Genomic DNA, 57671 nt, shown 5'->3' with positions numbered 1-57671 from the left:
GCTCGCTGCACACGAGGGCGATGTCGCAGGAGGCGAGACCCTCGTCCAGGTCGAGCAGCGGGATGCCCGTCGCGCGTGCGAGGGCGGCGCTGTCCTCGGCGAAGGGACTGTCGGCGGTGTCGGCGCAGCCGACGACCTCGAACCCGGGCATGGCCTTCAGCATCGGTACGTAGTCGCGGGCGTGCCGGACCCCGGATGCGATGAGGACTCTCATCTCAGCAGACCTCCTTGACGTCGACGGGCCGGCCTTCGTCGGCACTGAGCTGCGCCGCGTGGGCGGCGGCGAGGGCGGCGCGCACCTGGCGGGGCGCGGTCAACGGGGCCGCGGCACCGTCGAGTACGTCGCGCAGGTGCCGGGTCTGCTCGGTCATCGCGCCCTCGATCGATGCAGGGGCGACGGGGGACGCGGCGTGCACGCGCGGCTCGTCCTCGCTGCTGTGGTGCAGGGTGCCGGACGTGCCGGAGAGCATGAGGCGGCGGACGAAGGTGCCGCGCTGGACGAGGGCGTAGCAGAGCTCGATGGTGGCGAGGGCGCCGCCGGCGAAGCGTACGAGGATCTGGAAGCTGTCGGGGGTCGGCATCCCTGCGGCCCAGGTGTTGCAGGGGCGGGCGAACACGCGGACCGGTTCGTCGTCCATGAGCCAGGTCAGCAGGTCGAGGGCGTGCACCCCGTTGTGGGCGACGTGGCCCCCGGAACGGGCCGAGTCCAGCTGCCAGCCGCGCCAGCCCCCGGACCAGACGTGCCCGGTGTACCAGGTGAGGTGGGCCAGCCGGGGCGTGCCGATCGCACCTTCGGCGACCGCGCGGGCGATCTCCAGGTGGACGGGCTGGAAACGGGCGGTCTGGGCGACGAGCAGGGGCCGGTCCGCTGCCTTCGCGGCGGCGAGGATCCTGTCCGCGTCGGCCACGTTCAGCGCGGCGGGCTTCTCCAGCAGGACCGCCCGGCCGGCCCGGAGCGCGGCCACGGAGAGGTCGGCGTGCGACTCGGGCGAGGTGCACACGGCGGTGACGTCGACGTCGTCGGACCAGGCGGTGGCCGGGTCGGTGGACCAGGTGGCTCCCTCGGCGAGAGCGGCCAGCGCGGCGGCCCGTTCGGGGTGCCGGTCGACCACGTGGGCCAGCCGCACCCCCGGGACGCCCGCGAACGCGGCGACGTGGTCCCTGGCGATCGCGCCCGCCCCGATGACGGCCACGCGGTGGTCGCCGCCCTGCCGTCCGGCTCCGCGCGGGCTCTGGTCTCCGGTCACTGGATCGGGGGTCATCCGGCTCCTCACTGCACTTCCTGACCTGTCTAGGACATCAGACATCTTATGTCCGATGTCCAGGACTGAACACCCTGGTACGGAGTCGTGGAACATCGGGAGGAAGCCGACGCCGAGGATTCATCTCGCTTGGCGCGTTGCTCCTGGCGCCATCCGGCAACCCGCGGAACGGCAACCGACAGCCTCGACCCGATCAAGGCTTCGGCGGTGCGCCGCGTATGTCACGTGGGGTTCCGTACCGGTTCCGTATCGCGCTGCAACGTCCGGTCGCGCCGGGGGAGCAGGAGCGGGGTGGCCAGCATGAGCAGTCCCGCGACCGTGAGGGCGGCGCGTGGGCCCGTGGCGTCGGCGAGCAGTCCGGCGAGCGCGGTGAGGACGGCGATGGACGCCTGCTGGCCGATCGACCAGGCCGACAAGGTGCGGGCGACGAGATGCTCGGGTGTGTGTTCGAGCCGGTAGGTGGCAAGTACCGGGCTGTACAGGCTCATGTTGATGATGATCGCCAGCTCGATGGCCATCACGGTGACCAGGCCGACAACGCCGGGGCGGACGAAGGCCAGGCCGATCAGCCAGACGGCGCGCAGGGTGCCGACGGTCCGGAAGACCCGGTGCCGGCCGTGGCGGGCCACGACACGGCGGGCCAGCCGCGAGCCGATGAGCCCGCCGACGCAGGGAGCGGCGAAGGCGAGGCCGTACTGCCAGGGCGGGAACCCGAGTTGGCGAAGCAGAAGCACCGCCAGCAGCGGTTCGGTGGCCATGATCAGACCGGCGACGGCCATTTGGTTGAAGTAGAGCGCCCGCAGGACGGGGTGCCCCAGGATGTGCCGCCAGCCGTCGAACAGTGCGCCCGCCCGGGCCGGGCCTCCGCCGGGCTTCTGCGGCGCTTCCTCCCGGCCGCCGATCGCCGTGATGCACAGCGCGGACACCAGGTAGCTGAGCGCGTCCGCCACCACGGTGACGACCGGCCCGAACACGCCGATCGCCGCCCCGCCCAGCGGTGGCCCGACCGCGATGGAGCTCCAGTTCGTGGACTCGAACCGCGCGTTGGCCACCAGCAGGTCGTCCGGCCGGACAAGGGCCTTGAGGTAGGCGCCACCGGCCGCGTTGAAAGCGATCTTGGCCGCGGCGACCACGGCCGAGATCACCAGCATCTGGACGAAACCGAGCAGCCCGAAGGCATACGCGACCGGGATCGTCGCCATGGCCGCGAACCGGGTCAGGTCCATCATGATCATGACCGGGCGCTTACGCCGGAACTCCACCCACGGTGCGAGGGGAAGCGCGATCAGCGCGCCCACCGCCGGCCCCACCGCCGACAGCGCGGACACCTCGCCGGGACTCGCGTCCAGGGCCAGCACGGCGATCAGCGGCAATGCGCCGAACCCCAGCCCCGACCCGTAGGCGCTCACCGCATACGCCGTCCACAGCCGGCCGAACCGCCGGCCCAACGGTCTCCTGCCCCTCATGCGCAGCACTCCCACCCGAACAAGCCGACGTTGACCCGTGAGAGCTAAGCGAGTGGCACAGCAGCAGGTCAAACAACCGCACAGCCCGCCACCTACAACCATCGGTTGTTCACTAGGGTGGATCGACGTGGACCTCGAAGCAGTACGCACCTTCGTCACCGTCGCGGAAGCGGGCCAGTTCCAGAAGGCCGCCGCGGACCTGTCGATCACCCAGCAGGCCGTCTCCAAGCGCATCGCCGCACTGGAGCGCAGTCTCGGCGTGCGGCTGTTCACCCGCGCCCCCCGCGGCGCCGAGCTCACCATCGACGGACAGGCGTTCCTGCCCCACGCGCGCGACCTGCTTCGCGTCGCCGAGCGCTCGGTCGCGTCCGTGCGCCCCGGCCGTCGTCCGCTGCGCGTCGACGTGATCGCCTCACGCAGCGCACAGTCGGGCCTGATGCGGGGCTTCCACCGCGCGTACCCCGAGATCGAACTCGACGTGGTGATGCTGTTCGAGATCGAGACGGCCGTCACCGCGATCCGGTCCGGTGCGATCGACGCGTCCTTCCGCGCCGTCGGCGCGCCCGGCCGGCCCCTTCCCGAGGACATCGAGTCCGTCCGGGTGCTCGACGAGCCACTCCAGCTCCTCACCGGCCCCGCGCACGCACTGGCGGGCGCCCGGTCGGTGACCGTCGCCCAGCTCACCGGGCACCGGATCTGGATGCCCGGCATCGTGCCCGGTACCGAGTGGGGCGCCTACTACGACGACCTGGTCGACGAGTTCGGCCTCACCATCGAGGCGACCGGGCCCAACTTCGGCTCCGACGCGCTCCTCGACACCATCGCCGACACCCCGGCCCTGGCCACCTTCATGGGCGAGCACACCCGTCTCATCTGGCCCACCGGCCACGGCCTGCGCCGCATCCCGGTAACCGGCCCGGCGCCGGTCTACCCGCACTCACTCCTCTGGCACCGCGACAACCCCCACCCGGCACTGGCCACCCTCCGCGCCCACCTCGCCGCCGCAACGGCCCGCCCCGGCGCCGCCGGGACCTGGACACCGGACTGGGTGAACCCGCGCTGAACGCACGGACGCCCCCGCGCCCACGGGTCCTTGGTCAGCCGTTCGCGGCGTGCCCCGGGAACGCGGTCCGGGCGGCGGGGGCGACGGCGAAGGTGGGACCGTCGGTGACCTCGGGGTCGCGGACGTGGACGGCGTGGGGGCAGATCACGGGGGCGCGGTGGACGTACTTCCTGCTCGAACCCGGCGCGAGCCAGGACTTCGGCCGGCCGCCCGGCGGCCCGCCGATCCCATGCCGCGCATCCGGTGAAGGCGGCGCCGCGCAGTCCCGCGGCGCCGCCCTCAGGTGCGCTTGAAGTACTCGATCTCCCCGAGGGCGATCGACCGCCCGACGCCCTGACCTGCCGCTTCCCGTACGACGAAGCGGATGGAGACGACATCGCTGATGCCCGTCCGTATCGTCTGCTCGCCGGGCTTGTCGGTGAGTGTCCAGGCCTTCTCGTGGACCTTTCTGTCCTTCGTCGTGATGAAGAGCTCCACCTGGGTGGGCCTGGCACCCTGCTGGAACACCTCGGGCTTGGTCGACACACCGGCGTGGACTGTGACGCCGACCAGCCGGAACGGCTTCTCGAACTCGGCGGTCAACGAGGCGTCGAGCTTCGGGGCACCCCAGTAGCTGTTCGTCACCCCGTCCACGGCCGACTTCGCCGGGTGGCCGGGGACGGCGGCGCTCGCGGAGACCTCGGCCGGGCTGATCTCCCCCGTACCTCCGAGCTTGTCCCGTACGTCCTCGACGACATAGCGCCCCGCAGGCACGAGCAGGAAGCCCGCGACCAGGAGCCCGACGATCAGCAGGGCCAGCACGCTCCCCCGCAGCAGACGCCCCGAGCCTGCCCGCACCTTGCGGTCGAACGGCCACCTGGTACGCCACCAGGGCAGCGGTTCAGCCTGCTCGCCCGGATTCAGCGGCGCCGCGCAGCGGCCGCAGAACTTGCGTCCCGGCCGGTTGAGGGTCCCGCACGACGGGCAGGGGAAGCCGTCCTTCTCCTCCTGCGCCGCCACCGGTCTGACGACGGGGCGCTGGGCGATCGGCACGCCGGGCCGCACGGCCCCCACGGGCTCGTCCCGCACGGGCGGTTCCGGTCGCACCGGCCCCGGCGGCGCCGGTCGTACGGGAGCGGGCGAAGCCGGTCGTACGGGGGCAGGCGGGGCCGGCCTTGCGGGCGCGGCCGGAGCCGGGGCCGGTGGGGGTACGGGGGTGGGCTCGGGCGCCACCTCGGGCTTCGGGGCGCGCGGGGGCTCCTGCGCGGCCGGAGCAGGCGCGGGTGCGGCGACCGGGGCGGGGGTCTCGGCCCGATCCGGAGCGGGTGCGGGGCGTGGGGCAGGGACCGGGGTCGAGGGTGCGGCCGGGGCCGGAGGCGCGGCCGGGGTCGGCGGCGGTGTCGCGGCCGGCGGCGGTGTCGAGGCCGCAGGCGCAGGCGCAGGCGCAGGCGCAGGCGGGGCGATCGGCTCCGGGGTCGACGGGTCGTCAACTTCTGCCACAGGGGAAGTAGTTCGGGCGCGTCGCGACGACCACCCCAAATACGTACCGCAGCTTCCGCAGAAGTCCTCGTCCTCCTCGTTGGCGGCTCCGCACGCCGGGCACGAGCGCGTCACGTCAGTCTCCTGTTGTCTCGTCCGGTGCGCCGGGCAGGATCTCCACCCGGCAGGTGAGGTGAGCGGGGCACGAGGCCTGGACGACGCCCAGGATGCGGGCCGCGTCCACCGGCCTCCCGGCCGGCGCACGGACCCGTACCAGCAGTTCCCCGGTCGGGGCGGGAGGCAGCTGTCCCCCCGGCTCCGACGACCAGGTCGCGCCCCCGCCGTCGTGGATGACGGCCTCCACGCCGAAGCAGAGCCGGAGGTGTTCGGTGAGGCCGCGGCGGGTTCCGCGCCACCGGTGGAGCTCGACGGCGCGGGCGACGACGGCCCGGCGCAGCTCCACCGGCCATGCGGCGTCGATGTCCGCCCCCACCCAGGACGAGAGCCAGGACAGGAAGTCGTCCGGGGTGAGCGCGGGGTCGAAGTAGGCCGGGAGGTTGTCGAGGGTGGACAGGACGGGTGCCAGGACCGTGTCCAGGCCCGCCGTGAACCGCTGGGCGAGGTCGTCGTCCGCGTACAGGGCGGGCAGCAGCCCGCCGATCGGGTAGCGGCTGGGGAGCCCGGGGACCGCGGCCCTGGTCACGGGCGCTCACCGGCCCCGGCCGCGGTGACGACGACCTGGTGCTGGTGGGAGAAGACGAGGGCGTTTGCGGCGACGTCGATCCGTTCGGCCGCCGCTCCCCGTCGTCCCGTGAGCGGGTCCGCGGGGAACAGCCGCACCTCGTCCACCAGGCGGACTCCGCGCACGTTCTGCAGTACGGCGAAGATCTCCCCGTACTGCACGGGCCTGCCGAAGGGCCAGCCGGTCCGGTCGGCGCCGCCCCGCAGCGGGTCGATGTGGCGGAACAGCGCGTCGAGAGCCTCGGCACGGACGCGGTCCACGTCACCGTCGGCCGCCACCAGTTCGGCGACGACGGTGACGCCCTGGTAGGCGGGCGGTTCCACGATCAGCCGGGTGCCGACCAGCCGCCGTTCGTCGAGCCGCGCGGTGACCTCCGACAGCACCGAGTCCGGGGGGATCAGCTGCTCGAACCGCAGCCTGCCTCCTTCGTCGGGTACCGCGTCGGGGACCACCAGGACGCGCACCGCACCGCCCTCGCCCGCGACGGCGGGCAGGCAGCGGACCCTGCGCAGCGAGGGTGCGGCCTCGCGGGCGATGACCTCGTGGTCCTCGGCCGTGACCGCCCGTTCCTGGACCCGGAGGATGTGGGGCGCGCGCACCTTGGCGTTCTCGACGCTCTCGCCGTCGACCCCGCCCCGGGCCGCCTCGCGGTTGTCGACGCCGGCGACGTACGGCACCGAGCTGCGCAGGACGCGGATGGCGCCGCGGGCCACGTTCCCGGCCGCGCCGCCGCCCGTCCGGTAGCGGGGGATGCGGAGTTGCGCGCCCTTGGGGGGCACCGCCCCGTAGACACGCATCGTGCCGTCCGCTTCGCGGACCTCCGGCGGGAAGGCGAACTCGCCGTTGACGGCGTCGATCCGCACGTGCCGGTCGCCCGGGGACGAGGCACCGAAGTGCTCCACCGGCGTCCAGACCTGCCAGCCCTCGGCGGAGGACACCTGGACGACGGGCGGCTCCCCGTCCAGCAGGAGCGGCACCCTGCGTACGGAGAACCGCTGGCCGGCGACGCCTTCGGAGGTGCCGAGCGGTACGTCGAGGACGGTCTCCGCGTGCTCGACGCCCGTGGTGCCGCCGACGGTGAACACCTCGGCCTCCCGGATCGTCGGCGACTCCGAGTAGAAGGGCTGGCCCGGTTCGGGTGCGGTGACCCGGCAGCGCAGCCAACCGGCCCGGACTCCGGCCGTCACCGATGCCGTGTGCCCGGCGGGGACGAACACGGTCACTTCACCGGGCTTGTTCAGCCCTCCGGTGCTGTCGGTCCCCGTCAGGCAGGGCACCCAGCGGGCGCCGTCCCACGCCTCCCACACCAGCGGCGGCTGCCGGGGGTCGACGCCGACGCCCTCCACCCGGCTGTCGAGGCGTACGGCGACGATGCACCGGGGTACGGCGGTGGGCAGCCCGAACAGCAGGGCGTCGCCCGGTTCCGGCCGGGGCTGGAAGCAGGGGATGTCCTTGCCCGCGCCGAGCGGCGCGGTGCGGTCGGTCTGGTCTCCGGACGCGGGGGCGGTGACCAGCCTGATCAGCGAACTCGGCACGATCGCCAGCTCGTCGGCGGTCGAGAAGACGACCGCCTCCTCCGTCTCGCCGCGGGCGGTGGCGACCTCCGTGCCGGCCGGGAGCCGCACGGTGTCCGGCTGGGGGGCGGACAGCCAGAAGTCGACGTCGGCGCGGGCGACCGTCGGCGGGAACAGCTGCACGCCCAGCAGGTCGAGGAAGGCGGAGTAGTTCCGGTCGGGCACCCGGTTCAGCCGGTACAGCAGCTGGTCGACCATGTAGGCGAACGTCTCGATGAGCGTGACCCCGGGGTCCGACACGTTGTGGTCGGTCCATTCGGGAGTGCGCTGCTGGACGTACCGCTTGGCCTCGTCGACGAGCTGCTGGAAGCGCCGGTCGTCCAGGTTGGGGGATGGAAGAGACATCAGGCGGCCCCGGCTTCTTCTGAACTCCCCGAGGACGGGATGGTGTAGAAGGGGAAGACGAGGTTGCGCAGGTCGTTGGTGGACCGCACGGTGTAGTGCACGTCGATGTAGAGAGTTCCTTCGTCGACGGTGTCGTAGGCGACGACCACGTCCGTGACCTCGATGCGTGGTTCCCAGCGCTCCAGGGACGTACGCACCTCGTGCGCTATGCGCCCCGCAGTGGCGCCGTCACCGGGCGCGAAGACGTAGTCGTGGATGCCGCAGCCGAACTCGGGCCGCATCGGCCGCTCCCCCGGTGCGGTGCCCAGCACCAGACCGATGGCCTCCTCGATCTCCTGGTCCCGCTCGACCATGCCGATGCCGCCCGTGGCGCCGACCCGCAGCGGGAAGCCCCAGCCGCGGCCGATGAATCCGCTTCCGCTCATACCGGGCCTCCGATCAGGACGTTCGGCGCGCCCATGATGATCTTGGCGCCGCAGCTCGTGGTGTCGCCCATGCGGGCGGCCGGCAGCCCGCCGATCAGGACCGCGCCGCCGACCACGGCGGCCGGATTCGGCATGACGACGTTGCCCGGCCCGAGCAGGGCGTGCGGCGGGATGACGCACACGTGCAGGCTGCCGGTGACGGCGGCCGGCCTGCCGCCGATCAGCACGGTGGCGACGGCCACCGCACCCGGTGGCGGGGTGCCGATGACGCCTCCGTGGACGGTGGGATCGCCTGAGCGGGCTGCGGGGGGCATGGCTGCTGTTCTCCTTGCTGGGCCGGGGAGTTGTGTCGGTGAGGGGTTCGGGTGTCAGTTGATCCGGATGAGCCTGGCCTTGAGGACGGCGAGCAGTCCGCCGTCCACGGTGACCCCGGTCTTGCCGTTGATGGTCACCGAGGCCCCCTTCACGTTCACGGCCCCCGTGCCGGCGTCGAGCGTGATCCCCGACCGGCCGAGGGAGAGGGAGCTCAGCACCCGGGAGGTGCCGCGGGCGAACACCTTCAGCGCGATCTCCCCCTTCCGCTCGTCCAGGGTGACCTCCAACTGCTTGTCACCAGTGGCCAGCCGCACACCGGACGGGCCGCGCGGGGCGTCGAGCAGTTCGATCCGGTTGCCCGAACGGGACACCAGGGAGCGGCGGTTGACCTTTCCACTGGTCGGGTCGACCAGTGGCACGTCGTGGGGCGAGGGCTTGTCGACGCCGTTGTAGAGGCCGCCCAGCACGTAGGGGCTGTCCAGCAGGCCCTGTTCGAAGCCGACCAGCACCTCGTCGTTGACCTCGGGGCTGAACACCCCGCCGCCGCCCTGGCCGCCCCACTGCACCGTACGGACCCAGTCGGACACATAGGTGTCGTCGAGCCAGGGGAACTTCAGCCGGACCGAGCCGCGTTCGCCCTGTCCCTTGCCCTTTCCCTCACGGATGTCGGTGACCACCCCGATCGCGAGGCCCGGTATGCGGGGGCCGCGCGGAGGCGCGTCGCCGCCGCCGGTGAGCCCGGTCAGGGAGCGGTCGGGGGCGGCACTGACCAGTACGGTCGTGCGGTAGCCGCCGTGCGGGTCGAGGACGTGGTGGGCCGCCGTCGCCGTGTAGCGGCCGGCGAACGCGGGTCCGACGTTGCCGAGGGCGACGGGTTCACCGGCCCGCAGCCGGGGGTTGCCTTCGGCGACCGCCTCGATCTCCCCGAAGCCGGAGCTGACCCGTGCGGCCACCGCACCGGCGACCGCGCCCGCCTCGGCCTGGGTCCGGTACGGGGTGTCGGCTACCGTCACCCGGGCCTTCGGACCGAACGCCCCGGCCGCGACGGACGGGCTCATCCCGGGTACCACCGTGGTGCTGCGGACGGACGGCTCGCGTGCCACCAGCCGCGTCTTGGTCTCGACGTCCCAGCCGCGCACCTCGACACTGTCCGCCCCGTCCGCGCCGGTCAGCACGGCTCGCAGGGCCAGCAGATTGCGCCCGTACTCCAGCACCATCGGATGCCGGGTGGCGGAGGTGGAGGGGGAGGGTGCCGAGGCCGCGGGCTTCGGCTTCACGAACTGCAACAGGCCCTTCTCGTCCACCCGTACCTGCGCGCCGCTCTCGCCCGCGAGGTACTGGAGGAAGTCCCAGTCCGAGACGTTGGGCTGGGTGAGCTGCTTGTACATGACGGGGGCCGCCTCGACCTTCCCGCAGGTGAGTCCCGCACCGGCGGCGACCTTGCGGACGATGTCGGCTGCCTTCATGTTGCGGAAGGCCACCACCTTCCGCCCGCGCTGGAGCCGGTGGGCCTTGGAGAAGGCGCGGACGACGGTGAAGGAACCGGTGGTGTCGCTGTCGAGTTCGAGCGCGGTGACCTCACCGGTGAACAGCCGCTCGCGCGCCTGCTCCTGGACCGTGACCACCGAGATCTTCAGCGGGGTGCCGATCGTGATTCCGGTGGCGGTGAGCAGCGTGTGGTACGGGTCCCGGTACGTCAGTACGGCGGTGTCCGGAAGGCCGACGTTCTCGTCGACCGCGCAGCTCACCAGCTGGGAGGCCCAGGCCTGAGGGAGCTCGGCGGGCGCCTCGACGATCGGGTCGGCGGCGAAGGAACGGGCGGGTGCGGTCACCGGGTGCCCTCCGGGGCGTGGTCTTCCAGTCCGGGCACGAGGAGTTCCGTGCCCGGGGCCAGTTGCATGGGGTCGTCGATGTCGTTGGCCTCGGCGATCGTGCGCCACGCGGTGGCGTCACCGTATTCGCGCCAGGCGAGCAGCGGCAGGCTGTCGCCGGCGACGACGCGATGGGTGCGGCGTGCCTCCCGCGATCCGGACGTCGGGTTCTGACCGGCCGGGTCGACGCTCGCCTCCTCGATCGAGAGGGAGCAGGTGGCGCGCAGCGGCTTCCCGTCGACGTCGAAGAGCGTGTACGAGACGGAGAGGCTCGACAGGACCCCGTCGAACGACGTCGTCTTCGACGTTCCCCAGTCGAAGCGCACCCAGGGGCTCGACGGCTTCTTGCGGCCGAGGCTGCTCGGGGTGGGCACACAGGCCGTCATCAGCTGCTCCACCGCCTTCTCCACCGAGTTGTCGTGGGTGGCGGTGGCGTCCAGGAAGACGTCCAGGGACAGCGACCGTGGCCCGCTGCCGACGAATTCCGGCAGCGCGGACTCGCCGGCCGTCCGGGAGGGGGTGCGCCGCCACTCGGTGTTCTTGGTCAGGGAGAGCGTCGCCGGATTGAACTGCAGCGTGAGCCGGGCGAGGGTGCCGGCCGGTTTGGCGCCCACGTCCGCCGGCGGTTCCATGATGGTCAGCTGGGCACGGGCACGGCTTGTGCGGGCAGTCGCTGCCACGGAGTCCCTCCTTCCTGCTCGTCTGCGTCATCGGCTCGGGCACAGCGGAACGAACGGTCCATCAGGACGGCACCAGGCCTTCGTGCGCGATCTCCAGGGTCTCGATCGCCGCCTCGGAACTGGACGGGTCGAAGGAGGGCCCCTGCCAGCGCACCGGCACGATGCCCTGGACCTGCCAGCTGATGATCCGGCTGAGGTCCGGACGGAGCGCGACGATCTCGCCGTCCTTGCGCTCCACCCGCTGGGTCGTCTCGTTCAGCCACCGCGCGATCTTCAGCGTGTCGGCGGTGACGGGGCGGGTCAGCGTGATGTTGGTCCAGGTGATCCGCCCCGGCAGCTGCCAGGTGAAGCCGTTGTTGCCACCCTCGGCGTACTGCTCCAGCTCCACCTCGGCACCCAGCCCCGAACAGGTGTGGAAGGCCCCGAGGTCGCTTCCCCCGATGGCGAGCTTGAAGAACACGCTCGTCGCGAAGATGTTGTCCGTCATGTGCTTCTCTTCTTCTCTGCTGTCCGTTGGGGGGAGCGACTTCGCTGCTGTCCGCCGTGGGGTGGAGCGGCTTCTCTGCTGTCCGCGGGGTGGCTGGGCTTCTCTGCTGTGCGTGGGGCTGCGGGACTTCTCCGCTGTCCGTGGAGTGGCGGGCGGGGTTCCGCCGGTGCCGGCTTCAGCGGCGTCCGTCGTGCAGCCGTCCGGAGCGTTCCCGTCCTCTGCGCAGGTCCGCCCGGATCAGCCTGCTGACCGGGTCGAGCAGCCGGCGGGCCAGTTCCTCGATGTCCACGCCGCCGGTGGCCTCGTTCGTCCGCGGCGTCGCGGCGGTTTCCGGTGTGCCTGCGGCGGGGGTACGGGCGGGCTTGGGCTGGACCACCCGCACGGGGACTCCGGCGAGCCCCGCCTCGTCCACCGCGCGCTGGAGCGCCTGGGCCCGGGAGTCCGGGGCGCGGTTGCCGGGGGCGGGGCTCCGGGGCGCGGGGCTTCCCGGGACTCCGCCGGGCCGGGCCGTTGCGGGGCGTGAGGCGCGTACGGCGAGCTGCTGCGGTGCGCCCGCCGGACCGTCGCCCGGCGGCGCGGGTCCGGTCGCGGATACGCCGAATTCGGGTGCCACCGGCATCTGGAGCCGCTGCACGGGCACGGCGGGGCCCCCGGGCCCGGCGGAGCCGGGCGGATGCGGGCGCACCACGAGGACGGGCGGTGCCGCGGACGGTGCGGGCGGGGCCGGTTGCGGTGCGGGGTGCGGCGGTTCGGGCCGGCGGGTGGTCGTGGGCTGCCCCGATCGTTCCCGTCCGGGCGAACGGTCGCCGGACGGGGACGGCACGGACGGGGCGGCGCCACGCGCCGAGCGCTGGACCAGGCGTACGAGGGAGCTGACGGAGGGCCGGACGGACCTGGCGGTGGCGGGGCTGCCGGTGCTCCCGGCCTTCCCGGCCCTCCCGCCTTCGTCCGGCGCGTCTCCTCGCGGCGCGGTACGGCGTGATCCCGAGGAGGGCGGGGCGGCCTGCACCCGGACGCCCGGACCCGGGGCACCGGCCGACGGGCTGCCGGCGTACGGGCCTCCTGCCGACGGCATTCCTGCCGACGGGCTCCCTGTCACGGACCGCTGGACCGTGGCGCCGGGGGTCCGGCGCCGGGCCCGGCTCTCCGGTCCTGCGGGCGTGACGGGGGCCGGGGCCCGGAGTGTCGGGGTGGGTGCGGCGGGGTGGGCGTCCCGTTGGACGGCGGCGCGGGAGCCCGGGGCGGTCCGGGTGTCCTGCCGCTCCTCCGTCCGCGCGTCGCCACCGGCCCGGGGCGGCCCGTCGGAACCCGGCCGCCGGACGTCGCGCCGCCAGGTCGCCGCAACGACCGGCCGCGTGGTGGCGGCCGAAACCGGCGCCGAGAAGCCCTCGGCCGCGCCGGTACTCACGGACAGCGTCCGTGCGGTGAGCAGGGCGCGCGACCGCTGCACGGACACCGGCGCGGGACCCCCTCCCGAGGCAGGCCCAGGCGTCTGCCCCTGGGTCCCTCGCGGGGTGATCCGCCGGATGCGTACCGGCGGGGGCGGCGTGGCCGGGGCCGTGACCGTGCTCCGGGCCGCAGCCGGGGCTGTGGGAGCGGACGGTCCGACGGTGGTGGTGGTCGTGGTCGTGTGGGTGGTGTCCGTGGCGCGTTGGACGGCCGCGGGCTGCCCGGAGGGGGCTCCGGATCCGGGTCCGGCGCCGGGGTGGGCCGGAGGGCGCAGGGGCATTGCGGTGTGCGCCTGCGCGGAGGGTGCGGAGGGCACGGACGCCGGCGGCTCCCCCGCCTGCGGGCCCGCGGTTCCGGGGCGCGCGCGACGGGGGTCCCCGAGCAGCGGGGCGTCGTGCGCGGTGCCGGCGGTCGGCGGAAGGGAGGGCAGCGGTGCGCCGAGACCGCCCCTGGTGCGGGCCTGCGAACCCGGGCCGCGGGGCGCGGGGGCGGAGAGGGGGCCGTCGTCCGGCGCGGACGCACCGGTGCGGCGTGTGGAGGTTGCGGGTGCGGGCTGCACCACCGGCGAAGGGCCAGGTGTGCCGGGTCGCGTGGCGGCGGGCCCGGATGCCGGGGCACCGGGAACCGAAGGCCGCCGCTCCGCCACCGGGCGCTCCGGCTGCGGATGCTGCGGCTGCGGGCGCTCCGCCTGCGGTCGGCTCTGATGACGCCCCGCAGCGCCCTGTTCCTGCTGCCGCTGCACCTGCGGCTTCCCCCGCCCGGGGAAGGGGGTCGCCTGAGCGGGGGTCGCCGGAGCGGGAGGCGTGGTCGTCTCCGGCGTCTGCCGCTGGACCACGGGCAGCGCCGGGTCCTGCGGCCCGGCTGCACCGGCGGATGCGCCACTGCTCCCGCCGGAAGCGCCGAAGGGAGCCGCACCGGGCGGGAGTTGACGCAGGGGCTTGCCCAGGGCTGGACGTACGGGAGGTGTGGCGGGCCCGACCGGGGACCGCTCGGACCGGGCGCCGGGCAGGCTCGCCCCGGGCTGCGCACGCCCGGTGTCCGTCCGGCCCGGCCCGGCCGTGGGCTCGGTCCCGGTGGCCGGTGCGGAGGTTCCGGCCGGCACGACGGCGGAGAGGTTCCGCAGGGACGTCACCGGCCGGCGGGCGACGATCAGGGACGGCGCGGTGCGCCGGGGGCGGACCCGGGCGGGACGGGTCTGCGGCGGCGCGGTGGCCGGTGCGGGTGCGGTGGCCGTGGATGCGCGAGCCACGGGGGCGGCCCCCGTCTCGGCCGTCGCCTCGTCGAAGCCGGGCTGCCGGACCGCCGGTTCACGGCCGGCGCGCGCGGCAGCGCTCCGGGGCTGCGTACCGCCCGATCTCTGGACGGCGGTGGAGGTCCGCGGCCCGACGGGCGTACGCCCCGGGGCGGTGGACGGCGGGGCCTGGAGCGGCTCCTCCTGTCCGCCGGATGCGGCGCGCAGGAGAAGGGGAGGCGTTCCGGGCGCGGTGGGGCGGGCGACACCCGGCCGTGCCACACCGTGGATGAGGCCCACCGGTGCGGAGGGCAGGACGGCGTGGCCGAGCTCGCCTCCGTACGCGACGTTCTGCCACGAGGCGAGCCGGGACCTGAAGCGCAGTCCGTCGCTCACCCCGATCGAGGACCGGGCGACGGTCACGACGGGTGGTGCGACCCGCCGCCAGCCGCCGTCCCAGTCCGCGTCCCGGCGCGCGGGACGGACGGCCTCCGGCGCGGCCGCGGGTTCCGTACCGTCTCCGGTGCCGTCCCCCGCGGGCTGCGGGCCGGGCGGGCCGGCGGCCTGCCGCCGGCTTCCTCTGCCGAACCAGTCCCTGAACTCCACGCCCTCACCCGCTCTCGTTGACGCGGGTGTTGATCCGCGCTATCTCCTTCACCCACTCCTGCCGCTCACCATGGGTGAGGTCGAGAATCTCCTCACGCTGCCAGTGGAAGTGGTAGGCGATGTACGCGAGCTCCTCCCGCAGCCGGGCAGGCGCGTACGTCACGATTCCCCCAGGCGTTCACCCGAGAGGTCCACCTCGAACGACCCGTGGCACAGCGGGCACGTCACCGCGGCGTGGGTGTGGCCCTCGCTGTTGATGCGGCGGTAGAAGTCCTGGAGGAACGCCACGTCCGTGGCGTACATCCGCTCGACCACCCCGGCGTGCACATCCGTGATGGCGCCGAGCCGGGTGATCACCTGGCTGAGCAGCACCACGCTCAGGTACGCGGGGTTCTCCTTGACCCGCAGATCGATCTGCGGCCGCAGCTCGTCGCGTGCCGTGGCGAGCCGCATCGACCCGCTCCGGTGTACCTGGCCCTCGTCGTCGACGTAGCCGCGCGGGAGCTCGAACTCGAACTCCGTGCGCAGGTCCTGACGGTCCCGCTCCCGGGCGGGAGGAGGCGTCGGGGCCTCCTCCCGCGGGGCGGGCGCGGCGGCGGCGAGGGTGTCGAGGACCTCGTCGAGGCCGCCGCCGGAAACGGTCCGGCGCCTCATTCGACCACGATCTCCTCAAAGGTGATGGTGACCGTCTCCGTCGCCGCGCTGGACTCGCCGGCCTTCAGCGAGGGGCCTTCCCACTTGCTGGCCCATCCCTGCATCAGCTGGATGCGGCGGACGGTCTCACCCTTCGAGTCCTTGATCTCGATGGTGAGGTTCTGGCGTGCGGTGTCGACGGCGCCGTTGTTCAGCGTCTCCTTGATCCACTTGGTGAACTCGCTGCTCTTGTCGAGCCCGCGGGTGATCGTCACCTCGCCGGCCTGTCGCGCACCGGGCTGCTTGCGGATGATCTGCTTGCCCTCGGCGGTCACCTGGCGGACCTCGACGACTTCTTCCTCGACGGTCAGACCGCTGATCTCCTGGATCGACTCCACGAGATAGCCGCCGAGCTGCACGCCGAAGACGTGGGTGGAAAGAGCATCGCCCTCTGCCATGACTGTGTGTCACCTGTTCTGTTCGTTGCCTGCGGGGGTCGGTCCTCGACGAGGACGGGTCACTCGTCGAGGACGGGTCACTCGTCGACGAGGCTGGTGCTGTCGGAGAACTGCGAGAGGCGGAAGATCACGAACTCCGCGGGCTTCACCGGCGCGACGCCGATCTCGCACACCACCTGACCGAGGTCGATGGACTCCTGCGGGTTGTTGTCACGGTCGCACTTGACGTAGAAGGCCTCTTCCGCCGTCCGCCCGAAGAGCGCGCCCCTGCGCCATTCCTCGGTGAGGAAGGCGGTGACGTTGCGCCGGATGCTCGACCAGAGGCGGTCGTCGTTCGGCTCGAAGACCACCCACTGGGTGCCCAGGAGGATGGACTCCTCCAGGTAGTTGAAGAGGCGGCGCACGTTGAGGTAGCGCCAGGCGGGGTCGGACGCGAGGGTCCGTGCGCCCCAGATGCGGATGCCGCGGCCGGGGAAGGCGCGGACGCAGTTGACGCCGATCGGGTTGAGCAGGTCCTGCTCGCCCTTGCTCAGGCGGAGTTCCAAGTCCAGCGCACCGCGGATCACCTCGTTGGCGGGCGCCTTGTGCACCCCGCGCTCGGCGTCGCTGCGCGCCCAGACACCGGCGACGTGGCCGCTCGGCGGGATCAGGGTCTGCTGACCTGTCGCCGGGTCGAGGACCTTGAGCCACGGGTAGTACACGGTGGCGTAGCGCGAGTCGTAGCCGGCGTCGTCGTTGCGCCAGGTGCGGACGCGCTGGGCGTTCATCCCCGGCGGGGTGTCCAGGACGGCGACCCGGTCGCCCATCTGCTCGCAGTGCGCGATGACGGCCAGCTGCACGGCCCTGACGCCCTCGTCGTCGATGTCGCCGCGACGGTGGGCGCTCATCAGGTCCGGGACGGCCACCATGGTGATCTCGTCGATCGCCTCCAGGGCCGCGATGCCCGTACGGGCCGACGCGTCGCCCACGTACTCGGTCGGGCCGCTCCGGGCGGTGGTGCCGGCGTCCGGGGCGGAGGGCGCGAGGGAGAGGCTCTGCTTCTCGGGGCGGGTCTGGGCCGCGCCGGGCTGCTCGGTGACCTCGATGAGCTTGGACTGCCGGGCCTGGGTGACCAGGTAGCCCTTGACGTTCTTGCGCACGGAGGTGTCGTAGGTCTCCGCCACCTTGCCGCCCTGCCGCACCAGCAGCCGGAACCGGTCCTCCGGAGGGTTCTCGCCCTCGGGGTCGGCGACCTCGATGGAGAGGCCGTCACCGGCGCCCGGCCGGGCGGAGACCAGGAAGCCGCCGATGGCGACGGACGGGGCCGCCGCGGGCGCGGAGCCCTGCTGGGCGTCCTCGGCGGGACCGCCGATGCGCACGATGTACGCCGCGCCGCCGCCGTTGCTGAAGTAGCCGTGGACGGCGAGCGTCAGATAGGTGTCGGGGGTGAACGTGCCGAAGGCCGATACGTACTGGTCCCAGCTCGTCACCAGCGTCGGCCGGTGGAAGGGTCCGGTCTCCGCGAACCCGACGAAGGCTGCGACCGCGGTGCCGACTCCCTCGATGGGCCGTGCTCCGGACTGCACCTCCTCCACGTATACACCTGGGGTGAGGTACGACGGCATGCTCGCTCCTTCGGGTGGTCAGTCGTTCGCCTGTCCAGTCTTGCCCGGGATGTCTGCAAGCAGTAGGCCTCAGAGTCCTGGCCACGGGGCAGGGCAGCTGCCTTCCCGGGCACCCCGGGCGGTCGGGAGGACCCCCGCCCGGCCGCGGCCGCCGGGATGACGGCACGACAGATGCGCGCCGACGGCCGGAAAGGCGGGCCCGGGAATCCCCACGGCCCGCCCCCGATCAACACGGCAAGGGTTACTTTCAGCCAGAAACTACCGCGCCAGGGCGGCGAACCGGCCGGATTTCCACGGCCGCCGCCGAAGCCCGGAGACTCCGCTCCACACCCGGTCCGACCCCGTCCCACCCCTGATCCGCTCCGGTGAGCAGGAGCATTCGCGGTACGAGCGGATCCGCCCGCCCGCGAAATACCGGAAATCACCCGCGAAGGACCGGTATTCACCGGTGGAAGCCGCTCCGACGATTCGGTTCCCGACACGGACCGGTGTGTGAAGAGCCACACCCCGATGAACCGTCAGATGGAGGTTTCCGCTGGCAGGGACCCTGTTTGTTCACGTTCCCGGAACGGACGGGCAGGAATCCGACGCTATCGTTCCTACGGTGCGATATCGCTCAGCACACCACTGACATTGAGTACTTGGTGGCACTTGGAGGCCTGCGTCCCGGTCGCCGGAGTGCCTGGTTTGGAGCAGGTCACGGAAGCGGTGACCTTGGCATTTTCCTGAATCCGAATGGGGGTGACCCAGTGATAGTCCTGGTTGCGGAACGTCTCCAGAGCAATGGTGGTGATCTTCCGCTCGCCGAAGGAGATGGTCAGCACCCCTTCGTCTCCCTGGAAGTTCGCCACCACGATGTCGGTGACGCCGAATACCTTTCCTGCCGGGACCTGATACGTCTTGTCCTTCTTGGCTCCGGCGTCCGTCTGCACATCGATGGTCTCGGAGCTCTGCTGGGCGTTCAGCTCGCCGGCGCCGCCCGTCGATCCGGAGGAACCGCCCGTCCCGGCACCGGCGGTACCGCCCTGGCCCGTTCCGGTGCCCGGCTCCTGACTCTCCCCGCCGCCGCCGGTGCCACCACCGGTCGTCGCACCGCCCTGCGGACGCTCCCGGTTCTCCTCCTGAGCAGCCTTGGCCCCCGCCTCCTTCGCGGTGCTGCGGATCTCCGGCCGCACCAGTGCGAACCACGCCACCAGCAGCGCGATCAGCGCCGCCAGTACGATCAGCAACCACTTCGGCAGCAGGGGAAGTTGCGCGAACTCACCGGGCAGGGGCTCCGCCCGGCCGGGCTGTTCGCCCTCCGTGTCGGCTCCCGCGCCGTCCAGGGCCCTGACCTCGAACGGCCAGGTAACCGGGGCACCGAACCAGATCAGCTTCCGGGCGCGCACCCGCAGGCCCACCTCGGCGGACTCGCCCGGCGCCAGACTCCGGCGTTCCGGTGTGAAGGCGAGGCGGAGTTCCTCCCCTTCCTGCTTCCCGGCGAACACGACGTCCACGGGAGCGTTCCCACGGTTCTGCACCGAGGCCCGGAACCGGGCACCAAGCCAGCCCCTGCGCCGGCCCGGCTCCATCCTCGCGCGGAGTTCACGGAACGGCTCGACGACCACCGTCATCTCGGGCACGGCCACCGACTCGGGGTGCTCCGCCGGCAGGACGCGTACGCCCAGGGGGACTTCGCCCGCCTTGACCTCGTGGGAGCGGGGCGGCGCGAGCCGCACCGTCACGGTCTCGGAGGTGCCCGGGTACAGGGAGACCCGCGCCGGCTCCACCGTGGTCCATGCCGCACAGTCGCCGACCACTTCGAGGGTGTACGCCTCGACGATGTCGCCGTCGTTGCGCACGGTCAGCGTGGTCGTCGCTTCGGCGCCTGGCGACACCGTCACCGTGGGTATGTCGAATTCGGCAGATGTGGTCACGATGCGACGTTAGGCCGCGCCCCGGTCCCGGCAGCAGAGGCGGGAGGGCAACGTGCGGGCAGGGCAGGTGCCCTGGCGGCACACCCGCGCCGCCTCCTCGCACCCCGCCCCCGGGCCAGGTCTCCCTGTCCGGTCCCCGGAACGAGCGAGCACGAAGCCCGACGTATCGGGAAACAGCGCACACACCTATCGGGGAACCGGCGGAAGCAGCTGAGGAAGACGAGCACATGACCATGACCACAACAGATCTGACGAAGACGGAGGCAGCGGGCGTCCACACCCGCGCGCCCTCCGTCCCCGAGCAACCCATGAAGGCCGCGCCGCCGAGGTCCCCGGCCGGCAGGGTCTCCGTCGCCGTGTACGCGGAGGACCTGATCCTGCAGACCGGCATGGTGCACCAGCTGCGCCTGCGACCGGAGATAGAGCTGATACCGGAAGAGGAGTCCGACCGTGCACAGGTCTCCTTAGTAGTGGTGGACATGGTGAACGAGGCCACCGTCCAGCTCCTGCACCGTCTCCAGCGCAACACCTCCACCCGCACCGGTCTCGTCGTCGGCTTCTTCGAGCCGGGAGCTCTCCAGACCCTGATCGAGTACGGCGTCGCCGCCGTGCTGAGGCGCGGCGAGGCCGACCAGGACCGTCTCGTCCATCTGGTCACGGCGATCGCGAAGGGTGAAGGGGTACTGCCGGGCGACCTCCTCGGCAAGCTCCTCGACCACGTCAGCAGCCTTCACCGCACGGTGCTCGACCCCCGGGGGCTCTCGCTCTCCACGCTCACGGCGCGCGAGGCGGAGATGATCCGGCTGGTGTCGGAGGGGTACGGCACCGCGGAGATAGCGCAGAAGACGTCGTACTCCGAACGGACCGTCAAGAACGTGCTGCACGAGGTGGCGACACGGCTGGATCTGCGCAACCGGGCCCACGCGGTGGGCTACGCCATGCGCCACGGCCTCATCTGAGGTGCGCGCTCCTCGCCGCCGTGGCGGTGGCCTCCCCCGGGAGTCCACCGCGACGGGCCCGCGGGGGCAACGGGTGTTGCCCCCGCGGTGCCCCGGCCCCTGGAGCGGGCCGCACCTCGTGCGCACGCCCCGGGGGGCCTCACGCCACGGGCTGGTTGTTGCGCGCCTCCAGCGCCCGGATGGCTCTGACGACGGCGCGGATCAGTGCGTCCCTGCTGGCCTTCGCCGTCCGAATGAGTCCGGGGTCCGCCTGCAGTAGCGGTTTCTTCCTGGCCGCGGCGTCGATGGCCCGGGCTCCGATGAGGGACGCGGGCAGGGGCGTGGGCACTTGGGACAGGGACTCCGTGGTGAGGCCCGCGAAGACGAGATCCCCCAGCACCTTGGACACGGAGGCGTCCGTGATGCCGTACGCCTTCTCGATCCGCTTCGTCCATTCCTGACGCCTGGCGTGGGTCTGGGCGAGCGCGAACAGCTGCTGGACGGTGGCATCGGTGACAGGCCTGCCCCTGACGTGCGGGCCGACGTTGCCGCCGACGCGGCTCATGTCGGTGGAGATCGCGAACCGCGAGTCGAAGCCGCCCTCCACATCGCCGTACCGGTTCCCGTACAGCGAGTCCACCAGGTGCTGGCCCTCCTCCGACCCGCTGCCGAAGGTGACTCCGGGTTCCAGCTCGTCGAAGTCCTCGTGCACCTTCACGAAGGTGCTGGGTTCCGGGTAGTAGACCGAAGTGGGCTCCACCTGGGCCATGGCGTCCCGGACGGCGAGGTCGACCTGACTCGCGTGCCAGATCAGGATGTCGTCGTCGGCGCTCCGGTTGCCCGCGGGGGATGTGTAGCCTCCGCTGAACACGTCCAACCCGCCGGAATCCAGGCGCGGCGCGGCTGCCGAGAACAGCGGTCCCGCGTCGGTCTCGAACGATGCGGTGTCGGAGTCGCTGGTGTGCAGATAGACGTGCGCCCGCCCGGACGCCCGCAGTCCGGCGATCATCGAGGTCGTCTCGGGGGAGCGCATGATCCGCTCCCTGATCTCGCCGTAGGGAATGGTCCGCTGGTCCGTCACCTGGGCGTCGGCGGCGTGGTTGGCCCAGGTGAACCCGAGGACCGCGACCCTGAACCGGTCCGCGCCCCAACTGCCGCGGAAGTCGCTGATCTTCTGGTTCAGCAACACCTGTGCGGCGTCCACGTCCTGCTGCCTGCGGATCCGGATGTTCACACCGATGACCAGGGCGAAGCGGTCCGCCGGCACCGTCCCCCCTTCGAAACCGGTCTCGTACTTCTCCGCGATCTCCATGAGGTCCAGATCCTGACCGAGCACAGTGGGGACGATCGCGACCGTGCCCGCACCCGTGGGTTCGGCACCGGCGACGGCCTGCCCGAACGTGCCGGCGGTCACGCCCCCGGCCAGGCCGCTGATCTCCGCTGCCCGCTGCACGGCCCGAACCCCCGCCGCCGGTGCGGGCGGCGCCGCACGGCGCTCCTCCGCCCGCTGAACCGCGGCGGGCGTTGTGCGCATCACCCGGGTCGCGTTGGCCTCGGCCTCGCGCTCGAAGCGGTCGGAGGGGTCGGAGACCTTGAGGCCGGATCCGTCGTCGGTCCCCGCGACGGGGCCCGAGCGCTGCTGGATGACGTGGGTGAGTTCGTGCGCCAGGGTGTGGCTGTCCCCTCCCCCGTCGCCGATGACGACGTGGTTGCCACTGGTGTAGGCCCGGGCGCCGACCTCGGCTGCTGACGCCTTGGCCGCACCGTCGTTGTGGATCCGCACATCGGAGAAGTCGGCGCCGAGCCGGGTCTCCATGTCGGCGCGCGTGGTGTCGTCGAGAGGACGGCCGGGGCTGCGCAGCACGGCGTGCACGGCGGAACGCTGCACGACGCCCTCGCCGTTGTCGTGGCCGCAGCCCTCGCCGTGCTGATGCTGCTCGTGGTCCACGTCGTGCCCGGACCGGCGCAGCATCTGGACGACGTCCGCGTTGCCGACGCCGGCCTGCAGCGCCATGAGGCCGGACAGCGGCGTCCCGCGCCCTGCCGCAGGGGTGCGGGAGGCCCTTCGGGCCTGTTCGGCCCGTGCCGTTCTGTCGTTCTCTTGGGCGTGCACAACGGGCCTTCCGTGCGTGGGAGCAGCAACCCTTCCTGCATACGCGGTGATTGGCCGCGGCACCAGGAACCGGAGGGCAGAAGGGGGCGGCTGTACGGGCAACGAGGTGGTGCCGGGCGGTGGTGGGGACTCCATGCCGCCGCGTACGGGGGATGTCCGGGCTGCCGGCCGGGCCGCAAAGGGCACCGGGTCTTCCCTGCTCCCGGTACTCCGGGCCCTGTCCACATTCCTCCGCGGGCCCGATGCTTGTGGTGGAGAACCATCGACCAGACTGTGAGGTGGACCGTGGGCGGTCCTGCTGGCCCGGCACGCCGTACCCGGTTTCGCCGACTGAGCGGTGTCGTGGTGCTGCTGACGCCGCTGCTGGTGGCGGGTTCCATCACCGCCCCACAGGGTGTGACACAAGCGGTCGCCGCCTCGGACGCGGCGCCGCTGGACACCGGACGGATCGCCTTCGCGGGTAACGGGCATCGCAGCCTCGGCCAGCGTTCCTCCGAGACCACCAGCGAGGACCTGTTCGGCTCCGGTCCTGCGCACTACGACCAGGACGCCTTCGGGCGCGGTGGGGCCCTGGTCTTCACCAGCCTCCGCGACGAGGCGAAGCCCCAGGTGTACACGCGCGGGACGGACGGCTCCGTACGCAGGCTCACCTTCGGCCGTGACGCCGCGCACCCCGAACTCTCCGCCGACGGGCGGACCGTGGTGTTCGACTCGGCCGAGCCCCGTCCCGGCGGGTCGGCCCAGCGCGACCTCTGGTCGGTCGGCGTCGACGGCAAGGGCCTGCGGCGGCTGACGGACACGCCCGCCGACGAGACCCACCCGACGCTCTCCCCCGACGGCACCCGGATCGCGTACGCGAGTGACGGCGGCCCGGAACGGGGCACGCAGATCTACGAACGGGACGTGTCCGGTGGGGTGGTGACCTGCGTCAGCGACCCCGCGGAGGGCGACGCGAGCGAGCCGGAGTGGAACCCGGTGAACGACGACGCCCACCGGAACCTCCTCGTGTACACCCTGCACCAGGAGCCCGAATCGGACACCGACACCGGGAACCGGCTGCGCGTCACCACCGGTCCGGGGACCGGCCGCCCCCTGCTGACCGGTGACTTCGCCGGCTGGGGCACCCGCTCGGCCGCCTGGTTCCCGGACGGGACCGGTCTGGTCTTCCTCAGCCCCAACACGGACTGCGGATGCTCCGTCTACGACCACGTGTACCGGGCCGAGACCCTCGACAACCCCGTACCGGCGATGGAGCTCTCCGAGGACCGCAAGGTGGAGTCACCGGCCGTGCTCGGGGACGTGAACACCTGGAAGGTGGTCGTCACCCGCAGGACCACCGTTGATCCGGACCTCGTCACGCTCCAGGACATGCGGCAGGACGGTTCGGACCCCCGGGACCTCAGGCTCGACGTCCTGCGCGAGGACCCGAAGTCCTGGTCCAACACCAGTGACGACCCGGCCGTCGACCCGCTGTTCCACCCGTCGGCCGGCTACGACCCCTGGACCGAGCGGCAGACGTACACACCCAACGGCCGGCGCATCGCCGTGACCCGCTTCGTGACCGTGGGGGGCCAGCGGGTCCAGCAGATCTGGATGGCCGACGCCGACGGGACGAACGCGGCGGAGATGAAGCTGGACGGACGGGGCCCCCGGGACTGGGACACCGACCCCTCCTTCTCCCCGGACGGCACCAAGATGGCGTTCACCCGCACCTCTCCTGGCGGTGTCGGTGACGCGGCGGGGCCGAGCCGGGTGCTCGTCGCCGACGTCGCCACGAACAAGATCATCGGTGAGGTGGTCCCGCCCGCGGGGCAGGTGGTGGGCGGCGACGCCCAGCCCGCCTGGTCGTCGGACGGCACCAAGCTCGCCTTCACCCGCAACCACGTCATCCGGGGTCTCGGCGGGATCAAGCACGTCTGGACCGCCCCGGTGGGCGCCCTGGACCAGCAGGAGGACCTCAGCGAAAAGGGCTGCCCCGACGAGTGCAAGGTGATCGACGACAGTCCCGCCTTCTCCCCCGACGGCACAGCCATCGCCTTCAACCGCAAGGACCGCGCCGACCAGATCAACCACCGGGCCAGCGTCGTCGTCACCTCGCCGAACGGTGCGAACTGCCGGGTCGTGCTGCCGTCCTCCCGTCGCAACGATCCCACCGCGTGCCGCGCGCTGATCCCCGACGTCTCGGCAACCGGGCCCTACCAGCCGCGTGACGTGGCGTGGTCGCCGGACGCCGCGCGGCTGGTGCTGAGCCACCGCCGGGACATCGCACCGAACTCCCCCGAGCAGCTGTCCGAGCTCGACCTCGCCACGGGCACACTGACGCCGCTGACAGCGAAGCTGCCGGGCCGCCAGAAGGAGCCCGCCTTCCAGCAGCAGGTCGACCTGGCGCTGACCGCGCCGCCCGTCGGCCCGTCGGTGGAGGCCGGTTCCTCGGTGTCGGTGACGGTCACCGTCACCAACCACGGTCCGGCCCCCTCCCCCGGCACCACGTTCGTCGCCGACACTCCGCCGGGCGTACGCCTGGAGGAGCTCACCACCGACGCCGGTTCCTGCGGCGCCGGTTCACCGAGCTGCGACCTGGGCGTGCTGCCGCCGGGCGCCGAGGTGGAGGTCACCGCGCGTCTGACGGGCGTGACGACGGGGCCCTGGCGGATGGGCTGGTCGGTCACCGGAGCCGTCGTCGACCCGAACCCCGCGGACAACGCCACGGGGACGGACGTCGAGGTCCGTGACGTCCCCCCGCTGCCCAGCCCGTCTCCCACCCCTGCCCCGCCTTCGCCCTCTCCCGCACCGCCCGCACAGCCTCCCGCCCCGCTGCCGCCCGAGCCCGAGGCGGGCCCCGGAGTCGTCGTGCGGGCCCAGCCCAGCCCCGGCTACGTCGGCGGCCGGGTCGTGGTGACGTACACCGTGCGCAACGGGAGGAACGCCCTCGCCACCGGCCTGCGGCTGCGCCTCGGGCTGCCCGCCGGGATCCCGGTGGCCACCCTCCCGGCAGGCTGCGCCGACGGCGTGTGCACCCTTCCCGACCTGGCACCGGGCGGCTCCTCGGTCCTGCGGGTGGTGCTCGCACCGGACCGGGCCCTGCGGACGAAGGTCACCGGGACACTGACCACGACCGGCACCGACGCCGACCGCGGTGACAACGTCTCCCGGATCCCGCTGCGCATCCTCCAGCCGCGCATCGTCTCGGTACCCGCCGTCGGCAAGCCCGGGTTCGTCACCTCGGTCCGCGGCAAGGACTTCCCGCCGGGTGTACCGGTGAAGCTCACCTGGAAGCCGGGGATCACGGCGACCGCGCCGCCGGCCCGTCCGGGCGGCGACGGCACGTTCATCGCCCAGCTGCTGATCCTGGTGAAGGACCGCACGGGGCCGCGCACGATCACGGCCTCCGGGCCGGGCTTCAGCCCGGTCACCACCGACTTCCTGGTGGTGGTCGGCACCATCGTCCCGCCGGACGAGGTGGGACGCAGGTGATCCACGAAGTCGACGAGGCGCTGCGGCTGTTGCTGGTCGACGCCGGCCTCCGGGAGAGCGGCGTGGACCTGGTCTTCGACGCCCCGACGAGTGACTGGTCCGCGCGGCGCAACGCTCCGACGGTCAGCATCTTTCTCTACGGGATCCGGGAGGACGCCACCCGCCGCCGCACCGGAACCACCGAGGAGTACGACGGCGAAGGCGTCGTCACGGGCCGGCGGACGCCTCCGCGCTGGTTCGAACTGACCTATCTGCTTACCGCGTGGACCAACCGGCCGCAGGACGAGCACCGCCTGCTCTCCGAGGTACTGCGCTGCGTGATCCACACGGACGCCCTGCCCGCCCGGATGCTGACCGGCAGCCTTGCCGCACTCGGACTGACGGTGGAGATGGAGGCGGCGTCCGCGGGTTCCGGCGAGCGGCCGTCCACCGTGGATGTGTGGTCCGCACTCGGCGGCGAGCTGAAGGCCGCCATCGACCTGCGGGTGTGGGCGCCGCTGGCCGGCGAGGTGACGGCCGTCGGACCGCCGGTCACCGAAGGCCTGCTGGTACGGACGGCGCCCGGACGGTACGGCGAGGCGCCGGAGCCGGGTCGACGGCTGCGCTACGACGGGGCGTCCGACGCCGACGGGCAGGGCTTCGCCGCGGAACGTGAACGACAGCTTCCGCCGGGCCGGCGCAGGCGTGGAGGTCCGGCACGGTGACCACGGCGTACGAGACCCCGGCCGGCGTCCGCGAGCCGGGCGGCACCCCGCCGACGGCCGGCACTCCGCCGACGGCGGTGGAGGACCTCTGGGAGCGGCTGGGGCACATCGAGCGGCGGGTACGGCACGCCGTCGCGCTGCGCCAGGACACCGACCCGGAACCGAACGACCCGTACCGGGGCCAGTACCTGACCCCCGCCGCGGCCGAGCGGATCCTGGACTCCCGCGACGCTTTCGTCCCCGTCCCGGCCCATGGCCCCGACGCCCCGCCGCACTCCCCGGCGGAAGGCAGGATCGCCGCCCTCGCGGAGGACTTCGGCCTGGTCGCGCCGGACGTCGATCTGCTGCTCGTCGCGATGGCCCCGGACATCGACGCACGCTTCGAGTGGCTGTACGGCTATCTCAACGACGACCTCACCCGGCGCCGAGCGACGATCGGCCTGGCCCTCGAACTCTGCGGACTGCCCGCCGCGGGTCCCGGCCGCTTCCGCTTCTCCCCGTCCGCCCCCCTTGTCGCGGCCGGCCTGGTGGAGGTGCTGGACGCCGACCGCCCGCTGCTCTCACGGGTGTTGCGCGTACCCGACCGGATCACCGCTCATCTGCTCGGCGACGACGGGGTGGACGGAAGGCTGCACGGTCTCGTGCGGGCGGCGGGACCTGAGGAGGCGCCCGAGGAGGAGCCGGACCGGTGCCCGACGACGCTGCGGGTCGTGGCGGCGCTGGGGACCGGCAGCGGCCTGGTGCATCTGCTGGACCGCGGCGGCGACCCCGGCCGGCTCGCGGCAGACGCACTCCTCGCGGCGGGACTCCGCCCGCTGGTGGTGGACGTCGCCGCCCTGGCCACCGCCCCGGAGCCGGTACGGACCGCGCGGATGCTGGCGACCGAGGCGCGGCTGACCGGTGGCGGTCTCGTCGTCGGCCCGCTGGAGACGCTCAACTCCGAGCAGCCCAAGGGCGCCGGGCTGATCGGAGGGCTCTGCGACGCGGTCGGCGGCGGCTCCCCCCTGATCATGTACGGGAAGAAGAACTGGGACCCGTTGTGGGCCGGCGAGAGCCCGGTGACGGTCCCTGTCCTGCCTCCGGACCCGGCGGACGCGGCACGGCGGTGGCGCCGTGCGCTCACCGGGGCCGGGGCCGCGGCGGGTCTCGCCGCCGGTACCGCGAAGGCCGACGCGCACCTCGCCGACGCCACCCGCGCCTACCGCCTCGACTCCGGCCAGATACGCCGGGCCGCCGCCGTCGCGTCCCGGCTGGCCGACCTGGAGGGACGCCCGGTGGAGGCACAGGACCTGCGGACCGCCGTCCGGGCCCAGAACGGGGCGGGGCTGGCACGGCTCGCCCGCCGCATCGAGCCGACGGTCGGCTGGGACGACCTCGTGCTGCCCCCGTCGACCCGCCGCCAGCTGTCCGACCTGGCCCTGCGCGCACGCCACCGTGAGCAGGTGCTCGGCCGGTGGCGGATGCGGCCGGGCGGTGGCCGGGGCCGGGGCATCGTCGCGCTGTTCGCCGGGGAGTCCGGAACGGGCAAGACCATGTCGGCGGAGGTGGTCGCGGCCGACCTGGGCATGGAGCTCTACGTCGTGGACCTGTCCTCCGTGGTGGACAAGTACGTCGGCGAGACCGAGAAGAACCTGGAGAGGATCTTCGTCGAGGCGTCCGACGTCAACGCGGTGCTGCTGTTCGACGAGGCGGACGCCGTCTTCGGGAAGCGCTCGCAGGTCAAGGACGCGCAGGACCGGCACGCCAACGTGGAGTCCGCCTATCTCCTCCAGCGGATCGAGTCCTTCGACGGCATCGCGGTGCTCACCACCAATCTGCGGGCCAACCTCGACGAGGCCTTCACCCGCCGTCTCGACGTGGTCGCCGACTTCCCCGTGCCGGACGCACAGCAGCGGCTCGCCCTGTGGGAACGCTGCCTGGGCACGGAGATCCCCCGCGCCCCCGGTCTCGACCTGCGGACCTGTGCGGAGCGGTTCGAGCTGACGGGCGGATCCATCCGCGCCTGCGCGGTCACCGCCGCCTACCAGGCGGCGGAGTCGGGCAGCCCCCTGGACACGGAACAGCTCGTCTCGGCGGTCCTCGCCGAGTACCGCAAACTCGGACGGCTGGTCCTGGACAGCGAGTTCGGCCCGTGGCTGGAGCGCACCCGGCGCGGGGACTGACCGGCGGACCACGGCCGGGAACGCGCCACGGAACGTGGCCGCGAGCCCTGGTCCCGCGTCCCGGCGTCCGTATTATCTGCTGCATGACTGCAGAACCCGCGCGATCCGCCGGCCGCATGCGCGCCTCCGACGCCGACCGCGAAGCGGTGGTGGAACAGCTGCGGGAGGCTGCGGCCGAGGGGCGCATCGATCTCGAAGAGCTGGACGAGCGCCTGGGGCTGGCGCTCACGGCCAAGACCCACGCCGAACTCGCGCCGCTCACCGAGGACCTGGGACCGGCCGTCCTCGACCAGGGCGAGCCGCTGACCCTGAAGGGCGGCATCCACGGCGTGCAGCGGACGGGCCGCTGGAAGGTGCCGCCGCGGATTCTCGTGTACGGCGGCCTGGGCGGCGTACGTCTCGACTTCGCACGGGCCGAATGCCGGCTGCGCGAGATCGAGGTGGAGGTGGACGCGCAGATGGCCGGGGTGGTGCTCGTGGTCCCGGTGGGCTGGAAGGCCGACACGGACGCGCTGGATCTCGCCTTCGGCGGCCTGAAGGACAAGACCTCGGGCGAACGGCTGCCGGGCACACCGGTGCTCCGGATCACGGGTTCGTGCGGCGCGGGCGGTGTGGTAGTCCGCTACCCGAACCTGCGGGAACGCCGCAAGCAGCGCAAGGAGTTGTCACGCTGAGCGTCCCCGGACGCACCCTTCCTACGAAGGCCGGACGGTGAGGATCTGCTCTGCCCGGCCGACGGGTCCGTCGATGTCGTGCAGGACGGTGCTGGTGACGCCCTGGCCGGTGGGGCCGAAGACGACCGTGGTGTCGAGCCCGGTCCAGCGGCCCCGGGGCCTGCGGTGCAGATGGATCGTCAGGTCGACGTTGGGGAACATCCAGGCGGTGGGCTGCTCACGTACGGCGATGCCGTTGGCGGTGTCGACGAGCGCGACGTAGGACGCGAGCGGGCTGACGGGCTCGCCCGCGACCAGGTCGAGGGGGGTCGAGATCCAGGCGGTCGCACGGCCCGGCAGGGGCGGCGCGAGGGGGCGGACGTCGAGGGAGGCGATGTACCCGCCGGGCCAGAGATCGGCCATGGGCCAGGGCGCGAGGGCCTCGGGAGGGGTGAGTCCTTCCGCCGCGCCACCGGCGACGGCTGCGGTGTCGCCGGAGGCGAGGCACCAGGCCCTGGCGCGGACGACGGGGCGGTCGCCGATGAGGGCGACGGCTTCGACCAGTTCGATGGTGCGGCCGGGCCGGAGGGTCTCGACCCGGATCTCGCACTCGTCGAGGGCGAGCCGGCCGAGGATGTCGAAGCTGATCCGGGACAGCAGCAGGCCGTCTCCCGGCCGGTCGGCCAGGTGCCGGTCGATGGCGTGGGTGATGAGGCCGCCGAGTGGGCTGAAGTGCACTTCGTCCGTACTCCATGCCCCGCTCGCGTGAGCGGTGGGCTTGAAGCGGTGTTCGTCGATGCGCTCGTAGTAGCTGCCGTTGTCCATGGGTGCTTCCCTCGCGGCTGTGCGGATCAAGGAACAACAGCGTGACACCGGACGGATTCCGGCCGGGGTCCGGGGGCGGCCGGGAGCGGAGCCTCGGTCGAAGGCAGCCCCTGGACCGGGAGCGGGGCCCCGGCCGGGAGCGGGGCGGCCCGGCGGGAGGGGTTGCCGGGTGCCGGTCACGGCAGGTCCGGGGCCCACGCGACTCCGTTGATGTGTGACCCGCCGTCCACGAAGAGCGTGTTGCCGGTGACGTAGCGCGCGCCCTCGCCCGCGAGGAACGCCGCCACCGGGGCGATGTCACGGTCGGGGTCACCGATCCGCCCCATGGGGTTCATCGTGTCGGCCTGCGTTCCCAGTTCGGGGTGGTCGTTCGTCATCCGCCGGAAAGCCGCGCTCTTCGCGCCCGGGCAGATCGCGTTGACCACGACCCCGGTCGGGGCCCATTCGCGGGCGGCCGTCCGGGTCAGGGTGCGCAGGGCCTCCTTCGCGGCGTTGTACTCCAGGGTTCCCACATGGGCGTTCACGCCGTTGAGGCTGCACATGTTGACGACCCGGCCCCAGCCCCGTTCCCTCATGTGGGGAAAGGCCGCCTGCATCGCCCAGAACGGCCCGTAGAAGCCGACACCCAGACCACGGGCCATCATCTCGTCGGTCTTGTTCTCGACCCGCCCGACGTTTCCGGCGCCCCAGGCGTTGTTGACCAGGATGTCGACGCTGCCCCACTCCCGCACCGCGGTGTCGACCATCGCCAGGACCTGCGCCTTGTCACTGACGTCGGTACGCACGAAGCGCCCACCGATCTCGTCGGCCGTGGCGCGGCCCGTCTCCTCGTTCAGCTCCGCGACCAGCACTCGGGCCCCGTCCGCGGCGAACCGGCGGGCTACGGCGGCGCCGATTCCGTCCCCGGCACCGGTGACGATCGCGACGCGTCCTGCGAGTGGCATGCGCGGGTCTCCCAACAGCCGGGGTATCGGACGTGGGAGTCATCCAAGCCCGCGCGGCCGGGGCCCGGCCGGGCCCGTCCCGGTGGCCGGGACGCCCGTCACGCGCCGCCCCGCCGTTCAGGGTCCGAAGACCGGCACCGCTTCGCACCCCTCCTCCTGCCGGAACGTGACCCGTAGCTCCATCCCGATGGTGAGCGCGGACTCCTCGCACTCCACGACCTGCGTCATCATCCGCGGCCCCTCCTCCAGATCGACGACGGCGGCGACGTACGGGACCCGGTCGCCGAACGGGGGCAGGTCGTTGCGGTGGACGACGGACCAGGTGTAGAGGGTGGCCCGGCCGCTCGCCCGCTCCCATGCGACGTCCTCGCTCCAGCAGTGCGGGCAGAACTCGCGCGGGTAGTGGTGCGCCCGGCCGCAGGCGCGGCAGCGGCGCAGCAGCAGGTGGCCCTCGGCGGCGGCGTCCCAGTAGGGGCGGGTGAAGGCGTCGGGCTCCGGGAGGTCGTAGCGGGGGGCCGGGGCGGAGCCCGCTGCCCGCTGGGCCGAGGCCCGTGCGGGGGCCGGGGCAGGGGGCGGCGCCGGGGCGGGGGGCGGGGTCGTCACAGGAAGAGTCCGATCGCGTTGTCGAGGGACCAGGCCTGCCAGGACATGGCGAACAGGGCGACGAGGGAGGCGAGCGCCATCATCGCGTTCTGCCCCTGCTCGGCCCAGTCGTGGATCATCAGCACCAGGTAGAGCAGGTTGAGCAGGAGCCCCGCGACGAGGGCGACTGGGGTCAGGAAGCCCGTCACCAGACCGAGTCCCAGGGCGAGTTCCGCGTACACGACGAGGTACGCCATGGGCTTCGGGCGCGGTGCGACGATCTTCTCGAAGCCGGTCCGGACCACCGGCCAGCGGTGCTTGCCCGCGACGTCCGCCGCCCACGCGATGCCGGTGCCGCGTTCGAACCAGCCCTTCTTGTCCTTGTGGCGCCAGCTCTCCAGCCACCACAGGCCGAGGCCTATTCGGAGCACGGCGAGCCACTGTGCTCCGTCGAGCCAGATCGTCCGCATGGGGCCCTCCCGTTCACCAGAACTGACGGTACGTCAGTTCACCTGATGTCGGAGAACTGCGCAAGAGGCGTGCACCCGTGATCAATTCGCAATCGATTCCGGTCTTGACCGAGACCCATCAAGGAGTCGCGCGATTACGCTCCGAAGCATGTCCGACAGCACACCTACCGCCGGTAGCAGCACCAGCCCGGCCCCCACCGACATCACCGAGGACCGCCCCGTCTACGTCATCGGCGGCGGGCCGGGCGGCCTGGCCGCCGCCGCGGCCCTGCGCGAGCAGGGGGTGCGGGCCGTCGTCCTGGAGAAGTCCGGGGACGTCGGCGCGTCCTGGCGCGGCCACTACGACCGGCTGCACCTGCACACGACCCGGCGCTGGTCGGCCCTCCCCGGGCTGGCCATGCCCCGCAGGTTCGGCCGCTGGGTCTCCCGGGACGACGTGGTGCGCTACCTGGAGAAGTACGTCGAGCACCACGGACTCGAAGTGGTGACGGGCGTCGAGGTCTCCCGCATCGACCGGGCGGCCGACGGCTCCGGATGGCGGCTGACCGCGACCGGCGGGCGTGAGCTGACCGGCCGGGCCGTGGTCGTGGCCACCGGCTACAACCACACCCCGCGGATCCCCGACTGGTCCGGGCGCGACACCTTCACCGGCGAGCTGCTGCACGCCTCCGCCTACCGCAACCCGGCCCCGTACGCGGGCAAGGACGTCCTCGTCGTGGGCGTCGGCAACACGGGGGCGGAGATCGCCGTCGACCTGGTGGAGGGCGGGGCGTCGCGCGTACGGCTCGCGGTACGCACCGTCCCGCACATCGTGCGCCGCTCCACGGCGGGCTGGCCCGCGCAGGCGACCGGCATCCTGGTGCGCCGGCTGCCCGTCGCACTCGTCGACCGGGCCGGCGGCCTGATGGCCCGCGTGGCGGTGCCGGACCTCGCCGAACAGGGGCTGCCCCGCCCGGACACGGGCCTGTACTCCCGGGTCAGGGACGGGGCGATCCCGGTCCAGGACGTGGGGCTGATCGACGCGGTGAAGGGCGGCCGGGTGGTCCCGGTGGCGGCCGTCGAGTCGTTCGACGAGGACGCGGTGGTGCTGGCGGACGGGACCCGGATCACCCCGGACGCCGTCATCGCCGCGACCGGCTATCTGCGGGCCCTGGAACCACTGGTCGGCCATCTCGGGGTGCTGGACGACCGGGGCCGCCCGGTCACGCACGGCGGCCGCACCCCGAAGCAGGCACCCGGTCTGTACTTCACCGGGTTCACCAACCCGATCAGCGGCATGTTCCGCGAAATGGCCCTGGACGCGCAGAAGATCGCCAAACGGCTGGCGCGCACCGCCTGACCCGCACCACCCGGTCCTCCCCGCGCGCGTCCGGGGAGGACGCTGCCGTTCGCTCAGCACAGCCCCCGCCGGGCACTCCCGGCGGGGCATCCCACCCTGATACGGAGGATGCACGTGGCACGTCAACGAACAGGACAGACCCAGCAGCCGGCCCGCGGACCGGTGACCCGGCGCGCGATGCTGGGCGGCGCGGCGGCTGCCGGGGTCACGGCGCTCGCCGCGGCCGGCACCGGCACCGCACAGGCGGCCGCGGCCGGCTCCGCGCCCGCCGCACGCGAAGTGGACGTCGCCGTGGTCGGCGGCGGGCTGGCCGGTCTGACCGCCGCCCGCGATCTGGCCGCCGCCGGCAAGTCCGTCCTGGTGCTGGAGGCACGCGACCGGGTCGGCGGCCGGGTGCTCAACCTGGCCCTGCCGAACGGCGGGACCAGCGAAGGCGGCGGCGAGTTCATCGGCCCGACGCAGGACCGGATGAAGGCCCTCGCCGACTCACTGGGGGTGGCGACGTTCCCCACGTACAACACCGGCAAGAACGTCCTGTTCAAGGGCGGCAAGCGCACCCCCTACGCCACCGACGGGCTGCTCGGATCCGTTCCGCCGGTCGATGTGGCCGGGCTCGCCAACGCGGCGGCGGTGCAGGCGATGCTGAACGACATGGCCAAGCAGGTGCCGGTGGACGCCCCGTGGACGGCCGCGAAGGCGGACGAGTGGGACAGCCAGACCTTCGAGACCTGGCTGAAGCACAACGCCGTGATCCCGTCGGCGAAGTTCCTCTTCGACGTGGCGTGCACCTCGGTCTTCTCGGCCGAACCGAGCGAGCTCTCGCTCCTGTTCGTGCTGTTCTACATCCGGGCGGCGGGCAACGAATCGACGCCCGGCACCTTCGAGCGCCTCACCGAGACGGGCACGGGCGCCCAGGCGACCCGGTTCGTCGGCGGCTCCGCGCAGGTGCCGCTGCGCCTGGCGGAGTCCCTCGGCGACCGGGTCGTCCTGAACGCCCCGGTCGGCCGGATCGCGCAGGGCGACGGCCGGCTGACCGTGGAGACCCCGGACCTCACCGTCTCCGCGCGCCGCGTCGTGATCGCCGTACCGCCCTCGCTCACGAACCGCATCACCTTCTCCCCCGGCCTGCCCGCCACCCGCGACCAGCTCGGCCAGCGGCTGCCGATGGGATCCGTCGGCAAGGCGATCGCGGTGTACGACACCCCGTTCTGGCGGGCCGACGGCCTCAACGGCCAGGTCGTCAGCGACTCCGGCGCCGTCCGCTCCACGTTCGACAACTCCCCGCCGGACGGCTCGTACGGAGCACTGATGGGCTTCATCGAGTCCGACGAGATGCGCGGGCTCAACGGGGCGTCGGAGGCCGAGGTGCGGGCGGTGGTCCTGAAGGACTTCGCCACGTACTTCGGCGACCGCGCGAAGACCCCGACCGGCTTCGTGCTCCAGCGCTGGGACAACGAGACCTACTCCCGCGGCGGCCCGGTCGCCTACGCCCCGCCCGGCGTCCTGACCCGCTACGGCACCGCGCTGCGCACCCCCGTGGGGGCGATCCACTGGGCGGGCACGGAGACGTCGACGTACTGGAACGGGTACATGGACGGCGCGGTCCGTTCGGGCGAGCGCGTCGCCAGGGAGGTCGTCGCGGCCCTCTGACGCGCCAGGCGGTGCCGGCCCGATCCCCCGAGGGCGTCGGCGCATGAGTGCCGATCCCCCGAGGGCGGGTGTCGGCACATGAACACCGGTCCTCCGAGGGTGTCGGCGCATGAACACCGCCCCCGAGGAGTCGGCACATGAGTAGCGATCCCGCGAGGTGTGTGGGCACCTGAGAGCGGTGATCCGGGCGACCTCCCGGGCCACCGCTCTCAACCTTTGCCTGCATACCCATTCCTGACGGGCCGTCAGTTCAGTAACCTGACAGTGCGTCAGCTAAGAGGATTCGATGACCGGGAGGCGGGCGGGACACGGTGCGGGCCCAGCCCCGCACCGCCGCCGCCCCCGGCCTTCCGGACTTCCCTGGGCGCGGGCCGGGCACCACAAGTGCCGACGGACTTTCGAGCAGGAGTGGGCGGAACGATGCTTGGATCGACTCACGGCACCCTCACCACCGACTTCCGCGCCAGGGTGGTGGCCTGCGGCGAGGAACCGCATGCCGCCGTCCACAGCATGGCGGCCGCCGCCGCGGAGGGCGACCTCGACGTCAGCGGCCGCCCGCTCCACGCGCCCGTACCGGATCTGGACCGGTTCTTCCGGCCGGAGTCCGTCGCCGTCATCGGTGCGTCCGACACCGAGGGGCGGCCCAACACCGGGATCACCCGTCAGCTGATCGCCTGGTCCGAACGGGTCGGGGCCCGGCTGTATCCCGTGCACCCCACGCGCGAGACCGTCTTCGGCCGGGCCTGCGCCCCGTCCGTCGCCGATCTGCCGGAACAGGTGGACCTGGCGGTACTGCTGGTCGGCGACCCGCTCCCCGTCATCGAGGAACTCGCTCACGCCAAGGTGAAGTTCGCCGTCGCCTTCGCCTCCGGCTTCGCGGAGACCGGTGCGGAGGGAGCCGCCGCGCAGGCCCGGCTGGCCGCCGCCGTGGAACGGTCGGGACTCCGGCTGCTCGGCCCGAACACCAACCTCAACGCCTTCGAGGAGTTCCGCGACGACCTGGACGGGCCGGCGATCGCTCTGATCACCCAGTCCGGCCACCAGGGGCGCCCCGTCTACACGCTCCAGGAGCTGGGCGTGCGGCTCTCGCACTGGGCCCCCACGGGCAACGAGGCGGATCTGGAGACCGCCGACTTCATCGCGTACTTCTCCCAGCGCCCCGAGGTCGGGGCCATCGCCTGCTACGTCGAAGGGCTCAAGGACGGGCGCTCCTTTCTGCTCGCCGCCGACCGGGCCGCACGGGCCGGCGTCCCGGTGGTGGCGGTCAAGGTGGGCCGTACGGAGACGGGGGCCAGGATGGCCGCGTCACACACAGGCAAGCTGACCGGCGCCGACCAGGTCGTCGACGCGGCGATGCGGCAGTTCGGTGTGATCCGGGTGGACGGCCTCGACGAACTCCAGGACACCGCGGCCCTCCTGGCCCGGGCCCGCAAGCCGCTGGCCGACGGCGTCGTGGTGTATTCGATCTCGGGCGGCACGGGCGCGCACTTCTCGGATCTGGCGACCGGGGCGGGACTCTCGCTCCCCGTGCTGTCCGAGGAGAAACAGGCCGAACTGCACACCTGGATACCCGAGTACCTGAACGTGGCGAACCCGGTCGACAACGGCGGCCACCCGGTCGGCGACTGGCGCGGCCGGAAGATCATCGACGCGATCCTGGCCGACCCGGACGTGGGGGTGCTGATCTGTCCGATCACCGGCCCCTTCCCGCCGATGAGCGACAGGCTCGCGCAGGACCTGGTGGACGCGGCGGAGGCCACGGACAAGCTGGTCTGCGTGGTGTGGGGGTCGCCGGTCGGCACCGAGGACGCCTACCGCACGACGCTGCTCGGCTCGTCCCGCGTCGCCACCTTCCGGACGTTCGGCAACTGCATCACCGCGGTGAAGGCCTATCTGGACCACCACCGCTTCGCCGCGTCCTACCGCTCCCCGTTCGACGAGGCCCCTCGCACGCCGTCCCCCTCCTTCCGCAAGGCCCAGGCGCTGATGCGCCCGGGCCACCAGCTGAGCGAGCACGCGGCGAAGCAGCTGCTGCGGGCGTACGGAATCCGGGTGCCCCGCGAGCAGTTGGTGACCAGTGCCGCAGCGGCCGTCCGGGCCGCGGGTCTCGTCGGCTACCCCGTCGTCATGAAGGCGTCCGGCGCGCAGCTGGCCCACAAGACGGAGCTGGGCCTGGTCAAGGTCGGCCTCACCTCGGCCAGCCAGGTGCGGGACGCCTATCGCGAGCTCACCGACATCGCGCGCTACGAGGGCATCGAACTGGACGGCATCCTGGTCTGCCAGATGGTGGAGCGCGGCGTCGAGATGATGGTCGGCGTCACGCAGGACGCCCTGTTCGGACCGACGGTGACGGTCGGTCTCGGTGGCGTACTCGTCGAGGTGCTGCACGATGCGGCGGTGCGGGTGCCGCCGTTCGGCGAGGACCAGGCGCGGGCGATGCTCGGCGAACTGCGCGGGCGGGCCCTGCTGGAAGGTGTGCGGGGCGGACCGCCGGTGGATGTGGACGCCCTCGTCGAAGTCGTCCTGCGGGTGCAGCGGATGGCCCTGGAGCTCGGCGACGACCTCAGCGAACTCGACATCAACCCGCTGATGGTGCTGGGCCGCGGACAGGGCGCGGTGGCCCTGGACGCACTCGCGGTCTGCCGCTGACCGGCACCGCCACCGCGCCCATCGCCCCGCCCGCCGTCGAGCCCGCCACCTGCTCAGGAGCTGCCTCATGCCGTCCTCCCCCGAAGACACCACCGACACCGGCGCCATCGCCGGAACGACCGGTCGCACCGGCCGTCACGACCCGTCCGGATCGCCTGAGTCATTGATACTCCACACCACTGACAACGGCGTCTCCTGGATCACGCTCAACCGTCCCGATGCGATGAACGCCGTCACCTGGGACCAGCGCGAACGCATCATCGCCCTGCTCGCCGAGGCCTCCGCCGACCCCGCCGTCCGGGCCGTCGTCCTCACCGCCACGGGCCGCGGCTTCTGCGCGGGCGCCGACCTGCGCGGCGCCCCGGCCACCGGCGACCGGGTGCCGGGCGACGTGGCCCGTACGATCCGGCTCGGCGCGCAACGGCTGATCGCCGCGGTCCTGGACTGCGAGAAGCCCGTCATCGCGGCGGTCAACGGCACGGCGGCGGGCATCGGCGCCCATCTCGCGTTCGCCTGCGACCTGGTGCTGGCGGCGGAGTCGGCGAGGTTCATCGAGGTGTTCGTGCGCCGCGGGCTCGTACCGGACGGTGGCGGGGCGTACCTGCTGCCGCGCCTGATCGGCCCGCAGCGCGCCAAGGAGCTGATGTTCTTCGGCGACTCGCTCCCGGCGGCGGACGCCGAACGCCTGGGCCTGGTGAACCGGACCGTCCCTGACGAGGAGCTGACCGCGACGGCACGGGCCTGGGCCCAGCGGCTGGCCGAGGGGCCGACCCGCGCGATCGCCCTCACGAAGCAGCTCGTCAACGCGTCGCTGGACACTGACCGGGCCACGGCGTTCGCCGCCGAGGCCATGGCCCAGGAGATCAACATGACGACGCAGGACGCCAACGAGGGCGTTGCGAGCTTCGTGGAGCGGCGGGTGCCGAAGTACCGGGGGGTCTAGGCCCTTTCGTCCGGATCGTGCCGGGCTCGCGGGGTCCGGCCCGCACATCTGCCGTGTCGTCGTCGGTCACCGATGCTCCGCATCGACTCCCTCCTCCGCCTTGCAAGTGCACGCACCGGACCCCGCTCCCTGATCCGGACCGATCCGAACGAAAGGCCCCGGACCGCCGCGCACCGCGTCGGCACCCATGACTTTCGGCAGTGCCGTCGCGGCCTCCGGATGCGTACGGTCGACCGGGTGGAGAGAGCGAAGATCGGCGGCGCAGCCCGGCGGGCCGTCACCCCGGGGAATCTGCCGGCCGTGGCCGCCGCGGTCTGCGTCGGGCTGAGCACGGTCAGTCCGTGGTGGGCGCTGCCCGCCGCCGTGACGGCCTTCCTCGCCGGGCGCGAGCCGGGCAGGACCGGGCCCACCCTCCTCGTACTCGTCGCGGTCGTGGCCGGCGGAGTGGTGGCCGTCGCCCTGGTGCCTTCCTGGGTGCTGATGGCGGGGCGGTTCGTCGCCGTGGTCGCGGTGGCCGCGATGCTGCCGTGGTTCGCGGGGCGCTTCTGGCGTCAGTACCAGGAGCTCGTCCGGGCCGGCTGGGAGCGGGCGGGGCGGCTGGAGCGCGAGCAGCGGCTCGTCGCGGAGCAGGCGCGGTCCCGTGAACGGGCCCGTATCGCACAGGACATGCACGATCTGCTCGGGCACGACCTCAGCCTCATCGCCCTGTCGGCGGGCGCCCTCAAGCTCGCGCCCGGTCTGGACGAGGCCCACCGGGCCGCTGCCGGGGAGATCCGGGCCCGGGCGGCGGCGGCGGTCGAGCGGCTCGGCGAGGTGATCGGCCTCCTGCGGGAGGAGGCGGACGACGGGCCGCCGGAACCTCCCGGCACCGGCATTCCCCGACTGGTCGCGGAGGCCTCCGCCGCCGGCCTCCCGGTCGCCCTGCACGTCGAGGGCGACGCCGGTGCGATGCCCCCGCAGCCGGCACGGGCCGCCCACCGCGTCGTCCAGGAGGCCCTGACCAACGCGGCCAAGCACGCGCCCCGGGCCCGGGTGGAGGTGCGGCTGACGCACACGGCCGAGGCGACTGCGGTCCGGGTCGAGACCGGCCCGGCACCCGTACGCGTGGGCCCGACGGACGCCCCCGGCACCGGGCGGGGGCTGATCGGCCTGGACGAACGCGTACGGCTGGCGGGCGGCTCCTTCGCCCACGGCCCGTACGAAGGCGGCTACGCGGTCACCGCCCGCCTCCCGCACGGCCCGCCCGCCCGCCACCCGGACACCGCCCACCTCCCGGACACCCAGCCCGCCCGCCACCCGGACACCGCCCACCTCCCGGACACCCAGCCCGCCCGCCACCCGCACGGCCCGCCCGGGGACGTCCGGGAAGCCCTGCCCCCGGAACACCGCCACGCCCGCAGCCGCGCCCGGCGGGCCCTGGGGCTCGCCGTCGTGCTGCCCCTGGTGGCTTGGGCGGTACTGAGTGCCGCGCTCATGGGCTGGGACATCCACTCGGCCCGGCAGTCGGTCCTGGACCCGGGCGACTACGCCCGGCTGCGGGTGGGCCAGGAGCGGGCCTCGGCCGCGCCGCTGCTGCCCGAACGCGAGACCACGCAGCGGCCCGTGGCCGGGGAACCGAAGGGGCCGGGCATCACGTGTGCGTACTACGCGATGACGGCCGACCGCTTCGACGACCGGTCCGGGGACGCGTACCGGCTCTGCTTCCGGGACGGCCGGCTGATGTCCAAGGAGGCGCTCGCTCCGTGAACGCCCGCCGCTGCCCCACGGAAGAAGACTCATGATCCGCGTCCTCATCGCCGACGACGAGCCGATGATCCGCGCCGGAGTCCGTGCCGTGCTGTCCACCGATCCGGGCATCGAGGTCGTCGCCGAGGCGGCCGACGGCCACGAGGCCGTGGAACTGGTGCACCGTCACCACCCGGACGTGGCGGTGCTCGACATCCGGATGCCGGGGACCAACGGCATCGAGGCGGCCGCCGAGATCCGGCGCACCCTGCCGGGGACGGGCGTCGTGATGCTGACGACGTTCGGCGAGGACGACTACATCCTCCAGGCACTCGGAGGCGGCGCCGCCGGATTCCTGATCAAGTCGGGCGAGCCCGAGGAACTGATCGCGGGCGTCCGCGCGGTGGCCGACGGCGCCGCCTACCTGTCACCGAAGGCCGCTGCCCGGGTCGTCGCCCATCTCTCGGCGACCGGGGCGGGCGCCCTGGCCGGTCGTCGTACCGCCGCCCGGGAACGGGTCCGCACGCTCACCGCCCGGGAACGCGACGTGCTGGCCTTCCTCGGCAGCGGGCTGTCCAACGGGCAGATCGCGCGGCGGCTCCACCTGGTCGAGGGGACGGTCAAGGCACACGTGAGCTCGATCCTGGCCCGGCTGGGTGTGGACAACCGTGCCGCGGCGGCGGTCGTCGCCCACGAGGCCGGGTTCGTCGCCCCGGCGGAACCGCCCGCCGAGCGCTGACACCGCCGTCCCCGCGAGCGGAAGGAACGCGAGCAGCACCGCCGCGACCACCGTTCCGCCGAGCACCGCACCGGCCAGCACGTCGTGCGGATAGTGCGCGCCCACCACGACCCGAAGCAGTGCCGCCGCTCCGGCCAACGACAGGGGGACGGCGGCCGGTCGGGGCCGCAGCAGGGCCAGGCCCACGCCGAGCCCGGCCGCGAGGGTGGCGTGGTTGCTCGGGAAGGACCAGTCGCCTGGCGGCGGGCACTCGGCGACCGCGGCCGCGCCATGGAGCAGGACCCGGCAGGGGCGCTCCTCGTCGACGACGAGTTTCACGGCCTCACTCGTCGCGTAGGCGAGAACGGTGCCGATCCCGGTGAGCACGGCACCGGCGGCGCCCCGGGCGTCCGCCCGGCGTACGGCACTCCACCAGACCCACCCGAGCAGCAGCCCGAGGGCCACCAGCGTCCCGTCACAGGCCGCCTCCAGCAGCGCGCCCGCCCAGGAGGGCGTACCGGCCACCGCCCCGGTCACCGAGCGGTACACCGCCGCCGAGGCGCCGTCCGTCACCTCCACGGCCCGTTCGGCCCCCAGCCCGCCCGGGGCGAGGCCCACGACCGAGGCCGCCCCCGCCCCCAGAACGGCGCAGGCGAGCAGCGGCCGCGCGGTCCGGGTCCTGCTTCCGGATTCTCTTGTCATGGGGCCCGAACCTAGGAGGGGCAGAGGCCGAACTCCCGGCCCGAACGGCAGGGGCCGCCCCTGACGAAGGTCGGGGGTCGCCCCATCCCTTCCTATCTGACGTGTCGTCAGCTCTAATCGAGGGGTGATGGGACACGCAGGCATGGCCGCAACCGCCGTCCGCTACCTCAGGTCCGTCGGCGCCGCGACGACCGCCGGTCCGCAGCGGGTCGATCCACTGCCGCGCCCCGCCCTGCGGGCCGTCGCCGAGGACGAGCGGCTGCCGCTCGACCGGGGCGAGTTCCGCCGTGTTCTGGGGCACTTCGCGAGCGGGGTCACCGTCGTCACGGCACACGATCCGGGCGGCCCGGACAGCCCGGGCGGTCCGGCCGGATTCGCCTGCCAGTCGTTCGCCTCACTCTCGCTGGACCCGCCACTGGTCACGTTCATGGTCGCCCGCACGTCGACGACCTGGCCTCGCATCGCCCGCGCCGGGGCCTTCTGCGTCAACATCCTGGGCGCGGACCAGGGCGCACTGTGCCGGGGCTTCGCGGTGAGCGGGGCAGACAAGTTCGCCGGGGTGGCGCACTCACCCGCCCCCGCGACCGGTTCGCCGCTGCTGGACTCCGTGCCCGCCTGGGTCGACTGCCGGATCCAGGCCGTCCACACCGGCGGCGACCACCTGATCGTGGTCGGCCGGGTGGAGGCGCTGGGGGCGGTGGCGGACGAGGAGGGGGACGGGCCCCTGCTGTTCCACCGAGGGGCGTTCGGGCGCTTCAGCAGCTGAACGGTTCATCCGCGACGGCATCCACGGGCAGGCCCCTCAGCGGCTGCCCCGTTCACCCTGCGACGACGCCGACGGGCAGGCCCCCCAACCGCTGACCCGTTCACCCCGCGACGACGTCCGCGGGCAGGCCCTTCACCCGGCGGATCATCAGCGCCATCAGCGCCGCCATCGCGCACAGCGCGCCCGCCGAGTACCAGACCACGTCGTACGAGCCGAAGTGGTCGCGCGCCACGCCGCCCAGGAACGCCACCAGTGCGGCACCCACCTGGTGGGAGGCGAGGACCCAGCCGAAGACGATGGCACTGTCCTCGCCGTACTGTTCCCGGCACAGGGCCAGAGTCGGCGGGACGGTGGCGACCCAGTCGAGTCCGTAGAACACGATGAAGAAGACCATCGGCGGCTCCACGGTGGCCTGCATCAGGATCGGCAGGAACAGCAGAGACACCCCGCGCAGGGCGTAGTAGACGGCCAGCAGCCGGCGGGCGTCGAAGCGGTCGGTGAGCCAGCCCGAGAAGACCGTGCCGATGATGTCGAAGATCCCGATGACGGCGAGCAGCGAGGCCGCCGCGGTGATCGGCATGTGGTGGTCGTGCGCCGAGGGCACGAAGTGGGTGCGGATGAGGCCGTTGGTCGAGGCTCCGCAGATCGCGAAGGACCCGGCCAGCAGCCAGAACGGTCCGGTGCGGGCCGCGTCCACCAGGACGCGTACGGTCCGGCTCGCCGCCCCGCGCGCGGGCGCGGGCTTCGCCACGAACTCTCCGCCGTACGGGGCCGCGCCCACGTCGGCCGGGTGGTCGCGCATCAGGAGCACGACGAACGGGACGACGAGCAGGGCGGCCAGGGCAACCGTCACCGAGGCGGGCCGCCAGCCGTGCCGGTCGACGATCCAGGCGCACAGGGGCAGGAAGACGAGCTGTCCCGAGGCGCCGGCTGCCGTGAGGATGCCGGTGACCAGGCCGCGGCGGGCGACGAACCAGCGGTTGGTGACCGTCGCGGAGAAGGACATCGCCATCGCGCCTGTGCCGAGGCCGACGAGCAGCCCCCAATAGATCATCAGCTGCCAGGCCGCGGTCATCCAGACACTGGCCAGCGCACCGGCCGCGACGGCGCTGAGCGCGACGACCACGACCCGGCGGATGCCGAACCGGTCCATCAGCGCCGCGGCGAACGGCGCGGTGAGCCCGTACAGCGCCATGTCGAAGGAGACGGCAAGCCCGATCTCACCGCGCGACCAGCGGAACTCCTCGTGGAGGGGGTCGATGAGCAGTCCGGGCAGGGCGTTGAAGGCCGCGCCGCCGATGATCGTCACGAAGGCGACGGCGGCGACCGTCCAGGCGCGGTGGATGCGACGGCGACGGGGCGCCTCGAGGACGGGGCGCGGGAGGTCGTCCCGGGCGGCGCTTTCGGTTGTCTGACTCACGCCGCCCAGCATCCGGCCTGTGCCACCCCTCCCACGAGCGGCCCGACGGACACGGTTCGCAAGGATCGGGCCACATCCCGCCGCCTGCCCCGGACCCGGCCGCCCCCATGCGCGTACGATCTGCGTCGATCGGCGGCCGGGCGCGCCGCGCACGGTGCGTGCGTACGCGTCCACGCCGCTTCGTCCACGTCCCCGGGGGTTCTCATGCAGTGGGTCGAACGCCAGCACTTCCACCACAAGTCCGCGCTGATGCAGGGCTGGGGTGCCGTTCTGCTTCTCGTCGCCTGCGTGTTGTGGGTGTGGCTGGGCTTCCTGCTGTGGGACCAGGACGACACGTTGTACTGCTTCCGCGCGTCGTCGGTCTGCGAGCTGGACAGCACGATGCCCAAGCAGCTGATCCTCCTGGCCCTCTCCGCGCCCCTCTCGGTGGCCGGATCGGCGCTGCTCGTCGCGGGCAGTGTGCGCCGGCAGACCAGCGCACACGTCCTCCGCGTCATCGAGATGCAGCAGTCCGAGGACCGGTCCCGCGCGAAGTAGCCGCCGTGTGCGCCGCCCAGGCGGCGGCCGCCCCCACCGCGTACCAGAACAGATCAGGTGCGTTGAACGTCGATCCGAGCACCAGTCGTGCCACCGCGCTGTGCCGGGAGAGCTCTGCCGGGACCCCGGTGAGCTGGAGCAGCTCGACCGCCCAGCTGATCCCCAGCCCGGCCCCGGCCACGGCGAGGGGGCGTGCGCGGGGTGCGCACAGCGCGACGAGCGCGCAGATCAGGACGGTGTAGAGCGCGTCCCCGGCGTACTTGGCGACAGCACCGTCGGCCACGGTACGCACCCCGAGCCCGGCCACGACGGCCAGTACGGCCGCTCCCGCCGCAACGGCCCGGGCCCGGGGTCCACTTCGGCCGCTCCCGCTCACCCGATCCGCTCAAGACGCCGGATCGGCCGGGCCGCCAGCAGCACGCCCACCGCCAGCATGTTGATCACCGCACCGGCGAGCAGCACCTCGGGGGCGCCCACCCGGTCCGCGACCGGCCCCGCCAGCGCGCGGCCCGCCGCCAGCATGAGCAGCGAGCCGGCCACGTCGTACGCGTGCAGCCGGTTCAGGGCCTCCGGCGGCACGTGCGTCTGGACGGTCGTCGACCACATCACCAGCCAGAACGCGAAGGCCGCGCCCGCCACGAACTGCCCCGCCCCCAGGGCCGGCACCGGCAGCCCGAGCCCCAGCACCACCAGGTTCACGCAGACCCCGGCCAGGGCGACGGCGCCCGCCGCCAGCGGGCGGCGCGGCCTCAGCCGCAGGGCCAGCAGGCCGCCGACGACACTGCCCGCGCCGTTCACCGCCATCATCGCGCCGTACGTCCCCGAACCGTGCGCCTCGGTGACCTCGACGGCGGTGAGCGGGAGCATCGGACCGAGCACGGTGAAGCCGTACACCGTCCAGATCGCGATCACTCCCCACAGCCAGCTGCGCGCCCTGAACTCGCGCCACCCGTCGACGAGTTCCGCGACGAACGTTCCGCGCGGTGCCTCGTCCGACGGGGCGGGCGCGAGCTTCAGCAGGAAGAGGCAGATGCCGGAGACGAGGAACGTCGTCGCGTTCGCCGCGTAGACCGCCCCGGCGCTCGCCAGCCCGACGAGCACTCCCGCGAACGCCGGTCCCGCCATGGTCATCAGCGCCTCGGAGACCCGCAGTACCGCGTTGCCGCGCTGCACGTCCGTCGCGACCCGCGGCGTGGTCGAGGCGACGCCCGGCTGGAAGAGCGCCGCCCCCACACCGGCCACCGCGCTCAGCGCGTACACCGCCCACAGCGGCGGGTTGCCGACGGCGAAGGAGACCGCGAGCACGGAGGCGCCGATCAGCCGCAGCGCATCCGCGATGATCATCATCCGGCGTGGGGTGAAACGATCCGCCAGGACGCCGCCGAAGAGGACGAACAGGGCCAGCGGCCCCATCCAGGCCGCCAGCGCGAACCCCACCGAGGAGTGCGGCCGCCCGGCCCCCAGCAGCCCCGCGGTGAGCGCCACCGGAATCATTCCGTCGCCGAAGAGCGCCGCGGTCCGGGCGACGAAGAAGAGCCGGAAGTTCCGGTTCCAGAGCGGGTCCGGCCCAAGAGGCAAGGGTGACAAGGGTGGCGAATCGCGCAAAGCGGCTTCGTGGTCCGCGGCGGGAATGCCTGCGAGGTCTGCTGACTTTTCCTTCACACCGATGACATGTATCAGCTTATGGTCTATACCAGCTAGTGCCGAAGGGAGTCCGTACCGTGCCGCACCGGGTCGTCGTTCTCGCCCTCGATGGGCTGCTCCCCTTCGAACTGGGCATCCCCCAAAGGATTTTCGGCCGTTCATTCGGTTCCGAGCGGCCGAACCGGGGCCGCAAACTCTACGAAGTCGTGACCTGCTCCGTCCGTCCGCCGGGCCCGGTCAGCACCGACGCGGACTTCGCGATCGCCGTCGAGAACGGCCCGGAGGCCCTCGCCACGGCGGACACCGTGGTGATCCCCGCCAGTCACGAGCTCGGCCCCGTCTACACCGAGGGCCGGCTGACGGACGAACTCGCGGCTGCGTTCGCCCACATCAGGCCGGGCACCCGGATGGTCTCCATCTGCACCGGCAGCTACGTCCTCGCCGCCGCGGGATACCTCGACGGGCGCCCGGCGACCACCCACTGGTCCTCCGCCGACCACTTCCAGAAGCTCTTCCCCGCCGTCCGGGTCGACCCCGACGTCCTGTTCATCGACGACGGCGACGTCCTGACGTCGGCCGGGGTGGCCGCCGGCATCGACCTCTGCCTGCACATGGTGCGCCGCGATCACGGCACCGCCGTCGCCAACGACGTCGCCCGGCGCACGGTCGTACCGCCCCACCGCGACGGCGGTCAGGCGCAGTACATCCAGCGCCCGGTCCCCGACACGGGCGCCTCGGCCACCACCACCGCCCGCGCCTGGGCGCTCGGACGGCTGGAGTCGCCGATCCTGCTGCGCGACATGGCGCAGCAGGAGTCGATGAGCGTACGGACGTTCACCCGGCGGTTCCGCGAGGAGGCCGGGGTCAGCCCGGTCCAGTGGCTGACCCGGCAGCGGGTGGAACGGGCCCGTCACCTGCTGGAGTCCACCGATCTGTCGATCGACCGGATCGCCCGGGACGCCGGCTTCGGCACCCCCACCTCGCTGCGGCAGCACCTGCAGGCGGCACTGGGGGTGTCACCGACGGTGTACCGGCGGACGTTCCGATCGACGGAGACGGACCGGGTCTGAGGCGCGGGTCCGCCGCCGGGCCCGCCCGTCAGAACACCAGCACCCCCCGGGCCACCCGCCCGTGGTGCGCGTCGTCCGCCGCCTTGGCGAAGTCCTCCACCGGGTAGGTCTCGGTGACGAGTTCGTCCAGCAGCAGCCTGCCCTCCCGGTACAGCTCCGCGTACAGCGCGATGTCACGCTGCGGGCGCGAGGAGCCGTAGCGGCAGCCCAGGATCGACTTGTCCAGGTACATCGACGAGACGAGGAACGACGCCTCGGCCGTCGCCGCCGGTACGCCCAGCAGGATCGCCTGTCCGTGCCGGTCCAGCAGATCGATCGCGGTACGGATCAGCTCGGTGCGGCCCACACACTCGAAGGCGTGGTCGGCGCCGTGCGGCAGGATCTCCTTGACCCCCTCGGCCGATGTGAGGAAGTGCGTGGCACCGAACTGCCGGGCCACCGCCTCCTTGTCCGGGTTGGAGTCGACCGCGACGATCGTCAGCGCGCCGGCGATGCGCGCACCCTGGATCACGTTGAGCCCGATGCCGCCGGTGCCGATCACGACGACGCTCTCGCCGCGGTCCACCCCGGCCCGGTTCAGTACGGCTCCGACCCCGGTCAGCACCCCGCAGCCGATCAGGGCGGCCGAGGTCAGGGGCAGGTCCTCGGGGATCTTGACCGCCTGCACGGCCTTGACCAGAGTCCGTTCGGCGAAGGCCGAGTTGGACGCGAACTGGTACAGCGGTTTCCCGCCGCGCGAGAACGGCTGCCCCGGCATTCCGATCGCCTTCCGGCACATCGTCGGCCGGCCCCGGTCGCACTGCGCGCACGCGCCGCAGTTGGCCAGCGTGGACAAGGACACGTGGTCGCCCGGCGCGACATGCCTCACGCCCGCGCCGACCGCCTCGACCACGCCCGCGCCCTCGTGCCCGAGCACGACCGGCAGCGGGAACGGGATCGTCCCGTCGATCACCGACAGATCGCTGTGGCAGAGCCCGGCCGCGGCCACGGCCACCAGCACCTCGCCGGGGCCGGGGTCGCGTATCTCCAGGTCGTCGACGACCTCGGTCCGTTTGCCGTCGAAGACGACGCCTCTCATCTCGGCTCCCTCGGTAGGCCGAGCACGCGCTCGGCGGTGGTGTTCCCTGAATTCCCGGGCCCGGGGCCCGGGCTCCTGTCACTCCGACTCACCTTCGGGGCCGCCCGGCTTCGAGGGCGACGCCCAAATCAAGCCCGTCCGGCGATTGAGGACCGGGGTCCGGGGCGGAGCCCCGGCGACGAGCCCGCGCGCCCGGTAACGGGGCTCCGCCCCCGCACCCCCGCTCCTCAATCGCCCGAGGGGCTGAGGATGCACCTCGCACCCTGCAGGGGAGTCACGGGCGGCACCCACCCCAAGGGCTCGGCGGGCACCCCCACCCCGCGGAGAGGGGCACGGCAGGCACCCCCCACCCCGCGGAGAGGGGCACGGCGGGCACCCCACCCCGCAGGAGGAACCCCCGCCCTGCAAAGGCGGCAGCGGGCGCCCGCTGCCGGAGCGGGGAGGCTCACGGGCGCCCGCCCCGGAGCGGGAAGGCTCACCCGGCTACGCGTTCGGCCGCGCCCCGGCGGCCGCGGCCTTCGCCGCCGCCGCCATTTCCTCCAGTTGAGCCAGCATCGGCATCGGGTCCGTGCCCACCGTCCCGGGCAGGAAGTCCGCGATCCGCTCCGGTGTCCACGCCGCCCCCTCCGCGTAGCCCGCGCGCAGCTCCCTCGGCTGGGCCCAGACCGCGATCTTCGGGCCCGCGATCGTGTAGACCTGGCCGGTGATCTTCTCGGCCCGTGCCCGGTCGCTGAGCAGGTAGACGACGAGCGCCGCCACGTCCTCCGGCTCACCGATCTCCTTGAGCTCCATGGGGACGTTCGCGGACATCCGGGTACGCGCCACCGGCGCGACCGCGTTCGCCGTGACGCCGTACTTGTGCAGGCCCAGCGCCGCGCTGCGGACCAGCGAGATGATGCCGCCCTTGGCCGCGCTGTAGTTCGCCTGGGCCACGCTGCCCTGGTGGTTGCCGCTCGTGAAGCCGATCAGCGTGCCGGCGCCCTCCTGCTTGCGCATGACCGCCGAGGCCGCCCGGAAGACGGTGAACGTGCCCTTGAGGTGGGTGGCGACCACGGGGTCCCACTCCGCCTCGGACATGTTGAAGAGCATGCGTTCGCGCAGGATGCCGGCCACGCAGACGACACCGTCGATCCGGCCGAACTCCGCGAGCGCGGTGTCCACGACCCGCTGGCCTCCGGCCATGGTGGAGATGTCGTCCGCAACCGCGACCGCTTCGCCGCCCGCCGCCACGATCTCCTTGACGACGGACTCGGCTATCTCGCTGGCGGGTTCACCTCCCTCGATGGAGACGCCGTAGTCGTTGACCACGACCCGCGCCCCCTCGGCCGCCGCGGCGAGCGCGACGGCCCGCCCGATGCCGCGCCCGGCACCCGTCACGGCCACCACCTTGCCTGCCAAGAAGTTCCCCATGCCCGGCCCCTTCCCGCGGTTTCTGACGGACCGTTAGATTCTATGGGTCATCAGGTCCACCGGCACAAGCCCCAGGAGGCGCCATGTCTTTGCCGGCCGAGTTCCACGACCTCGCCAAGCGCGTGAACAACTGGGGTCGCTGGGGAGCAGACGACGAGATCGGGACGCTCAACCTCATCACCGACGAGGTCGTACGGGAGGCCGCGGCCACCGTCCGCAGCGGCCGACGCATTCCCCTCGCGCTCCCGCTCCAGCAGGACGGCGTACAGAACGGACTGATCCCGGGGCGGGTCAATCCGCTGCACACCATGGTCCAGATCAACCAGGAGCTCTTCGGCCCCGGCACCGTCGCCACCAGCGACGACACCGCGGTCCTCAGCCTCCAGACCGCCACCCACTGGGACGCGCTCACCCACGCCTCGCACTCGGGGAAGATCTACAACGGCCGCCCCGCCGCGACCATCACCGCCCACGGCGGCGCACAGTTCAGCGGCATCGACAAGGCGCCGCACATCGTCTCGCGCGGGATCCTCCTCGACGTGGCGCGCAGCCACGGCGTGGACCGGCTGCTGGGCGGCCACGCGGTCACCCCCGAGGACCTGGAAGCGGCCGAGGAGCTGGCCGGTGTACGGGTACGGTCCGGGGACATCGTCCTCGTACGGACGGGACAGGTACAGGTGTATCTCTCCGGGGACAAGAACGCCTACGGGTATCCGTCACCGGGTCTGTCGATCCGTACGCCGGAGTGGTTCCGGGCCCGGGATGTGGCCGCGGTCGCCAATGACACGCTGACCTTCGAGATCTTCCCGCCGGAGATCGAGGACCTGTGGCTGGGCGTGCACGCACTCGATCTGGTCGAGATGGGCATGCTCCAGGGCCAGAACTGGAACCTGGAGGGCCTGTCCACGGCCTGTGCGGACGCGGGGCGCTACGCCTTCCTGCTCTCCGCCATGCCGGAGCCCTTCGTCGGCGCCACCGGTACACCGGTCGCCCCGGTCGCCGTCCTCTGAGCCGCTGCCGCACGCCGGGGGCCCGATACGCGGCGGGCGTCCCCGTGCGCGGCGGCGATGCCAGGGGCTGTCCCGTAATCCCTGGCGGGCGCACGACGACAGCTACGGCACCTCGCCGCGTTGCCGGAACGGCCGAATACATCCGGGATGCGGACGCCCCTCCGCCTTGCGATGCACCGCATCCGACGCCGCGCGCCGATCCGCCACGGATTACGGGACAGCCCTCAGGGGCGGTGGATACCGGCGTGCGAGGACTCGTACGCGATACCCGCACCGCGTCCGTCGGCGTCATGACCCGAGCCGTCGCACTCGGGGGCGGTCTGCGCGCCCGCTCCGTGCGGGCCGGGCTGCAGCTGCACCTGAATCAGCGGGATGCCCCGGTCGACCTCGCACCAGATCCGCTTGCCCGCGCCTTCCGGCTGCCAGCCCCAGCGGTCGGCCAGGCCGTCGACCAGTTCAAGCCCCCGGCCGCCGGTGTCCTCGCCCTCCGCGTGCCGCTGCTGCGGCGGGCGGCAGCTGGTGTCGGCCACCTCGACCCGGACTGTCCCCGCGTTGCCCGGGGCCCCCGTCGAGCCGAACAGCATGCGCAGCACGGCCGGACAGCCGGTGTGCACGACCGCGTTGGTGACGAGCTCCGAGATGAGCAGGATGAGCGTCTCGGCCAGCGGCTCGTCGTCTCCTATCCCGGACCCGACGAGCCTCGAACGCGCCCATCTGCGGGCCCGTCCGACCTCCGCGGGGTCGGGCCCGACCTCCAACTGAACCTGAAGCACCTGCACCGCTCACACCATCCGAACCGGCGGACACATCGCCTCGCGCCTCCTCAGGGTCACGGAACGTGATTCCCCTACGAGACAGCATGGTTGACGTACAGTCACCGCAACAAGCGCTTCGGGCATATTCCAACGCGAAGGAGTACGCGTGGTGCATACTGTGCGACGCGCTCTGCGGGGAGTCGAACAGAGGCGCTTCACGGCCCCGGGAATCGTTTCCCCGGCAGGCCCGGCGCTTCCGTGTGGATCACGAGCAGGGCACCTCTCGCGGACCGGAGTCGCCGCACAGGCCACATCCGGATCGCCAGGTTCCAGAACCACTCGCATCCAACGGAGCGTACCCGAGCCCGGCGCCGACTCCACCCCGTGACGAATCACGCAAAGGACACAAGCCGGTATCGGCACGCACCGACTGCGTTGCGTCACTCCGCAGCGTGAACCTCAGGGGTCCGTCGCGTCACATGCGTGCACTCACCAACCACCTGTGCCGCCTCATCCCAGATCGGCCGCCAGCGCCTCCTCCGCATCCGCCGCCGTCACCCACTGCCCGGCCCGCAGCCAGGCCCGCTTGAGACGCAGATGTACGTCCGCCTCCCAGGTGAAGCCCATACCGCCGTGCACCTGGAGGCAGTCGCGGGCGTTGTCGACGGCGGCCTCGTCGGCGAGGAGCTTGGCCCCGGCGGCCTCCACCGGGTCCGCGGTCACGGCGGCCGCGTAGACGGCGCTGCGGGCCGGCTCGGACCGCAGCAGCATTCCGGCGCACAGATGCTTGACCGCCTGGAAGGCCCCGATCGGCGCTCCGAACTGTTCCCGTTCACCGGCGTGTTGGACCGCGGTCTCCAGGCTGCGGGTCGAACTGCCGAGCTGTTCGGCCGCGGTCAGCAAGGCGCCTTCCCACCGAAGCCGTGCCCCGTCGGCCAGCGGCTCACCGCCGTACGAGGCGAGGTCCGGCACCCGCCACAGCGGCGTGCCCGGGTCGAGCGAGCGCACGGGCCTGGCCTCGTCCACCACCTGCCGCAGCACCGCGCCGGTCACCACCCTCGTCCGGTCGCCGTCCAGGACCAGCAGCGCATCGGCCCCTTCCAGGTGCCCCACGGGCCGTCCCGCCTCCGCCAGCGCCACCACGGCCTCGCCCTCGGCCGCCCCCTTCACCGCGCCCGCGGCGAGCTGGGTGGCAGCGAGGGGACCAGGCAGCAGGGCCCGCCCGGCCTCCTCGAACAGGAGGACGGACTCGGGCAGGCCGAGTCCCACCCCGCCCGCCTCCTCCGGCAGCCGCAGCGCGAAGAACCCGGCCGCGCCGAGCTCCCGCCACAGCGCCCGGTCCACTCCCCCGCCGTTCTCGTGCGCCGCCCGCATCCGGTCCCTGCCGAACCGGCCGGCGAGCAGGTCCCGTATGCCCGCCCGCAGGGCCCGCTGATCCTCCGAGAGCTGGAAGTCCACCCTCCGCTCACCGCCCCTTCGGCAGGCCGAGTATCCGCTCGGCGACGATGTTGCGCTGGATCTGCGAGGTACCGGCCGCGATCGTGTACGAGAGCGAGGACAGCCGGTCCAGCACCCATTCCCGGTCCAGGTCGAGGGCGTCGCCCCCGCCGAGCACCTCGGCCGCCGCCTCGTAGAGCTCCTGGCGGGCATGCGAGTAACGCAGCTTGAAGACCGAGCCCCCGGTCCCCGGAACGCCACCGGTGCTCTGTGCCTCGCTGACGTTCCACTGGGTGAGCCGCCACAGCGCGCGGAACTCGGCGTTGAGCCTGCCCAGCCGTCGCCGCAGCACCGCGTCGTCCCAGCGCCCGCTCCTGCGGGCCTCGGCGGCCAGTGCGTCCAGGGTCCGGCGGCAGGCGACGACCTCGCCGACGAAGGCGGTGCCGCGCTCGAAGGAGAGCGTGACCATCGTGACCCGCCAGCCGTCGTTCTCCGCGCCCACCCGGTGCGAGACGGGCACCCGCACCTCGTCCAGGAACATCTCGGCGAACTCGGTGGACCCGGCGAGCGTGCGCAGCGGCCGTACGGTGACGCCGGGGGCGTCCATCCGCATGGCGAGCCAGCTGATCCCGCGGTGCTTGGGCGCCGCCGGGTCCGTCCTCACCAGGAGCTCGCACCAGTCGGCGACCTCCGCGTGCGAGGTCCAGATCTTCTGCCCGCTCACCACGTAGTCGTCTCCGTCACGCACCGCCCGGGTACGCAGCGAGGCCAGGTCCGAACCCGCGTCCGGCTCGCTGAACCCCTGGCACCACATCTCCTTGCCGCGCAGCACCGGCGGCAGCCAGCGGGCCCGCTGCGCGGCGGTGCCCTCGGCGGCGATGGTCGGCCCGGCGTGCAGCAGCCCGACGAAGTTGGCCCCGACGTAGGGCGCCCCGGCCCGCTCCGTCTCCTCCAGGAAGATCAGGTGCTGGGTGGGGGTGGCGCCCCGGCCGCCGGCGTCGGCGGGCCAGTGCAGGCCCGCGTACCCGGCGTCGTACAACAGCTTCTGCCACCCGCTGTCGTACGCCCGCCGCCCCGGCCAGTCACCGGGGTCCGGCTTGCCGGGCAGCCCGGGGAGCACCGCGCCCAGCCACTCCCGCAGCCGCGCCCGAAAGGCTTCCTCTTCCTCCGTGTACGCAAGGTCCATGACGCACGCGCCTACTTGTCCAGGTCGAGACCGAGCATCCGGATCGCGTTCCCGCGCATCAGTTTGTAGATGGTCTCGTCGTCCAGTCCCTTGACGTGGTCGAGCGCGACCTCCTTGGTGTGCGGGAAGGTCGAGTCGACGTGCGGGTAGTCGGTCTCGAACGTGGCGTTGTCCCGCCCGACGACGTCGAGCGACGCGACACCGTGCTTGTCGCGGAAGAAGCAGCAGAACATCTGCCGGTAGTAGTACGTGGACGGCGGCTCGGGGATCAGATCGCGCACCCCGCCCCACGCCCGGTGCTCCTCCCAGACGTCGTCGGCGCGCTCCAGGGCGTACGGGATCCACCCCATCTGCCCCTCGCTGTAGGCGAGCTTGAGCTGCGGGAACTTGACCAGCACCCCGCTGAACAGGAAGTCCATCATCGAGGCCATCGCGTTGTTGAACGAGAGCGAGGCCTGGACGGCGGGCGGGGCGTCCGGCGAGGCGGCGGGCATCTGCGAGCTGGACCCGATGTGCATGTTCACGACCGTGCCGGTCTCCTGGCAGACGGCGAAGAACGGGTCCCAGTAGCCGGTGTGGATCGACGGCAGCCCCAGATGGGTCGGGATCTCCGAGAAGGTCACCGCCCGCACCCCGCGCGCCGCGTTCCGCCTGATCTCCGCGACGGCCAGATCGATGTCCCAGAGCGGGATGATGCACAGCGGGATCAGCCGGCCGCCGCTGTCCCCGCACCACTCCTCGACCATCCAGTCGTTGTACGCGCGCACGCAGGCGAGCGCGACCTCCTTGTCGTGGGCCTCGGCGAAGGTCTGCCCGCAGAAGCGCGGGAAGGTGGGGAAGCAGAGGCTCGCCTCGACATGGTTGAGGTCCATGTCCTTCAGCCGCTCGACGGGATCCCAGCAGCCGGGCCGCATCTCCGCCCGGGTGATCCCCTCCAGCGTCATGTCGTCGCGGTCGAATCCCACCGCGGCGATGTTCCGCTTGTACGGGAACTTGAGGTCCTCGTAGATCCACCAGTCGGTGGGCGGCCCGTCCGGGTCCATGGTGATGACGTACTTGCCGCCGGTGTACGCCAGCTCACCGATACCCGCGGTCAGGGGCTGCGGTCCGCGCTCGCGGTACTTGGCGGGCAGCCAGGTCGAGAAGAGGTGCGGCGGCTCGATCACATGGTCGTCGACGCTGACGATCCGAGGCAGTTCCGTCATGGTGTCCCCTTCGGCGCACGCTTTTCTGATGACCCGTCAGATTGACGTCGACCACAGGCTAGCCCCGCACCCCTGGACCGACAAGGCGCAGCGCTCTACGCTCTCCGCACGATCTGACTACCCGTCAGCTGTGAGGGGTTCGCCGTGACCGAGACCGCACACTCCCTGGGTGCATCAGCCACCTTCTGGGAGCTCATCGAACGCCGGGCCGCCCTGACGCCGGACCGGCCCTTCCTGATCCAGGACGACCGCACGCTCACCTTCGGCGAACTGCGCACCCGGGCCGAACGCGTGGCTGCGGGCCTGTACGCCATGGGAGTACGCCCGGGAACCGTCGTCGCCTGGCAGCTGCCGACCAGGCTGGAGACGGCGCTGCTGTCCTTCGCAGTGGCCCGGATCGGTGCGGTGCAGACGCCCGTCATCCCCTTCTACCGCGACCGCGAGGTCGGCTTCGCACTGCGTGAGTCGAAGGCGGAGTACTTCGCGGTGCCGGGCACCTGGCGCGGCTTCGACCACACGGCGATGGCCGCCCGCCTGGCGTCGGACCTCGCACACCCGCCCCGGATCTTCGAGGCGTACGACACCCTCCCGGACGCCGACCCGGCGATCCTGCCCCCGCCGCCGGCCGACGGCACGACGGTGCGCTGGATCTACTGGACCTCGGGCACCACCTCCGACCCCAAGGGCGTCCTGCACACCGACCGCAGCCTGATCGCGGGCGGCTCCTGCCTGGCCCACGCCCTGCACCTGTCGGCGGACGACGTCGGCTCGATGGCCTTCCCGTTCGCCCACGTCGCCGGGCCGGACTATTCCGTGATGCTGCTGCTGTACGGCTTCCCCGCGGTGCTGTTCGAGCACTTCGCGATGCCCGACGCCCTTGCGGGCTACCGGCGCCACGGGGTGACGGTCGCGGGCGGTTCCACGGCCTTCTACGCCATGTTCCTGACGGAACAGCGCAAGGACCCGTCCACCCCGCTCATCCCCACCCTCCGCCTCCTCGCGGGCGGCGGCGCCCCGAAGCCCCCGGAGATCTACCACGCGGTGGTCCGCGAGATGGGCGTCCAGCTGACCCACGGCTACGGCATGACCGAGGTCCCCATGATCACGATGGGCGCCCCCGACGACACGGTGGAACACCTCGCCGAGACGGAGGGAAGGCCGCCCGAGGGCATGGAGATCCGGATCACCGACGAGGACGGCAAGCCGCTGCCGTACGGCACCGACGGCGAGGTCCGGCTGCGGGGCGAGGCGGTCTGCCAGGGCTACCTGGCCTCCACCAGCCCGTTCGACGCCGAAGGCTTCCTGCTCACGGGCGACGTGGGACACGTGAGGCCGAGCGGACACCTGGTGCTCACCGGCCGGCTGAAGGACATCATCATCCGCAAGGGCGAGAACATCTCGGCGAAGGAGATAGAGGACCTCCTGGCCCGCCACCCCGGCGTGGGCGACGCGGCGGTGATCGGCCTTCCCGACCAGTCGCGCGGCGAACGCGTGTGCGCGGTGGTGGAGCAGCCCCCGAACGCCGCCCCCCTCACCCTCCCCGAGCTGACGGCCTACCTGCGCGACGAGGGCCTCTCGGTCCACAAGCTCCCGGAGCAACTGGAACTGGTGGACGCGCTGCCCCGCAACGAGGCGCTCCGCAAGGTCCTGAAGTACCAGCTGCGGGCCCGCTTCGGCGCTTGACCGGTCCGTGGTGCGGGGTTCCTTGGTGCGGGGTTCCGTCCTCAAGCGCCGGACGGGCTGGGTTTGTGCGGGTGCCCCCGCGGGGTTCGCCATGTGCCGGTGGTGGGGTCCGGGGCCCCTCCGGGGCGTCTCCTCAGACGACGAACGTTCTGCCGGTACGCGAAGTGGTCCGGGTATGTGTTCGTCGTCCTGCGGGGACTCCCCTGCACGGCCCCGGACCGGCCGTCCTGCGTCTGCGACGGTCGTGTCGCCGGTGTGCAGGCGCGAGTGCGGCCGGGTGGGGACGTGCAGGGG

48 protein-coding genes and 2 pseudogenes (1 of these 50 running past the window's edge) are annotated in these 57671 nt (G+C 72.7%); 17 read left to right on the top strand and 33 right to left on the bottom strand.

The genetic code is table 11. The annotated features are described in order from the left end of the window. From ABT025_RS09920 to ABT025_RS09910, 3 genes are all read right to left on the bottom strand, one after another. Positions 1 to 214, bottom strand: the start of a protein-coding gene (locus ABT025_RS09920; RefSeq protein WP_350991872.1) for a Gfo/Idh/MocA family oxidoreductase. The gene continues 830 nt to the left of window position 1, outside the view; the window shows 214 of its 1044 coding nt (coding positions 1-214); it begins with the start codon at positions 212 to 214; its stop codon lies off the left edge, out of view. Position 215: 1 nt separating this feature from the next. Then, positions 216 to 1262: a Gfo/Idh/MocA family protein gene (locus ABT025_RS09915; protein WP_350991870.1), complete on the bottom strand. Its 1047-nt coding sequence runs from the start codon at positions 1260 to 1262 to the stop codon at positions 216 to 218. A 221-nt stretch (positions 1263 to 1483) separates the two neighbouring features. Beyond that, complete coding sequence (locus tag ABT025_RS09910; protein WP_350991868.1) at positions 1484 to 2728, bottom strand: MFS transporter; 1245 nt, start codon at positions 2726 to 2728, stop codon at positions 1484 to 1486. Positions 2729 to 2855: 127 nt separating this feature from the next. Here ABT025_RS09910 and ABT025_RS09905 point away from each other — a divergent pair, with 127 nt between their 5' ends. Beyond that, the gene (locus tag ABT025_RS09905) at positions 2856 to 3791 is read left to right on the top strand and encodes a LysR family transcriptional regulator (protein ID WP_350991866.1); all 936 of its coding nucleotides are present in this window, start codon (positions 2856 to 2858) and stop codon (positions 3789 to 3791) included. Positions 3792 to 3825: 34 nt separating this feature from the next. On the opposite strand, the pseudogene ABT025_RS09900 reads toward ABT025_RS09905, so the two are convergent. The 15 genes and pseudogenes from ABT025_RS09900 to ABT025_RS09830 form a co-directional block, all read right to left on the bottom strand. Then, positions 3826 to 3933, bottom strand: a pseudogene (locus ABT025_RS09900) (DUF397 domain-containing protein); the annotation flags it as partial. A 137-nt stretch (positions 3934 to 4070) separates the two neighbouring features. After that, positions 4071 to 4859 (bottom strand): zinc ribbon domain-containing protein, encoded by a 789-nt coding sequence (locus tag ABT025_RS09895; RefSeq protein ID WP_350991864.1) that lies wholly within the window; start codon positions 4857 to 4859, stop codon positions 4071 to 4073. 526 nt (positions 4860 to 5385) lie between these two features. Then, positions 5386 to 5952 carry a phage tail protein gene (locus ABT025_RS09890; protein WP_350991862.1) on the bottom strand — a complete coding sequence of 189 codons (567 nt, stop codon included), beginning with the start codon at positions 5950 to 5952 and terminating at the stop codon, positions 5386 to 5388. Then, positions 5949 to 7910, bottom strand: coding sequence for a putative baseplate assembly protein (locus ABT025_RS09885; RefSeq protein ID WP_350991860.1), 1962 nt, complete (start codon positions 7908 to 7910; stop codon positions 5949 to 5951). Before ABT025_RS09885 ends, ABT025_RS09890 begins: the two co-directional genes overlap by 4 nt. After that, positions 7910 to 8335 (bottom strand): GPW/gp25 family protein, encoded by a 426-nt coding sequence (locus tag ABT025_RS09880; RefSeq protein WP_350991858.1) that lies wholly within the window; start codon positions 8333 to 8335, stop codon positions 7910 to 7912. Before ABT025_RS09880 ends, ABT025_RS09885 begins: the two co-directional genes overlap by 1 nt. Then, positions 8332 to 8649 (bottom strand): PAAR domain-containing protein, encoded by a 318-nt coding sequence (locus ABT025_RS09875; protein WP_219573736.1) that lies wholly within the window; start codon positions 8647 to 8649, stop codon positions 8332 to 8334. The genes ABT025_RS09880 and ABT025_RS09875 overlap by 4 nt, the downstream gene beginning before the upstream one ends. 54 nt (positions 8650 to 8703) lie before the next feature. Then, positions 8704 to 10482 (bottom strand): VgrG-related protein, encoded by a 1779-nt coding sequence (locus tag ABT025_RS09870; RefSeq protein ID WP_350991855.1) that lies wholly within the window; start codon positions 10480 to 10482, stop codon positions 8704 to 8706. Next, positions 10479 to 11153, bottom strand: a complete 675-nt coding sequence (locus tag ABT025_RS09865; RefSeq protein ID WP_350992062.1) for a CIS tube protein — start codon at positions 11151 to 11153, stop codon at positions 10479 to 10481. Before ABT025_RS09865 ends, ABT025_RS09870 begins: the two co-directional genes overlap by 4 nt. 109 nt (positions 11154 to 11262) lie before the next feature. Next, positions 11263 to 11688, bottom strand: coding sequence for a phage tail protein (locus tag ABT025_RS09860; RefSeq protein ID WP_326737971.1), 426 nt, complete (start codon positions 11686 to 11688; stop codon positions 11263 to 11265). Positions 11689 to 11863: 175 nt separating this feature from the next. After that, positions 11864 to 14974: a hypothetical protein gene (locus ABT025_RS09855; RefSeq protein ID WP_350991853.1), complete on the bottom strand. Its 3111-nt coding sequence runs from the start codon at positions 14972 to 14974 to the stop codon at positions 11864 to 11866. 4 nt (positions 14975 to 14978) lie between these two features. Then, the gene (locus tag ABT025_RS09850; RefSeq protein WP_350991851.1) at positions 14979 to 15137 is read right to left on the bottom strand and encodes a DUF6760 family protein; all 159 of its coding nucleotides are present in this window, start codon (positions 15135 to 15137) and stop codon (positions 14979 to 14981) included. Then, positions 15134 to 15628 carry a hypothetical protein gene (locus tag ABT025_RS09845; RefSeq protein ID WP_350991849.1) on the bottom strand — a complete coding sequence of 165 codons (495 nt, stop codon included), beginning with the start codon at positions 15626 to 15628 and terminating at the stop codon, positions 15134 to 15136. Before ABT025_RS09845 ends, ABT025_RS09850 begins: the two co-directional genes overlap by 4 nt. Continuing rightward, positions 15625 to 16065, bottom strand: coding sequence for a phage tail protein (locus ABT025_RS09840; RefSeq protein ID WP_124720830.1), 441 nt, complete (start codon positions 16063 to 16065; stop codon positions 15625 to 15627). Before ABT025_RS09840 ends, ABT025_RS09845 begins: the two co-directional genes overlap by 4 nt. A gap of 77 nt (positions 16066 to 16142) precedes the next feature. Continuing rightward, on the bottom strand, positions 16143 to 17669 hold the full coding sequence (locus tag ABT025_RS09835; protein WP_350991847.1) for a phage tail sheath family protein: 1527 nt from the start codon (positions 17667 to 17669) through the stop codon (positions 16143 to 16145). Between the two features lie 599 nt (positions 17670 to 18268). Then, positions 18269 to 19561 (bottom strand): COG1470 family protein, encoded by a 1293-nt coding sequence (locus tag ABT025_RS09830; protein WP_350992060.1) that lies wholly within the window; start codon positions 19559 to 19561, stop codon positions 18269 to 18271. Positions 19562 to 19818: 257 nt separating this feature from the next. On the opposite strand from ABT025_RS09830, the gene ABT025_RS09825 reads away from it, so the two are divergent. Then, positions 19819 to 20544: a helix-turn-helix transcriptional regulator gene (locus ABT025_RS09825; protein WP_350992058.1), complete on the top strand. Its 726-nt coding sequence runs from the start codon at positions 19819 to 19821 to the stop codon at positions 20542 to 20544. A 139-nt stretch (positions 20545 to 20683) separates the two neighbouring features. Here the strand turns inward: ABT025_RS09825 and ABT025_RS09820 are convergent, their stop codons facing one another. After that, the gene (locus ABT025_RS09820) at positions 20684 to 22636 is read right to left on the bottom strand and encodes an eCIS core domain-containing protein (RefSeq protein WP_350991845.1); all 1953 of its coding nucleotides are present in this window, start codon (positions 22634 to 22636) and stop codon (positions 20684 to 20686) included. 345 nt (positions 22637 to 22981) lie between these two features. On the opposite strand from ABT025_RS09820, the gene ABT025_RS09815 reads away from it, so the two are divergent. The 4 genes from ABT025_RS09815 (at position 22982) to ABT025_RS09800 (ending at position 29650) form a co-directional block, all read left to right on the top strand. Beyond that, the gene (locus ABT025_RS09815; protein ID WP_350992056.1) at positions 22982 to 26110 is read left to right on the top strand and encodes a hypothetical protein; all 3129 of its coding nucleotides are present in this window, start codon (positions 22982 to 22984) and stop codon (positions 26108 to 26110) included. Beyond that, a complete protein-coding gene (locus ABT025_RS09810) occupies positions 26107 to 26814 on the top strand; it encodes a Pvc16 family protein (RefSeq protein WP_350991843.1) in 708 nt (235 codons plus the stop codon). Before ABT025_RS09815 ends, ABT025_RS09810 begins: the two co-directional genes overlap by 4 nt. Positions 26815 to 26891: 77 nt before the next feature. Next, positions 26892 to 28976, top strand: coding sequence for an ATP-binding protein (locus ABT025_RS09805; RefSeq protein WP_350992054.1), 2085 nt, complete (start codon positions 26892 to 26894; stop codon positions 28974 to 28976). Positions 28977 to 29059: 83 nt separating this feature from the next. Continuing rightward, complete coding sequence (locus tag ABT025_RS09800) at positions 29060 to 29650, top strand: DUF1707 SHOCT-like domain-containing protein (protein WP_350991841.1); 591 nt, start codon at positions 29060 to 29062, stop codon at positions 29648 to 29650. A 21-nt stretch (positions 29651 to 29671) separates the two neighbouring features. On the opposite strand, the gene ABT025_RS09795 is transcribed toward ABT025_RS09800, so the two are convergent. From ABT025_RS09795 to ABT025_RS09780, 4 genes are all read right to left on the bottom strand, one after another. Next, positions 29672 to 30454: a thioesterase family protein gene (locus tag ABT025_RS09795; RefSeq protein ID WP_350991839.1), complete on the bottom strand. Its 783-nt coding sequence runs from the start codon at positions 30452 to 30454 to the stop codon at positions 29672 to 29674. Positions 30455 to 30630: 176 nt separating this feature from the next. Continuing rightward, the gene (locus ABT025_RS09790; RefSeq protein WP_350991837.1) at positions 30631 to 31398 is read right to left on the bottom strand and encodes an SDR family NAD(P)-dependent oxidoreductase; all 768 of its coding nucleotides are present in this window, start codon (positions 31396 to 31398) and stop codon (positions 30631 to 30633) included. A gap of 117 nt (positions 31399 to 31515) precedes the next feature. Continuing rightward, positions 31516 to 32001 carry a Zn-ribbon domain-containing OB-fold protein gene (locus ABT025_RS09785; protein WP_350991835.1) on the bottom strand — a complete coding sequence of 162 codons (486 nt, stop codon included), beginning with the start codon at positions 31999 to 32001 and terminating at the stop codon, positions 31516 to 31518. After that, a complete protein-coding gene (locus tag ABT025_RS09780) occupies positions 31998 to 32450 on the bottom strand; it encodes a DoxX family membrane protein (protein ID WP_350991833.1) in 453 nt (150 codons plus the stop codon). Before ABT025_RS09780 ends, ABT025_RS09785 begins: the two co-directional genes overlap by 4 nt. A 148-nt stretch (positions 32451 to 32598) precedes the next feature. On the opposite strand from ABT025_RS09780, the gene ABT025_RS09775 reads away from it, so the two are divergent. From ABT025_RS09775 to ABT025_RS09750, 6 genes are all read left to right on the top strand, one after another. Continuing rightward, positions 32599 to 33789 carry a flavin-containing monooxygenase gene (locus ABT025_RS09775; protein WP_350991831.1) on the top strand — a complete coding sequence of 397 codons (1191 nt, stop codon included), beginning with the start codon at positions 32599 to 32601 and terminating at the stop codon, positions 33787 to 33789. Between the two features lie 177 nt (positions 33790 to 33966). Beyond that, positions 33967 to 35439: a flavin monoamine oxidase family protein gene (locus tag ABT025_RS09770; RefSeq protein ID WP_350992052.1), complete on the top strand. Its 1473-nt coding sequence runs from the start codon at positions 33967 to 33969 to the stop codon at positions 35437 to 35439. 420 nt (positions 35440 to 35859) lie between these two features. Continuing rightward, on the top strand, positions 35860 to 38088 hold the full coding sequence (locus ABT025_RS09765) for an acetate--CoA ligase family protein (RefSeq protein ID WP_350991829.1): 2229 nt from the start codon (positions 35860 to 35862) through the stop codon (positions 38086 to 38088). A 67-nt stretch (positions 38089 to 38155) separates the two neighbouring features. After that, positions 38156 to 39031, top strand: coding sequence for an enoyl-CoA hydratase/isomerase family protein (locus ABT025_RS09760; protein ID WP_350991827.1), 876 nt, complete (start codon positions 38156 to 38158; stop codon positions 39029 to 39031). A 219-nt stretch (positions 39032 to 39250) separates the two neighbouring features. Beyond that, a complete protein-coding gene (locus ABT025_RS09755; RefSeq protein ID WP_502971911.1) occupies positions 39251 to 40777 on the top strand; it encodes a sensor histidine kinase in 1527 nt (508 codons plus the stop codon). A 31-nt stretch (positions 40778 to 40808) separates the two neighbouring features. Beyond that, a complete protein-coding gene (locus ABT025_RS09750; protein ID WP_350991825.1) occupies positions 40809 to 41495 on the top strand; it encodes a response regulator in 687 nt (228 codons plus the stop codon). Here ABT025_RS09750 and ABT025_RS09745 read toward each other — a convergent pair. After that, positions 41475 to 42176: pseudogene (locus ABT025_RS09745) on the bottom strand (phosphatase PAP2 family protein); the annotation flags it as partial. The gene ABT025_RS09750 and the pseudogene ABT025_RS09745 sit on opposite strands and share 21 nt — an antisense overlap. 142 nt (positions 42177 to 42318) lie before the next feature. On the opposite strand from ABT025_RS09745, the gene ABT025_RS09740 reads away from it, so the two are divergent. Then, positions 42319 to 42942, top strand: coding sequence for a flavin reductase family protein (locus tag ABT025_RS09740; RefSeq protein ID WP_350991823.1), 624 nt, complete (start codon positions 42319 to 42321; stop codon positions 42940 to 42942). 100 nt (positions 42943 to 43042) lie between these two features. On the opposite strand, the gene ABT025_RS09735 is transcribed toward ABT025_RS09740, so the two are convergent. Continuing rightward, the gene (locus tag ABT025_RS09735) at positions 43043 to 44362 is read right to left on the bottom strand and encodes an MFS transporter (RefSeq protein WP_350991821.1); all 1320 of its coding nucleotides are present in this window, start codon (positions 44360 to 44362) and stop codon (positions 43043 to 43045) included. Between the two features lie 204 nt (positions 44363 to 44566). Between ABT025_RS09735 and ABT025_RS09730 the strand changes: the two genes are divergently transcribed. Beyond that, positions 44567 to 44899, top strand: a complete 333-nt coding sequence (locus ABT025_RS09730) for a hypothetical protein (RefSeq protein WP_350991819.1) — start codon at positions 44567 to 44569, stop codon at positions 44897 to 44899. On the opposite strand, the gene ABT025_RS09725 is transcribed toward ABT025_RS09730, so the two are convergent. Both ABT025_RS09725 and ABT025_RS09720 read right to left on the bottom strand, forming a co-directional pair. Next, entirely contained in the window at positions 44856 to 45275 is a 420-nt protein-coding gene (locus ABT025_RS09725; RefSeq protein WP_350991816.1) for a ribosomal maturation YjgA family protein, read from the bottom strand. The genes ABT025_RS09730 and ABT025_RS09725 overlap by 44 nt on opposite strands. Further along, a complete protein-coding gene (locus tag ABT025_RS09720) occupies positions 45272 to 46477 on the bottom strand; it encodes an MFS transporter (protein ID WP_350991811.1) in 1206 nt (401 codons plus the stop codon). Before ABT025_RS09720 ends, ABT025_RS09725 begins: the two co-directional genes overlap by 4 nt. A 143-nt stretch (positions 46478 to 46620) precedes the next feature. On the opposite strand from ABT025_RS09720, the gene ABT025_RS09715 reads away from it, so the two are divergent. Further along, complete coding sequence (locus ABT025_RS09715) at positions 46621 to 47613, top strand: GlxA family transcriptional regulator (RefSeq protein ID WP_350991809.1); 993 nt, start codon at positions 46621 to 46623, stop codon at positions 47611 to 47613. A gap of 28 nt (positions 47614 to 47641) precedes the next feature. Here the strand turns inward: ABT025_RS09715 and ABT025_RS09710 are convergent, their stop codons facing one another. Together ABT025_RS09710 and ABT025_RS09705 are read right to left on the bottom strand one after the other, a co-directional pair. Continuing rightward, complete coding sequence (locus ABT025_RS09710; RefSeq protein WP_350991807.1) at positions 47642 to 48691, bottom strand: Zn-dependent alcohol dehydrogenase; 1050 nt, start codon at positions 48689 to 48691, stop codon at positions 47642 to 47644. Positions 48692 to 49174: 483 nt separating this feature from the next. Beyond that, the gene (locus tag ABT025_RS09705) at positions 49175 to 50101 is read right to left on the bottom strand and encodes an SDR family oxidoreductase (protein WP_350991805.1); all 927 of its coding nucleotides are present in this window, start codon (positions 50099 to 50101) and stop codon (positions 49175 to 49177) included. A gap of 83 nt (positions 50102 to 50184) precedes the next feature. Between ABT025_RS09705 and ABT025_RS09700 the strand changes: the two genes are divergently transcribed. Continuing rightward, complete coding sequence (locus ABT025_RS09700; protein ID WP_350991803.1) at positions 50185 to 51111, top strand: cyclase family protein; 927 nt, start codon at positions 50185 to 50187, stop codon at positions 51109 to 51111. Between the two features lie 224 nt (positions 51112 to 51335). Here the strand turns inward: ABT025_RS09700 and ABT025_RS09695 are convergent, their stop codons facing one another. The 4 genes from ABT025_RS09695 to ABT025_RS09680 form a co-directional block, all read right to left on the bottom strand. Beyond that, entirely contained in the window at positions 51336 to 51890 is a 555-nt protein-coding gene (locus ABT025_RS09695; protein ID WP_350991801.1) for an ATP-binding protein, read from the bottom strand. Between the two features lie 486 nt (positions 51891 to 52376). Then, entirely contained in the window at positions 52377 to 53324 is a 948-nt protein-coding gene (locus ABT025_RS09690) for an acyl-CoA dehydrogenase family protein (RefSeq protein ID WP_350991799.1), read from the bottom strand. A 7-nt stretch (positions 53325 to 53331) separates the two neighbouring features. Then, positions 53332 to 54489, bottom strand: coding sequence for an acyl-CoA dehydrogenase (locus ABT025_RS09685; protein WP_350991797.1), 1158 nt, complete (start codon positions 54487 to 54489; stop codon positions 53332 to 53334). A gap of 11 nt (positions 54490 to 54500) precedes the next feature. After that, positions 54501 to 55694: an amidohydrolase family protein gene (locus tag ABT025_RS09680; RefSeq protein WP_350991795.1), complete on the bottom strand. Its 1194-nt coding sequence runs from the start codon at positions 55692 to 55694 to the stop codon at positions 54501 to 54503. Positions 55695 to 55838: 144 nt separating this feature from the next. Here ABT025_RS09680 and ABT025_RS09675 point away from each other — a divergent pair, with 144 nt between their 5' ends. Next, positions 55839 to 57377, top strand: a complete 1539-nt coding sequence (locus ABT025_RS09675) for a class I adenylate-forming enzyme family protein (RefSeq protein WP_350991793.1) — start codon at positions 55839 to 55841, stop codon at positions 57375 to 57377. Positions 57378 to 57671: the final 294 nt, after the last annotated feature.

Origin of the sequence: Streptomyces sp. NPDC002809 (assembly GCF_040295435.1) — a bacterium.
In the GTDB taxonomy this organism is placed as follows: domain Bacteria; phylum Actinomycetota; class Actinomycetes; order Streptomycetales; family Streptomycetaceae; genus Streptomyces.
This window is presented reverse-complemented; position numbering and strand designations above follow the sequence as displayed.

Excerpts from the sequence above, each read along its gene's own strand:
- ABT025_RS09730 (WP_350991819.1), top strand. The coding sequence starts at position 44,567 with ATGCAGTGGGTCGAACGCCAGCACTTCCACCACAAGTCCGCGCTGATG.
- ABT025_RS09790 (WP_350991837.1), bottom strand. The coding sequence starts at position 31,398 with ATGCCACTCGCAGGACGCGTCGCGATCGTCACCGGTGCCGGGGACGGA.
- ABT025_RS09840 (WP_124720830.1), bottom strand. The coding sequence starts at position 16,065 with ATGGCAGAGGGCGATGCTCTTTCCACCCACGTCTTCGGCGTGCAGCTC.
- ABT025_RS09780 (WP_350991833.1), bottom strand. The coding sequence starts at position 32,450 with ATGCGGACGATCTGGCTCGACGGAGCACAGTGGCTCGCCGTGCTCCGA.
- ABT025_RS09755 (WP_502971911.1), top strand. The coding sequence starts at position 39,251 with ATGCGTACGGTCGACCGGGTGGAGAGAGCGAAGATCGGCGGCGCAGCC.
- ABT025_RS09750 (WP_350991825.1), top strand. The coding sequence starts at position 40,809 with ATGATCCGCGTCCTCATCGCCGACGACGAGCCGATGATCCGCGCCGGA.
- ABT025_RS09825 (WP_350992058.1), top strand. The coding sequence starts at position 19,819 with ATGACCACAACAGATCTGACGAAGACGGAGGCAGCGGGCGTCCACACC.
- ABT025_RS09865 (WP_350992062.1), bottom strand. The coding sequence starts at position 11,153 with ATGGAACCGCCGGCGGACGTGGGCGCCAAACCGGCCGGCACCCTCGCC.
- ABT025_RS09860 (WP_326737971.1), bottom strand. The coding sequence starts at position 11,688 with ATGACGGACAACATCTTCGCGACGAGCGTGTTCTTCAAGCTCGCCATC.
- ABT025_RS09770 (WP_350992052.1), top strand. The coding sequence starts at position 33,967 with ATGCTGGGCGGCGCGGCGGCTGCCGGGGTCACGGCGCTCGCCGCGGCC.
- ABT025_RS09845 (WP_350991849.1), bottom strand. The coding sequence starts at position 15,628 with ATGAGGCGCCGGACCGTTTCCGGCGGCGGCCTCGACGAGGTCCTCGAC.
- ABT025_RS09875 (WP_219573736.1), bottom strand. The coding sequence starts at position 8,649 with ATGCCCCCCGCAGCCCGCTCAGGCGATCCCACCGTCCACGGAGGCGTC.
- ABT025_RS09740 (WP_350991823.1), top strand. The coding sequence starts at position 42,319 with ATGGCCGCAACCGCCGTCCGCTACCTCAGGTCCGTCGGCGCCGCGACG.
- ABT025_RS09705 (WP_350991805.1), bottom strand. The coding sequence starts at position 50,101 with ATGGGGAACTTCTTGGCAGGCAAGGTGGTGGCCGTGACGGGTGCCGGG.
- ABT025_RS09685 (WP_350991797.1), bottom strand. The coding sequence starts at position 54,489 with ATGGACCTTGCGTACACGGAGGAAGAGGAAGCCTTTCGGGCGCGGCTG.
- ABT025_RS09795 (WP_350991839.1), bottom strand. The coding sequence starts at position 30,454 with ATGGACAACGGCAGCTACTACGAGCGCATCGACGAACACCGCTTCAAG.
- ABT025_RS09765 (WP_350991829.1), top strand. The coding sequence starts at position 35,860 with ATGCTTGGATCGACTCACGGCACCCTCACCACCGACTTCCGCGCCAGG.
- ABT025_RS09775 (WP_350991831.1), top strand. The coding sequence starts at position 32,599 with ATGTCCGACAGCACACCTACCGCCGGTAGCAGCACCAGCCCGGCCCCC.
- ABT025_RS09880 (WP_350991858.1), bottom strand. The coding sequence starts at position 8,335 with ATGAGCGGAAGCGGATTCATCGGCCGCGGCTGGGGCTTCCCGCTGCGG.
- ABT025_RS09910 (WP_350991868.1), bottom strand. The coding sequence starts at position 2,728 with ATGAGGGGCAGGAGACCGTTGGGCCGGCGGTTCGGCCGGCTGTGGACG.
- ABT025_RS09680 (WP_350991795.1), bottom strand. The coding sequence starts at position 55,694 with ATGACGGAACTGCCTCGGATCGTCAGCGTCGACGACCATGTGATCGAG.
- ABT025_RS09710 (WP_350991807.1), bottom strand. The coding sequence starts at position 48,691 with ATGAGAGGCGTCGTCTTCGACGGCAAACGGACCGAGGTCGTCGACGAC.
- ABT025_RS09835 (WP_350991847.1), bottom strand. The coding sequence starts at position 17,669 with ATGCCGTCGTACCTCACCCCAGGTGTATACGTGGAGGAGGTGCAGTCC.
- ABT025_RS09700 (WP_350991803.1), top strand. The coding sequence starts at position 50,185 with ATGTCTTTGCCGGCCGAGTTCCACGACCTCGCCAAGCGCGTGAACAAC.
- ABT025_RS09800 (WP_350991841.1), top strand. The coding sequence starts at position 29,060 with ATGACTGCAGAACCCGCGCGATCCGCCGGCCGCATGCGCGCCTCCGAC.
- ABT025_RS09915 (WP_350991870.1), bottom strand. The coding sequence starts at position 1,262 with ATGACCCCCGATCCAGTGACCGGAGACCAGAGCCCGCGCGGAGCCGGA.
- ABT025_RS09885 (WP_350991860.1), bottom strand. The coding sequence starts at position 7,910 with ATGTCTCTTCCATCCCCCAACCTGGACGACCGGCGCTTCCAGCAGCTC.
- ABT025_RS09760 (WP_350991827.1), top strand. The coding sequence starts at position 38,156 with ATGCCGTCCTCCCCCGAAGACACCACCGACACCGGCGCCATCGCCGGA.